At 65.9% G+C, this 55,384-nt stretch carries 55 protein-coding genes (1 of these 55 running past the window's edge); 26 read left to right on the top strand and 29 right to left on the bottom strand.

Annotated elements, in window-relative coordinates; all coding sequences use genetic code 11:
- Window positions 1–23: 23 nt before the first annotated feature.
- Window positions 24–938, top strand: coding sequence for a LysR family transcriptional regulator (locus ACFQ00_RS16100; RefSeq protein WP_381493080.1), 915 nt, complete (start codon window positions 24–26; stop codon window positions 936–938).
- 34 nt (window positions 939–972) lie between these two features.
- Here ACFQ00_RS16100 and ACFQ00_RS16105 read toward each other — a convergent pair whose 3' ends face one another.
- The 3 genes from ACFQ00_RS16105 to ACFQ00_RS16115 all read right to left on the bottom strand — a co-directional run bounded on the left by ACFQ00_RS16105 (window position 973) and on the right by ACFQ00_RS16115 (window position 3,362).
- Window positions 973–2,616 carry a DUF262 domain-containing protein gene (locus ACFQ00_RS16105; protein ID WP_381493424.1) on the bottom strand — a complete coding sequence of 548 codons (1,644 nt, stop codon included), beginning with the start codon at window positions 2,614–2,616 and terminating at the stop codon, window positions 973–975.
- Between the two features lie 6 nt (window positions 2,617–2,622).
- A complete protein-coding gene (locus ACFQ00_RS16110) occupies window positions 2,623–2,757 on the bottom strand; it encodes a hypothetical protein (protein ID WP_381493083.1) in 135 nt (44 codons plus the stop codon).
- A gap of 140 nt (window positions 2,758–2,897) precedes the next feature.
- Window positions 2,898–3,362 (bottom strand): Lrp/AsnC family transcriptional regulator, encoded by a 465-nt coding sequence (locus ACFQ00_RS16115; protein WP_381493085.1) that lies wholly within the window; start codon window positions 3,360–3,362, stop codon window positions 2,898–2,900.
- 129 nt (window positions 3,363–3,491) lie between these two features.
- On the opposite strand from ACFQ00_RS16115, the gene ACFQ00_RS16120 reads away from it, so the two are divergent.
- Entirely contained in the window at window positions 3,492–5,819 is a 2,328-nt protein-coding gene (locus ACFQ00_RS16120; RefSeq protein ID WP_381493088.1) for a transketolase, read from the top strand.
- On the opposite strand, the gene ACFQ00_RS16125 is transcribed toward ACFQ00_RS16120, so the two are convergent.
- From ACFQ00_RS16125 to ACFQ00_RS16145, 5 genes are all read right to left on the bottom strand, one after another.
- Complete coding sequence (locus ACFQ00_RS16125) at window positions 5,816–7,879, bottom strand: phosphocholine-specific phospholipase C (protein ID WP_381493091.1); 2,064 nt, start codon at window positions 7,877–7,879, stop codon at window positions 5,816–5,818. The genes ACFQ00_RS16120 and ACFQ00_RS16125 overlap by 4 nt on opposite strands.
- A 22-nt stretch (window positions 7,880–7,901) precedes the next feature.
- Window positions 7,902–8,897, bottom strand: coding sequence for a phosphonate ABC transporter, permease protein PhnE (gene phnE, locus ACFQ00_RS16130; protein WP_381493094.1), 996 nt, complete (start codon window positions 8,895–8,897; stop codon window positions 7,902–7,904).
- Complete coding sequence (locus ACFQ00_RS16135; RefSeq protein WP_381493099.1) at window positions 8,894–9,673, bottom strand: phosphonate ABC transporter ATP-binding protein; 780 nt, start codon at window positions 9,671–9,673, stop codon at window positions 8,894–8,896. The genes phnE and ACFQ00_RS16135 overlap by 4 nt, the downstream gene beginning before the upstream one ends.
- A gap of 2 nt (window positions 9,674–9,675) precedes the next feature.
- Complete coding sequence (locus tag ACFQ00_RS16140; RefSeq protein WP_381493102.1) at window positions 9,676–10,587, bottom strand: phosphate/phosphite/phosphonate ABC transporter substrate-binding protein; 912 nt, start codon at window positions 10,585–10,587, stop codon at window positions 9,676–9,678.
- A 105-nt stretch (window positions 10,588–10,692) separates the two neighbouring features.
- Entirely contained in the window at window positions 10,693–12,855 is a 2,163-nt protein-coding gene (locus tag ACFQ00_RS16145) for a TonB-dependent receptor plug domain-containing protein (protein ID WP_381493105.1), read from the bottom strand.
- Between the two features lie 261 nt (window positions 12,856–13,116).
- On the opposite strand from ACFQ00_RS16145, the gene ACFQ00_RS16150 reads away from it, so the two are divergent.
- The gene (locus tag ACFQ00_RS16150; protein WP_381493108.1) at window positions 13,117–13,992 is read left to right on the top strand and encodes a MurR/RpiR family transcriptional regulator; all 876 of its coding nucleotides are present in this window, start codon (window positions 13,117–13,119) and stop codon (window positions 13,990–13,992) included.
- On the opposite strand, the gene ACFQ00_RS16155 is transcribed toward ACFQ00_RS16150, so the two are convergent.
- Complete coding sequence (locus tag ACFQ00_RS16155) at window positions 13,979–14,782, bottom strand: HAD-IIA family hydrolase (protein ID WP_381493111.1); 804 nt, start codon at window positions 14,780–14,782, stop codon at window positions 13,979–13,981. The two genes, ACFQ00_RS16150 and ACFQ00_RS16155, sit on opposite strands and share 14 nt — an antisense overlap.
- A 226-nt stretch (window positions 14,783–15,008) precedes the next feature.
- Here ACFQ00_RS16155 and ACFQ00_RS16160 point away from each other — a divergent pair, with 226 nt between their 5' ends.
- The gene (locus tag ACFQ00_RS16160; RefSeq protein WP_381493114.1) at window positions 15,009–16,364 is read left to right on the top strand and encodes a cytochrome B6; all 1,356 of its coding nucleotides are present in this window, start codon (window positions 15,009–15,011) and stop codon (window positions 16,362–16,364) included.
- A gap of 42 nt (window positions 16,365–16,406) precedes the next feature.
- Here ACFQ00_RS16160 and ACFQ00_RS16165 read toward each other — a convergent pair whose 3' ends face one another.
- Window positions 16,407–17,072, bottom strand: a complete 666-nt coding sequence (locus ACFQ00_RS16165; RefSeq protein ID WP_381493116.1) for a TetR/AcrR family transcriptional regulator — start codon at window positions 17,070–17,072, stop codon at window positions 16,407–16,409.
- A gap of 255 nt (window positions 17,073–17,327) precedes the next feature.
- Between ACFQ00_RS16165 and ACFQ00_RS16170 the strand changes: the two genes are divergently transcribed.
- The 11 genes from ACFQ00_RS16170 to ACFQ00_RS16220 are packed head-to-tail and all read left to right on the top strand — an operon-like array spanning window position 17,328 to window position 27,993.
- The gene (locus ACFQ00_RS16170; RefSeq protein ID WP_381493119.1) at window positions 17,328–18,509 is read left to right on the top strand and encodes an amine dehydrogenase large subunit; all 1,182 of its coding nucleotides are present in this window, start codon (window positions 17,328–17,330) and stop codon (window positions 18,507–18,509) included.
- Window positions 18,506–19,006, top strand: a complete 501-nt coding sequence (locus ACFQ00_RS16175) for a MauE/DoxX family redox-associated membrane protein (RefSeq protein ID WP_381493122.1) — start codon at window positions 18,506–18,508, stop codon at window positions 19,004–19,006. The genes ACFQ00_RS16170 and ACFQ00_RS16175 overlap by 4 nt, the downstream gene beginning before the upstream one ends.
- On the top strand, window positions 19,003–19,587 hold the full coding sequence (locus ACFQ00_RS16180; RefSeq protein ID WP_381493125.1) for a redoxin family protein: 585 nt from the start codon (window positions 19,003–19,005) through the stop codon (window positions 19,585–19,587). Before ACFQ00_RS16175 ends, ACFQ00_RS16180 begins: the two co-directional genes overlap by 4 nt.
- 12 nt (window positions 19,588–19,599) lie before the next feature.
- Entirely contained in the window at window positions 19,600–20,157 is a 558-nt protein-coding gene (locus ACFQ00_RS16185) for a methylamine dehydrogenase light chain (protein ID WP_381493128.1), read from the top strand.
- 2 nt (window positions 20,158–20,159) lie between these two features.
- A complete protein-coding gene (locus tag ACFQ00_RS16190; protein ID WP_381493131.1) occupies window positions 20,160–20,600 on the top strand; it encodes a c-type cytochrome in 441 nt (146 codons plus the stop codon).
- Entirely contained in the window at window positions 20,600–21,067 is a 468-nt protein-coding gene (locus ACFQ00_RS16195) for a cytochrome C (RefSeq protein ID WP_381493134.1), read from the top strand. The genes ACFQ00_RS16190 and ACFQ00_RS16195 overlap by 1 nt, the downstream gene beginning before the upstream one ends.
- 29 nt (window positions 21,068–21,096) lie before the next feature.
- On the top strand, window positions 21,097–22,239 hold the full coding sequence (locus ACFQ00_RS16200; protein WP_381493137.1) for a TonB-dependent receptor: 1,143 nt from the start codon (window positions 21,097–21,099) through the stop codon (window positions 22,237–22,239).
- Window positions 22,217–23,308 (top strand): TonB-dependent receptor, encoded by a 1,092-nt coding sequence (locus ACFQ00_RS16205; RefSeq protein WP_381493140.1) that lies wholly within the window; start codon window positions 22,217–22,219, stop codon window positions 23,306–23,308. Before ACFQ00_RS16200 ends, ACFQ00_RS16205 begins: the two co-directional genes overlap by 23 nt.
- A gap of 28 nt (window positions 23,309–23,336) precedes the next feature.
- Window positions 23,337–24,740: an aldehyde dehydrogenase family protein gene (locus ACFQ00_RS16210; protein WP_381493142.1), complete on the top strand. Its 1,404-nt coding sequence runs from the start codon at window positions 23,337–23,339 to the stop codon at window positions 24,738–24,740.
- On the top strand, window positions 24,737–26,335 hold the full coding sequence (locus tag ACFQ00_RS16215; protein ID WP_381493145.1) for an AMP-binding protein: 1,599 nt from the start codon (window positions 24,737–24,739) through the stop codon (window positions 26,333–26,335). The genes ACFQ00_RS16210 and ACFQ00_RS16215 overlap by 4 nt, the downstream gene beginning before the upstream one ends.
- A gap of 5 nt (window positions 26,336–26,340) precedes the next feature.
- Window positions 26,341–27,993 (top strand): AMP-binding protein, encoded by a 1,653-nt coding sequence (locus tag ACFQ00_RS16220; protein ID WP_449325423.1) that lies wholly within the window; start codon window positions 26,341–26,343, stop codon window positions 27,991–27,993.
- Window positions 27,994–27,996: 3 nt separating this feature from the next.
- Here the strand turns inward: ACFQ00_RS16220 and ACFQ00_RS16225 are convergent, their stop codons facing one another.
- Complete coding sequence (locus tag ACFQ00_RS16225; protein WP_381493153.1) at window positions 27,997–29,154, bottom strand: aminotransferase; 1,158 nt, start codon at window positions 29,152–29,154, stop codon at window positions 27,997–27,999.
- A 65-nt stretch (window positions 29,155–29,219) separates the two neighbouring features.
- Here ACFQ00_RS16225 and ACFQ00_RS16230 point away from each other — a divergent pair, with 65 nt between their 5' ends.
- The 8 genes from ACFQ00_RS16230 (at window position 29,220) to ACFQ00_RS16265 (ending at window position 35,514) form a co-directional block, all read left to right on the top strand.
- Window positions 29,220–29,840 (top strand): methylthioribulose 1-phosphate dehydratase, encoded by a 621-nt coding sequence (locus tag ACFQ00_RS16230; protein WP_381493156.1) that lies wholly within the window; start codon window positions 29,220–29,222, stop codon window positions 29,838–29,840.
- Window positions 29,837–30,376, top strand: a complete 540-nt coding sequence (locus ACFQ00_RS16235) for a 1,2-dihydroxy-3-keto-5-methylthiopentene dioxygenase (protein ID WP_381493159.1) — start codon at window positions 29,837–29,839, stop codon at window positions 30,374–30,376. Before ACFQ00_RS16230 ends, ACFQ00_RS16235 begins: the two co-directional genes overlap by 4 nt.
- The gene (gene mtnC / locus ACFQ00_RS16240; RefSeq protein WP_381493161.1) at window positions 30,377–31,000 is read left to right on the top strand and encodes an acireductone synthase; all 624 of its coding nucleotides are present in this window, start codon (window positions 30,377–30,379) and stop codon (window positions 30,998–31,000) included. It begins immediately after the preceding gene.
- Entirely contained in the window at window positions 30,997–32,052 is a 1,056-nt protein-coding gene (mtnA, locus tag ACFQ00_RS16245) for an S-methyl-5-thioribose-1-phosphate isomerase (RefSeq protein WP_381493164.1), read from the top strand. Before mtnC ends, mtnA begins: the two co-directional genes overlap by 4 nt.
- A 64-nt stretch (window positions 32,053–32,116) precedes the next feature.
- Entirely contained in the window at window positions 32,117–32,407 is a 291-nt protein-coding gene (locus tag ACFQ00_RS16250) for a hypothetical protein (protein WP_381493167.1), read from the top strand.
- 66 nt (window positions 32,408–32,473) lie between these two features.
- Window positions 32,474–33,634, top strand: coding sequence for a dipeptidase (locus ACFQ00_RS16255; protein WP_381493170.1), 1,161 nt, complete (start codon window positions 32,474–32,476; stop codon window positions 33,632–33,634).
- A gap of 21 nt (window positions 33,635–33,655) precedes the next feature.
- Window positions 33,656–34,534: a bile acid:sodium symporter family protein gene (locus ACFQ00_RS16260; RefSeq protein WP_381493173.1), complete on the top strand. Its 879-nt coding sequence runs from the start codon at window positions 33,656–33,658 to the stop codon at window positions 34,532–34,534.
- Window positions 34,531–35,514 (top strand): ornithine cyclodeaminase family protein, encoded by a 984-nt coding sequence (locus ACFQ00_RS16265; protein WP_381493177.1) that lies wholly within the window; start codon window positions 34,531–34,533, stop codon window positions 35,512–35,514. Before ACFQ00_RS16260 ends, ACFQ00_RS16265 begins: the two co-directional genes overlap by 4 nt.
- A gap of 4 nt (window positions 35,515–35,518) precedes the next feature.
- Here ACFQ00_RS16265 and ACFQ00_RS16270 read toward each other — a convergent pair whose 3' ends face one another.
- On the bottom strand, window positions 35,519–36,292 hold the full coding sequence (locus tag ACFQ00_RS16270; protein ID WP_381493179.1) for an SDR family oxidoreductase: 774 nt from the start codon (window positions 36,290–36,292) through the stop codon (window positions 35,519–35,521).
- 129 nt (window positions 36,293–36,421) lie between these two features.
- Here ACFQ00_RS16270 and ACFQ00_RS16275 point away from each other — a divergent pair, with 129 nt between their 5' ends.
- The gene (locus ACFQ00_RS16275) at window positions 36,422–37,264 is read left to right on the top strand and encodes a helix-turn-helix domain-containing protein (RefSeq protein ID WP_381493182.1); all 843 of its coding nucleotides are present in this window, start codon (window positions 36,422–36,424) and stop codon (window positions 37,262–37,264) included.
- Here ACFQ00_RS16275 and hrpB read toward each other — a convergent pair.
- The 8 genes from hrpB to ACFQ00_RS16315 form a co-directional block, all read right to left on the bottom strand.
- Window positions 37,256–39,688: an ATP-dependent helicase HrpB gene (gene hrpB / locus ACFQ00_RS16280; RefSeq protein WP_381493186.1), complete on the bottom strand. Its 2,433-nt coding sequence runs from the start codon at window positions 39,686–39,688 to the stop codon at window positions 37,256–37,258. The two genes, ACFQ00_RS16275 and hrpB, sit on opposite strands and share 9 nt — an antisense overlap.
- A gap of 16 nt (window positions 39,689–39,704) precedes the next feature.
- Window positions 39,705–40,133 carry an OsmC family protein gene (locus tag ACFQ00_RS16285; protein ID WP_381493188.1) on the bottom strand — a complete coding sequence of 143 codons (429 nt, stop codon included), beginning with the start codon at window positions 40,131–40,133 and terminating at the stop codon, window positions 39,705–39,707.
- Window positions 40,134–40,197: 64 nt separating this feature from the next.
- Window positions 40,198–41,055, bottom strand: coding sequence for a formyltetrahydrofolate deformylase (purU, locus tag ACFQ00_RS16290; RefSeq protein ID WP_381493190.1), 858 nt, complete (start codon window positions 41,053–41,055; stop codon window positions 40,198–40,200).
- 26 nt (window positions 41,056–41,081) lie between these two features.
- Window positions 41,082–41,864, bottom strand: a complete 783-nt coding sequence (fdhD, locus tag ACFQ00_RS16295; RefSeq protein ID WP_381493193.1) for a formate dehydrogenase accessory sulfurtransferase FdhD — start codon at window positions 41,862–41,864, stop codon at window positions 41,082–41,084.
- Window positions 41,857–42,081 carry a formate dehydrogenase subunit delta gene (locus ACFQ00_RS16300; RefSeq protein ID WP_381493196.1) on the bottom strand — a complete coding sequence of 75 codons (225 nt, stop codon included), beginning with the start codon at window positions 42,079–42,081 and terminating at the stop codon, window positions 41,857–41,859. The genes fdhD and ACFQ00_RS16300 overlap by 8 nt, the downstream gene beginning before the upstream one ends.
- On the bottom strand, window positions 42,078–44,921 hold the full coding sequence (gene fdhF / locus ACFQ00_RS16305; protein WP_381493199.1) for a formate dehydrogenase subunit alpha: 2,844 nt from the start codon (window positions 44,919–44,921) through the stop codon (window positions 42,078–42,080). The genes ACFQ00_RS16300 and fdhF overlap by 4 nt, the downstream gene beginning before the upstream one ends.
- Window positions 44,918–46,456 (bottom strand): NADH-ubiquinone oxidoreductase-F iron-sulfur binding region domain-containing protein, encoded by a 1,539-nt coding sequence (locus ACFQ00_RS16310; protein WP_381493202.1) that lies wholly within the window; start codon window positions 46,454–46,456, stop codon window positions 44,918–44,920. The genes fdhF and ACFQ00_RS16310 overlap by 4 nt, the downstream gene beginning before the upstream one ends.
- A 3-nt stretch (window positions 46,457–46,459) precedes the next feature.
- Window positions 46,460–46,882, bottom strand: coding sequence for an NAD(P)H-dependent oxidoreductase subunit E (locus ACFQ00_RS16315; protein WP_381493205.1), 423 nt, complete (start codon window positions 46,880–46,882; stop codon window positions 46,460–46,462).
- Between the two features lie 116 nt (window positions 46,883–46,998).
- Between ACFQ00_RS16315 and ACFQ00_RS16320 the strand changes: the two genes are divergently transcribed.
- Window positions 46,999–48,318, top strand: a complete 1,320-nt coding sequence (locus ACFQ00_RS16320; RefSeq protein WP_381493208.1) for a radical SAM protein — start codon at window positions 46,999–47,001, stop codon at window positions 48,316–48,318.
- A gap of 101 nt (window positions 48,319–48,419) precedes the next feature.
- Window positions 48,420–49,088 (top strand): OmpW/AlkL family protein, encoded by a 669-nt coding sequence (locus ACFQ00_RS16325; protein ID WP_381493211.1) that lies wholly within the window; start codon window positions 48,420–48,422, stop codon window positions 49,086–49,088.
- A gap of 63 nt (window positions 49,089–49,151) precedes the next feature.
- Here ACFQ00_RS16325 and ACFQ00_RS16330 read toward each other — a convergent pair whose 3' ends face one another.
- The 9 genes from ACFQ00_RS16330 to ccoO all read right to left on the bottom strand — a co-directional run.
- Window positions 49,152–49,754: a Pr6Pr family membrane protein gene (locus ACFQ00_RS16330; RefSeq protein WP_381493215.1), complete on the bottom strand. Its 603-nt coding sequence runs from the start codon at window positions 49,752–49,754 to the stop codon at window positions 49,152–49,154.
- Between the two features lie 74 nt (window positions 49,755–49,828).
- Window positions 49,829–50,044 carry a hypothetical protein gene (locus tag ACFQ00_RS16335; RefSeq protein ID WP_381493218.1) on the bottom strand — a complete coding sequence of 72 codons (216 nt, stop codon included), beginning with the start codon at window positions 50,042–50,044 and terminating at the stop codon, window positions 49,829–49,831.
- Window positions 50,044–50,199 carry a cbb3-type cytochrome oxidase assembly protein CcoS gene (ccoS, locus tag ACFQ00_RS16340; protein ID WP_381493221.1) on the bottom strand — a complete coding sequence of 52 codons (156 nt, stop codon included), beginning with the start codon at window positions 50,197–50,199 and terminating at the stop codon, window positions 50,044–50,046. Before ccoS ends, ACFQ00_RS16335 begins: the two co-directional genes overlap by 1 nt.
- Window positions 50,196–52,331: a heavy metal translocating P-type ATPase gene (locus ACFQ00_RS16345; RefSeq protein ID WP_381493224.1), complete on the bottom strand. Its 2,136-nt coding sequence runs from the start codon at window positions 52,329–52,331 to the stop codon at window positions 50,196–50,198. Before ACFQ00_RS16345 ends, ccoS begins: the two co-directional genes overlap by 4 nt.
- Window positions 52,328–52,795, bottom strand: a complete 468-nt coding sequence (locus ACFQ00_RS16350; RefSeq protein WP_381493227.1) for a FixH family protein — start codon at window positions 52,793–52,795, stop codon at window positions 52,328–52,330. The genes ACFQ00_RS16345 and ACFQ00_RS16350 overlap by 4 nt, the downstream gene beginning before the upstream one ends.
- Window positions 52,792–54,258: a cytochrome c oxidase accessory protein CcoG gene (ccoG, locus tag ACFQ00_RS16355; RefSeq protein ID WP_381493231.1), complete on the bottom strand. Its 1,467-nt coding sequence runs from the start codon at window positions 54,256–54,258 to the stop codon at window positions 52,792–52,794. Before ccoG ends, ACFQ00_RS16350 begins: the two co-directional genes overlap by 4 nt.
- Complete coding sequence (gene ccoP, locus ACFQ00_RS16360) at window positions 54,245–55,180, bottom strand: cytochrome-c oxidase, cbb3-type subunit III (RefSeq protein ID WP_381493234.1); 936 nt, start codon at window positions 55,178–55,180, stop codon at window positions 54,245–54,247. The genes ccoG and ccoP overlap by 14 nt, the downstream gene beginning before the upstream one ends.
- Entirely contained in the window at window positions 55,173–55,334 is a 162-nt protein-coding gene (locus tag ACFQ00_RS16365; RefSeq protein WP_381493236.1) for a cbb3-type cytochrome oxidase subunit 3, read from the bottom strand. Before ACFQ00_RS16365 ends, ccoP begins: the two co-directional genes overlap by 8 nt.
- A protein-coding gene (gene ccoO / locus ACFQ00_RS16370) for a cytochrome-c oxidase, cbb3-type subunit II (RefSeq protein ID WP_381493239.1) crosses the window boundary here: on the bottom strand, window positions 55,331–55,384 show its final stretch. The gene runs 681 nt beyond the window's last position; the window shows 54 of its 735 coding nt (coding positions 682–735); the start codon falls outside the window, past its right edge; its stop codon occupies window positions 55,331–55,333. The genes ACFQ00_RS16365 and ccoO overlap by 4 nt, the downstream gene beginning before the upstream one ends.

The following is a 55,384-nucleotide window of genomic DNA, read 5'->3' on the forward strand; positions in this document are numbered from 1 at the left end:
ATAAATCCGATGGATGCCGCCTGATGGACGCCGACTACGCGCTGTTCGCCAAGATCATCGAAAGCGGCAGCCTTTCGGCGGCGGGGCGTGCGGTGGGGCTTTCCCCCGCGATGGTTTCGAAGCGGCTGGCGCGGCTGGAAGTGCGGCTCGGCGCGGCGCTCGTCAACCGCACGACGCGGCGGCTCGCGCTCACCGAAACGGGCGAGCGTTTCCACCGCGACGTGCTGGCGATCCTGAAGGCGGTGGCAGAGGCGGAAGCACGCGTCGGCGGGGAGAAGGACGGCCCGGCGGGCCTGCTGCGCGTGTCGGCGCCCACCTCGTTCGGGCGGCTGCACATCGCGCCGCACCTGAAGCGGTTTCTGGATGCGTATCCGCGCATCACGCTCGATCTCGATCTTTCGGACGGGTTCGTGGACCTGATGGCGGACCGCATCGACGTCGCCGTACGGATCACGCCCACGGTCGGCGGCGGCGTGAGCGCACGGCGGCTGGCGACCAACCGCCGCATCCTCTGCGCGGCCCCCGCCTATATCGCCGAACACGGCGCGCCGGAGGATACGGTGGCGCTCGGCGATGGGCGGCGGCACCGGCTGCTCGCGGCGACCGGCCAGTTCCCGTGGCGGCTGACGGGTGCGGGCGTGAGCGCAGGCGCGCGCACGGTTTCCATCGACGGCACCAGCCGCGTGCGCACCAATTCGAGCGAGGTCGTCCGCGAGCTGTGCATCGCCGGGGTCGGCATCGCGCTGAGATCGCTATGGGACGTAAGCGCCGACCTCGCCGCCGGGCGGCTGGTGCGCATCCTGCCGGACTGCGAGGGATCGGCGGACGTCGGCATCTACGCCGTCTCGCCGCGCCGCAGCGAAATTGCGCCTGCGGCGCGCGCGTTCACGGAATTTCTTGAAGGGCTATATGGGCCTGTGCCGCCTTGGGAGGGATGAGGGATTGGGTTTCGAATCTGCGGCTCTTCAAGCATCACGCTTTGTAGCGGGCGAAGAGGTTAGCGAAATCCTCCGGCGCAACCTCTTTAAGTTGAGGTCCGCATCGTTCAAAGTACTGCGACCCATAAAGACTCGGATTTTCTTGCCCACATATTTGAAATACAAAAACTGTCTTGTCGTAATAACGAACACATTTTAAATGTGCGGTGATATATGAGCGCAGAGGCTCAGAGATATCGCTGTTACTTACACGATTGACCACATCTATAAAAAGATCATCTAAGCTCTTTTTCAAGAAATTTGCTTCGTGTTCAACGCCACCGATGTAAAATCGGCTATATATTCGCGGCTGTTCTCCGAATAGAATTTTTATTCGTTCAGCCGTTCCTTCATTTTCGGCGACGCCTACCAAAATGTACCCTTTGTGACCTGGGGAAATGTTGGCAATTCCAGCACAAGTCTTGAGTATTTTCGTGAATGAATCTTCATCAAATTTTGGACTATTTTCAAGCGTCAGAAAGCCTTGCTTGAAGTCGTATGCTGCCTGCTCAGTATAAGATTGCTGGAGGAGGTTTTCGAATTGTGTGACCCAATGAATCTGAGCAGGGTCAATGGTGCTCGAAGCCGTGAACGCTTTCTGAATGATACCGACGACTGAATCGACATTGCGCTGACGATTCTCTGCGCCCCATCGACCTCCCTCCTGAATGTTGAAGGTATCGCCGAAATTCTTGAGACCAGAAATTAGTGCCGAGTAATCTGAAATCTCATAGTTTTTCTTAACAACTAAATCGTGAAAGGCCAGAAAAACGACTTGGAAGTATCGAGGTGAAGGTGCTACGGGATTGCTAAAAATTAGCTGCGTGAAAGTTTGTCCGGAGGAATCCAAGGTCAGCTTAATCTGGTCTAGTGTACGCTGAAAATCATTCACAGCAAGTGACGGCGACCGTTTCTCGATCAACTGTTCGATCATCTTATAGCGATCAGATTCCTGCTCGTCAGGGCTTATGCCAAAATACTCGTCAAGGTATTCTGTGCGAGACGGTACCGGATCATCGTTTATCATATAGGCTAGCAAATCCGCGACCAGTTCCTCGTCACGACTTTGCCTAACGTTATCGCGCGATAATACACCATGCTTCACCCAAAAAACGTCCTCAATCGCGATGCCGTAATCAAGATCTTTATTGGTGATACTGATCGCCTGCATTTCGTTTAGACGAAGAATATCATTCGCTGAATCATCTCCTCTGACCTTGGCCGAAATGCGCCGAACCGCCGTAGCGAACGCCCCTGTTGACCCTGCTGATCGAAGTTCTTGCCTAGATAACTGACGACCACCAGAATTAATCCGACGGAAAACCGTATCCACAGCGTTATCGTCAGCAAATTCGTAAATCGAAAGTGGTAGAGGATATGACGCAATCCTTACGCATTGACCGCGTTCCATTATAGGTTCTCGTTGCGTCAATTCGCCTTTATCGAGCAGACTTTTTGAAACGGCAATAGCGTTCAGATCGAAATAATGTCCTTCCACGCTATACTTATTAGATATAAATGAAACGATAGCATCTAACCGTTGCATTCCATCAATTATTTCTAGGAAATTATCCTCACGGCGTGCTGTCTCTGCTAACAAAACGATTGGAACAGGGAAGCCGCGTATAATGGAATCAATAAAATTCTACTTTTCTTCCATCGTCCATATCAGCTTGCGCTGATAGCGGCGGTTGACAACGTAGCGACGGTCAACGAAATTACCGTAGACGCGCTCTAGAGCTTCGCCCTTCACATTCACATCCGGTGCAGCACTTGCCATTTGTACCCCCAATTGCAGATTTATACTTCCGGAGCACTAATTTATAGGTCGAGAACTATTACCTTGAGAGCTGCTTTTGCAAGCTAAAGGTTTCTAGTGATCTAAAAAGAGTTGATGATTGGCTCTCCCCTCATAACCCCTCAAACCGGCACCGCCGTCTTGTAAACGATCGGCCGTAGCGCAAAGCTCGTCGTCACCTGCGCCACGCCCTCGATGCGCGTGAGTCTCCGCAGCACGTCCTCGAAATCCGAGAGTGAGGGGACGAGGACGCGGAGCTGGTAGTCGGCTTCGCCGGTCATCAGGTAGCATTCCATCACCTCCGGGAAGGCGGCGACGGCGGTTTCGAAGATGTCGAGGTGCTTTTCGTCCTGCTGGTTGAGGCGCACGCGCACGAAGGCGCTGATCGTGAGGCCGACCTGATCGGGGCTGACCAGCGCGACATAGCCGGTGATGATGCCGTCCGCCTCCAGCTGGCGCACGCGGCGGAGGCACGGGCTCGGCGACAGGCCGACCTTCTCGGAAAGCTCCTGATTGGTGATGCGGCCGTCCGCCTGCAGGCACTCAAGGATTTTGACATCGAGCGCGTCGAGCGGCTGGGTTGGCATAAAATTGCTTCCTGAAGGTTTCAGGTAATCGTTTCTGCCAAAACGCCTGCTCTGTCGAGCCTATTTCGCAAGGACCGCGCGCGGGCGGGCGTTCTATATGGACGGCTCGCACAAGCGCGGAGCAGACAGATGGCAGTGACGGTTTCCAGTCCCGATACGGTGAGCACGCTCGAAGACCTCGAGGCGCGGCTGCGCTGGCTTGCCGCGTGGACGATCCACAACGCCAATCACATCCGCGAGAACGTGGACGGGGTGAAGGTCGGCGGGCATCAGGCGAGCTGCGCCTCGATGAGCGCGATCATGGCGGCGCTCTATTTCCATGCGCTGGGGCCGAACGACCGCGTGGCGGTGAAGCCGCACGCGGGGCCGCTGCTGCACGCGATCCACTACATGCTGGGGAATGAGAGCCTCGATAAATTGAAGGCGTTCCGGGGGCTGGGCGGCGTGCAGTCCTACCCATCGCGCACGAAGGACGTGATCCCGGTGGATTTCTCGACGGGTTCGGTGGGGCTCGGTGTGGCGATCACGGCGTTCGCCAGCCTCGTGCAGGACTACATGGTCGCGCACGGGCTGATGGCGGACGCCGATACCGGCCGCATGATCGCGCTGATGGGCGACGCGGAACTCGACGAGGGCAATATCTACGAGTGCCTGATCGAGGCCTACAAGCACGACATCCGCAACTGCTGGTGGATCGTGGACTACAATCGGCAGTCGCTGGATGCGACCACCGCGGACCGGATGTTCCGCCGCTTCGACGACATCTTCGAAACCTGCGGCTGGCGCGTCGTGACGCTGAAGCACGGGCGGCACCAGCGCGCGGCGTTCAAGGAACAGGGCGGGCAGGCGCTCGCCGACTGGATCGACAATTGCCCGAACGCGGAATACGCGGCGCTCACCTATCAGGGCGGCGCGGCGTGGCGCGCGCGGCTGGAGACGGACATCGGCGGCGTGCGCGGGGTGAAGGCGCTGCTCGGCAAGCGCGACGATGCGGCGCTCGCCGAGCTGATGACCAACCTTGGCGGGCATTGCCTCGAATCGCTGACGGAGGCGTTCGAGGGCGCGAAGGATGATCGACCGACATTGTTCATCGCCTACACGATCAAGGGCTTCGGCCTGCCGCTCGCCGGGCACAAGGACAATCACGCCGGGCTGATGACGCCGGGGCAGGTGAGCGAGCTGCGCACCGGCCTCGGCATCGCGGAAGGCGAGGAGTGGGAGCCGTGGGCGGGGCTCGGCAGCAATGCCGCTGCCGCCGCAAAGGCGATGGCGGAGGCCGCGCCGATCCGGCTGAAGAAAGAATACCGGCCGGTCGATTCGATTGACGTGCCGCCGCTGGAAGCGCCGCGCGACGCCGAGCAATCGACGCAGGCGGCGTTCGGCAAGATCCTGTTCGAGCTGGCGAAGTCCGGGCATCCGCTCGCCGCGCGGATCGTGACGACCTCGCCGGACGTGACGGTTTCCACGAACCTCGGCGGCTGGGTGAACCAGCGCGGGCTGTTCCGGCGGCAGGATCTCACCGACGTGTTCCAGAAGGCGAAGATTCCCTCGGCGCAGAAATGGTCGGGCGCGCCCGCCGGGCAGCACATCGAACTCGGCATCGCGGAGAACAACCTGTTCGTGATGCTCGCCGCGCTCGGCCTTGCGGGCGACATCTTCGGCGAGCAGCTGATGCCGGTCGGCACCGTGTACGATCCGTTTATCGCGCGCGGGCTCGATGCACTCAATTACGCCTGCTATCAGGACGCGCGCTTCATGCTGGTGGCGACGCCGTCGGGCGTCACGCTCGGGCCGGAGGGCGGTGCACACCAGTCGATCAACCCGCCGCTGATCGCGATGGGCCAGCCGGGCCTCACGCACTACGAACCCGCGTTCGCGGATGAACTCGCGCTGATGATGGAGCACGGCTTCCGCCACATGCAGGCGGCGGACGGCGGATCGATCTACCTGCGCCTCACCACGCGCAGCATCCTGCAGGCGTGGCGCGAGGACGATGCGTGGCAGGCGGATGCGCTGAAGGGCGCGTACTGGCTGCGCAAACCCGCTGAGGGCAGCGAGGCGGCGGTCGTCGCGATGGGCGCGGTGATGCCCGAGGCGATCGCGGCGTGGGAACTGCTGGAGGCGGACCTGCCGGGGCTCGGCCTCCTCGCCGTCACCTCGCCGACGCTGCTTCACCGCGACTGGAGCGCGGCGCGCGCCGCGCGCTGGCAGGGCCGGGCGCGGGAGACGTCGCACATCGAAACGCTGCTTGGCGCGCTGGCGCCCAGCGCGGGGCTGGTGACGGTGCTCGACGGGTCTCCGGCGGCGCTGTCGTGGCTCGGGGGTGTTCTCGGTCACCGTGTCAGCCCGCTCGGCACCGACCGCTTCGGGCAGACCGGCAACCTCCCCGATCTTTACCGCGCGTATCGCCTCGATGCCGATGCGATCGTGGAGGCTGCGGCGGAACTGTTCCTCTAGGCGGGATCGCTGATGCCGTGACGCCCGGTTTCGATGCGGCCCGCGAAGCGCTGCTCGAAGCCGGGGGCGGTGACGGTGAGATCGTACCAGCCCTGGCTATCCTTCGCGGGCCAGACGTGGCTGGCTTTCAGCGCCTCTGCGCGCGCGCCGTAATGCTCGCTGCGAACTTCCGCATTGCCGCGTGAGGTGAGTTTGAGCGCCGGGCCCTTGCGGTCGTAGCGTGCCGTCACGATGGGCGGCGTGTCGTTTTCGGCGAGCGAGCCCTTGATCGCGCGGACGAAGCCGTTGGGGCCGATCAGCCAGAGATCGAACGCGCCGTCCGGTTCCACTGCCCAGTCGCCCGAAAGGCGCTTGCCCGCTTCCACCGTGTAGCGGCGCGGGATGCGATCGAGGTTCAGCTTGTCGTAGACGTGGAACACCGCGCCCGCGGTGCCGGTGTTCACGAAATCGACGGTGACGGCGCGGCGCTTCGGATCGACGCGCATGTCGGCGTGGAGTTCGTAAGGTAGCGCGCGCGAGGGGCGGGTGCCCGCTTCCTGCCAGAGCGGTTGCGGGGTTTCCGGCGGCATGATCTTCGGGCGCTGCATGTGCGCGAGGACGATGCCAGAGGCGCCCGTCACCGGCGGCAGCGGCGGGAAGCTCGGGTCCGACGGCGCGGCGAAATCGAACGCCGAGGTGAGATCGCCGCTCACCGCGCGGTGCCACGGGCTGATCGCGGGGATGGTGACGCCGAAGCGCTTTTCGAGGAACTGGCCGATCGAGGTGTGGTCCATCACCTCGGATGAAACCCAGCCGCCGCGGCTCCACGGCGAGACGACGTACATCGGTACGCGCGGCCCCATCGCCCACGGGCGCACATTGCCGCTGACGTCGTCGGTGGGGTCGGTGTATTTGCCGGCGGTATCGTGGAAATAATGCCCGGCGATCGGCATCGTCGTCTTACCGCAGAGATTGCCTTCGCGATCGTAAGAGGGCGGCGCGGCGGGCGGCAGGTGATCGAACTGGCCGTCGTTTTCGTCGAAGGTGAGGAAGAAGGCGGTCTTCGCCCACACATCGGGATTGGCGGTCAGCGCATCGAGAACCATCGCGGTGAATTCGGCGCCTTGCAGCGGCGTCGATGCGCTCGGATGCTCCGACCATTCCTTGGGCGGCAACACCCATGAGACGGAGGGAAGCGTGCCGGCCTTCACATCGTCCGCAAGCTGGAGCAGCGTGTATTCGCTCATGCCGCGCTTATAGAGTTCCGAACCCGGCTTCGCGTCGCGGAAGCTCTGCGAGCCGAGGCAGCCATGCATCGCGCCGGTCCAGTTGTCGTTCGGATCCTGATAGATGCGCCAGTCGATGCCCGCCGCTTGCAGCACGTCGGGGATCGTCGGCCACGTCAGCGCATTGCCCTGATAGGTGTAGCCGGGCGAGGGCAGCGCGCCCTTCACCCAGCAGCGCAGATTGTTCGGCTCCGAATTCACATCGGTGCAATTCTCGCCTTTCGCGACCGCCGCGGGATCGAAATTCGATCCGGTCCAGAACACGATGCGGTTGGGATCGGTGCCGGAGGTGACCGAGCAGTGATAGGCGTCGCAGATCGTGAAATTCTCCGCGAGCGCGAACTGGAAAGGAACATCCTCGCGCCGGTAATAACCCATCGAATAGGGGTTCTTGTAGCGCGGCCATTCGCCGAAGCGCCCCTGGCTCCACGCGGCCTGCGCGTCCGAGAAACTGTGCGGCGTGCCGGGTACCTTGAGCGCGTCGGTGGTTTTGGTGTCGAGATGATAGGGCGGCAGTTCGCGTTTGCCGTCCGATTGCTGCCAGACGGTGCGGTCGCCGCGCATCGGGATCGGGTGGCGGTCGCCGAAGCCGCGCACGCCGCGCATCGTTCCGAAATAATGATCGAACGAGCGATTTTCTTGCATCAGAATGATGATGTGCTTCACGTCCTCGATCGTGCCCGTGACGCGCGCGGGAGCGATCGCCATGGCGCGTGCGATGCTGGCCGGAAACGCGGAGAGCGCGGCACCGGCTGCGGCGGTGCGGAGGAAATTCCGGCGGCTGGTGTCGGTCATCGTGCGCCTTTCATTTTAAGAGTTAGAGCGCCGCGCGGCGCAGGTGCGCGGCCGCCCGGTCGAGGAGGAAAACCACGAGAAAAATGACAACGAGGATCGTGCCGACATGGCCGTAATCGTACATGTCGTAACGGCCTTTGAGTTCCTGCCCGATGCCGCCCGCGCCGACGATACCGATGACGGTCGCCATGCGCATGTTGCGATCAAGCACATAGAGCGCGGCGGCGATGAAGCGCGGCATCGCCTGCGGCAGCACGGCCCAGCGGAGCTGCGCGAGCATGGTGGCACCGCCCGCCGCGAGCGCCTCCTGCGGGCGCGGGTCCAGCCCCTCCATATCCTCGCCGTAGACCTTTCCGAGATAACCCGCGCCGTAGAAGGCGAGCGCGAGGATGCCCGCGATCGGCCCGAAGCCGTAGGCGATGACGAGGAACAATGCGCTGATCATCTCCGGGATCGAGCGCAGCAGGCTGATCGCCGCGCCTGCGAGGCCGCGCAGCGCGGGCGAATGCGTGATATTGCGCGCAGCGCCGAGCGCGAGCGGAAAGCCGATGAGGATCGCGATTACTGTGCCCCACAGGGCGATCTCCAGCGTCTCCAGCATCTTCGCGGCGACGTGGACGAGATAGCCGACCGGCTCGACGAGAACCGTGGTGCGTTCGGCGCGCGGTTCCATTTCGAGCGTGTCGGGGTTGAGGGCCTGCGTGGTGGTTTCTACCGTTTCGATATGCGCGAACAGAGGCAGGTTTGCGGGATCGAAATTCTCTATCCGGCTCACCTCGGTGCTTGTGGAGATCTGGAGCGGAAACAGCTTGCCCGCGACCGCGCTGAAGCCGTCCGCGACTTCGGATTCGGGGATGAGCCCGACAGCAGCGAGCGCGGCCTCTCCGGTCATCGAGATCATGCGCCCGATCTCGACGCGCTGGCCGGTGATCCAGAGCAGCGCGAGGGCTGCGATAACAATGGCGACGGTGCGCGTTCCGAACGGGCTCGGGTAATGCCATGCGGCGGTGCTGTTCATGCCGCGAGCCCTCCGCTGGCGATGGGGACCGGCCCCGCCTCGCCATAGATCGCGCGGATGGCACTGCGGTCGAGATCGGCGGGGGTGCCGTCGAAGACCAGCCGCCCGTGACGCAGCGCGACGATGCGGTCCGCGAAGGCGCGTGCGAGTTCGATCTGGTGGAGGCTGCACAGCACGGTCGCACCGCGCACGCGCGCCTGATCGCGGATGAGGCCGAGGATATCGGTGCTGATGCGCGGATCGAGGCTGGCGACGGGTTCGTCGGCAAGCACGATCGCGGGGTCCAGCATGAATGCGCGCGCGATGCCGACGCGCTGCTGCTGACCGCCCGAGAGACTGTCCGCCCGGCGGCTCATGTGCGGGGGACCAAGGCCGACGGAGGCCGCGAGCATACACGCCTTCGTTTTCAGCGTTTCCGGGAAGAGACCGGTAAGCACGCGCGTCGGGCCGAGCGCCGGGAGTGCGCCCGTCATGATATTGGATGCGACGCTGAGGCGCCCGACGAGATTGAAGCTCTGGTGGATCATGCCGATCCGGCGGCGGATGGGTTTCACCGTGCGGAGCGTGAGATCGCGGCCTTCGATGAGGACACGGCCTTCGGTCGGCTCGGCGAGGCGGTTCGCCATGCGCAGCAGCGTCGACTTGCCCGCGCCCGACGGACCGAGGAGGACGCAGAACTGGCCACGCGGCACATCGAGCGATACATCGTCGAGCGCGCGCGTGCCGTCCGGGTAGCGCTTGCCGATGTTGCGGAAGCTGATGGCGGGCGCGTCCATTCTCAGCGGCTCGCCGACTTGGTGAGGATGCGGCTTTTGAGATCGTCGTCGACGAGCGCCATGCGCGATGCCGCGACGTTGAATTTCGATGCCGGGAATTTCACGTCGTAGCCGTCGATGCGTTTGCCGCCATAGCCGCGGATCATCTCGGGCGTCATGCCCGGCGCGTGCGCGATGTCGGCGAAGGCGGCGCGGAGTTTCGCCTGAAGCTTCGGTGCCATACGGCTGTTCACGGCGATCGGCGGATAGGGGATCGGGCTGCTCTTCGCGATCACTTTGAACTTCTTCGGATCGACCGCGCCCTGTCGCACGGCTTTCTCGTAAGAATCGAATGAGAGCGCGGCCGCATCGACACGGCCCTGCACCAGTGCGGCCAGGCTGTTCACGTGGCTGCCCGCCATGCGGATCTCGCCGAGATCGCGGACGGGATCGAGCCCGGCCTCGATGACCATCGCCATCGGGAACACGAAGGACGAGGCCGAATTCACGTCACCGAACGCGACGCGTTTGCCGCGCAGATCCTTCACGCTCTTGAAGGGCGCTTCCTTGCGCGCGAAGAAACCCGCGTAATAGACGGACTGGCCGTTTTCCACGCCGACCGCGAGCAGCTTCGCGCAGCCGCGCTTCTGTGCCTGAAGATAGGTGACCGGCCCCATGAAGGCGACATCGGCACGGCCGCCGCACATCGCCTCGACAACGGCGCCGTAGCTCTGCGCGACCTTGAGATCGAAGCGCACCCCGGTGCTGCGCGTGATCGCGTTGAACACCGGCTGATAGTCCGCGATCGTGCCGCTTTCGGTGCCGCCGTCGGCGGGGATGAGCACGACCGAGAGCGGCTTCGTCGCCGTTTGCGCAAGCGCGGGCGATGCGATGCCGATGAGGGTCGCGAGTGTCGCCGTCAGCCAGTGTCTCATTCGAGTCTCCATCGGTTCTTCGAAAACGGAGTCCCTAGAATTCGCGTATGACAGGTGTGTGATGCGGGCCCGCGCTGACCCGGGGAAGCGGGCCCGCATCCTCCCTCAGAACGTCGTGCTGTAGGAGACGTAGACGCTGCGCGGTTTGCCCTCGAACGGATAGCCGTAGTAGTATTCGGGGCTGCTCGTCGTCATCTCTCCGCGGACGAAGGCTTCGCTGAAGCGCATGTTGCCGTAGCCGTAACGCTCCGCATAATATTTATCGAAGACGTTGACGACGCGGACCGTGAAGCGGTGGTCGCGCTCCTCGCCGAGCCAGAGGCCGAGGGAGGCGTTCATCACGAAGTAGTTGCCGAAATTGTGCCGAAGCGCATTGCCGACGCCGCCGGTCGCGTATTCCGGGCCCTGATAGCGCGGGTAGAGCGTGATGTGGAAGCGCTGGTCCGGGCTGTGCCACGCGGCCGTACCCTGGATCATGTATTCGGGCGTCTCGTTGATCTGGAGCGTGGTGCCGTCGAGCCGCGCCTGCTGCTTGGTGTAGCTGACGTTCGCCGTCCAGCTCTGGCCGAGCGCGAGATTGAGTTCGGCGGTGAGGCCGCGAATTTCGGTGACGCGGTCGTTGTTGAAATAGGTGTTCGGCGTGAGGCCGGAGGTGGTCTGGATGCGGTTGGTGATGTCGGTGGTGAACCAGCCGAGTTCGGCGCTCACCTGCAGGTTGCCGAAGGCGTGGCTGTAGCCGGCGGCGGCGTTGTAGGTCTTGGTTTCTTCGGTCTTGAGATCGGGGTTGCCGACGAGCGTGGGGCTTTCGTTGAAGAGCTCGGTGTTGCGCGGCGTGCTGTAGGACGTGCCGCCGTTGGCGCGGAGGTAGAAATCCCCGATCGGCTGACGCACGCCGAACTTCCAGATCGTTTTCGAGCTGAACGCCTTCGCGAAATCGATACGCGCGGCGAGCGAGATTTTCGTATCGGGGCTGAACGGGATCGTCGGACGCAGATCGGCATAGAGGCCGGTAATCGTGGTGGAGGCGTCGCCGACCGGGAACACCGGATCGGAGTCGTTCTTGTAGGAGACGACCTGCACGCCGCCGACGACCTCGACGATATCCTTCAGCGTCAGCGTGTTGCGGAAATTGAGGCCGAGCTCGCGGAAGCCGCCGACCTTGGACGCGTCGCCGAAGCCCTTGTTGGCATAGGGGATCGATCGGCCGGTCGCCTTGCCGAACGCCACCGGCGTACGCGTGTCGGGATTGATGCAGCCCGTGGGGATGCGGCAGATCTCGGCGTAGGTTTCGGTGTTGTTGAGCTTGGGATTGCTCCAGTAACCGGTAAGTTCGGTGTAGAGCGCGTCCGACCAGCGGCGATCGAGCGAGAAGTCGACGATCGGGTAGCGCACGCGGTTCGGCGAATAGGTTTCGTTGTCGGGGAACGGATCGTGGAATTCGATCTGCGTGTACTGGCCGTTCAGGCGGAATTCGGATTTGTCGTCGATCTTCCAGAGATACTTGATGCCGATATTGCTGCGGTTGAGCGGATACTCCTGGATGCCGCCCGCGGCCGCGACGTTGTCTACATAAGACTCCGGGCTGAAGATGCGCGGGCCATCGGTTTGCACCGTGCCGCCGTAGACCATGATGCTGTGGCGGCCTTCGGAATCGATCGGGAAGGAGGCATTGCCCCAGATTTCGCGTGTGTTGAAGGAGCCGTAGTTGGCGCCGAGCTCGAACTTCTTGGTGCCGTCCGGGCGCTTGGTGACGAGGCTGATGACGCCGATGCCGCCGTTCGATCCGAAGAACAGGCTGTTGCCGCCGCGGAACACCTCGGCGCGCTCGATCATGTGTGGGTCGATCGTGGTCGAGCCCCAGATGTCTTCGAGCGCCGGGCCGCGGTCGTAGAGCGGCACGCCGTCGAGCACGACGAGCGTATCGCGATCGCCGCCGCCATCGAGGCGGATCGTGTATTCGCCCTCGTCGGGCGAGTAGCCGATGTTGGCGCCCTTGATGAGGAACTGCGCGAGCTCGGCGAAGTTGGTGGCGCCGCTCATCGCGATCTGCTCGGAGGTGACGATCTGGACCGAGTTGCCGAATTCGATGACGCCGGCGGCGAGTTCGCTCGGCTGTTCGAGCTGACGGCCGGTGACGATGATCGTCTCGGCATTGTCGGCGGCGTCGCCCGGATCGGCGGCGGCCATATCGGCCGCGGCAAGCGCGGGCAGAGCGCAGCCGGTGAGGACGAAGCCAAGGAGGGCGGCACGGGAGAGGGTCGGCGTCACGGAAGAATCCCCTTGTTGAAGCGCGTTGACGCGCGCCTCGGCCCGTGAGCGGCGAGGGGCTTCCCCTCATCCGATTCGCGAGGCCCCGGCGGCGCTCGCCACGGCCATAGGGGTCGCTCATGACAGCTTTGTGAAAAATACTCATTTCATGAATGAATAAAAATTGAGCCAGAATTTTCGGAGGTGCTTTGCTTGACGCTGCCGCTCGGCTGAGCTTTCCTCAGTCGTGGGGATGGAATCGTTGCAGGCGAAGGGTGTTCAATGACGCAGGGCGGTGCGCGGGATCAGATGCCGGTGGAAAATGCGCTGGCGCGAATCCGCATCGCACGGCCCACCATGCCCAAGGGTGCCGGGCGAATCGCCGACTTCGTGCTCGCCGAGCCTGAGCGCGTTGTCCGTATGTCGGTGACCGAGCTTTCGGAGGCGACGGGGGCCAGCGAAGGCAGCGTCATCAATTTCTGCCGCAGCCTCGGCCTCACGGGATTCCAGCACCTGAAGCTCAGCCTCGCGCAAGAGATCGTGCGCCCGGTGCAGTTCATCCACGAGGATCTGGAGAAGGACGACGACCTCGAAACCGTGTGCCGCAAGGTGTTCCATTCCGGCATCCAGGCCCTGCGCGACACGCATTCGGTGCTCGATCCGCAGGCGCTTGGGCAGGCGGTGGCGGCGATGCGCGCGGCGAAACGGATCGAGATCTACGGCATCGGCTCCTCGGCGCCGATCGCCGAGGATGCGCACTACCGGATGCTGCGAATCGGCCTCGACGCGCGCGCGATGACGGACAGCCATATCCAGGCGATCAGCGCCTCGCGCACGGGGCCGGACGTGGCGGTGCTGACGATCTCGCATACCGGTGCCACGCACGAAACGCTCACCGCGACGCGCCTTGCGCACGAGGCGGGTGCGAAGACGGTGGTGATCACCAACTATGCGCGCTCGCCGATCCAGAGCCACGCTGACATCCTGCTCTACACGATGGCGCGCGAAACGCGTTTCCGTACCGAGGCGATGGCGAGCCGCATCGCGCAGCTGTGCGTGATCGACGCGCTGATCGCCGCGCTCGCGCTCGCCGACTACGACCGCGCGACGGACACGCTGCGGCGGACCTTTGACATCCTCTCGATCAAGCGGTTCTGAGGCTTGCCGCCACCGATTCGAGTGTGCGCCCCGCCGCGCCGCCGATGGTGACGCAAGGCATACCCACGGCGGCCGCGCCTGCGACATCCGTGTCCGGGTTGTCGCCGATCATCAGCGCATCCTCGGGCGGGATATCGAGGAGGTCGCACGCGCGCATGAAGAGGCGCGGGGAGGGCTTGCCGACGAGCTGGTAGTCGAGTGGCCGCTTGCCTGTCGCCGCGAGCAGCGCCGCGAGCAGCGCGCCGGTTTCGGGCACGACCTCGCCGCCGGGGCCGGGGTGATTGAGATCGGCGTTCGAGACCAGCAGCGCCGCGCCGCGCAGGATCGCGTTCGCGGCGCGCTCGAGCTGGCGGAAGGTGAAGCGCGTGTCGCGCAGCAGCACGACGACCTCCGGCGCCTCGCGCGCGACGCTGATGCCGAGCGCGCGGGCGGCGGCGCGCAGGCGCGGATCGCCGAGGATCATCGCCCGGCGCCATGAACTCTCGGCGGCGATGCGGATCGTCTCGTAGCCGGCGAGGAGGATGCGGTCTGCTGGAATGGCGAGGCCGGCGTCGTCGAGGATGCGGGCGATCTGGTGGGGGAGATGCGTGCTGTTGTTCGAGACGATAACGACGCGGCCCTGCCAGCAAGACAACAGAGACGCTGCGCCGGGCTGGAGGCGGTTGCCGATCGCGAGGCAGCCGTCCCAGTCGACGAGCAGTGCGCGGGGGCGCAGGGGGGCTTCGCCGAAACCGAGGCTGGCATCGCAGCGGACAGGGGCGCGGCGGACGCCCAGGCTTGCAACTGACACTCCGCCGGTCTCCCCGCCGTTTCTGATCTCTTATACTCAATATACGAACGATATATAAATGAGCAAGTTTCAATTTTGAGAATCGCGAGGCCGGCGGGCGCGTTATCGACAAATTCGATCTGGCTGATTGAAATTATGCCCGAAAGGAAAAGCCGAACCGGGCGTATGTTATTTCCCGGACAGTGTGAGCGTTGACGTCCGATTCTTCAAAAACGGGGAGGTTTTCATGAAGAAGAGGTTGCTCGCAGGTGCCTTGTCATCTGCCGTGGTCCTGTTTTGCGGCGCTGCAACATTTGCCGCCAATCCCATGACATTCGCCGATCTTGTGAAACAACTTCAGGCCGAGAAGCCCAAGTTTGCAAAACGACAGCAGGACTTGCTCTCCGCGCGCTACGATCTTGCCAATCGACCCGCAGCCGGTGTCACCATGTCAGGCGGCAAGCCCGTACAAGCGGGCGTGCGCGTGAAGCTGCCGGCCGGCACGACGTGGGACCAGCTCGCGGCCATGTCTCCGGATGAAGTTCGCGACAAGGCGCTGTGGCCCGAGGGCTTCTATCCGCTGCCGCACCCGCACCACGAAGCGGGCGGCATGATCTTTCCCAAGCACGTGATCGACCGGACGAAGAAGGATGCGGGGCGCGACATCTCGCGCTTCGACCTCGATTTCGACCTGCCTGAACACATGCTCGCGGAATTCCCGGCGCCGATCTACCTGACGACGCGGCCGGACCTTGGCGACGTGTCGCGCGGGCAGCTGGTGACGACGCAGAACTACTACGATCTGTTCAAGGACGCGCTCAATCCCAAGCAGCTCGATGGTTTGCGCCTGCTGGTGACGCCGTTCCCGCAGCAGCAGTTCAACAACACCGACGATCGCCGGAGCCTGGAGCCGAGCCTCGGCGTTTCCTGCTTCGATTGCCATGCGAACGGGCACACCAACAATGCGACGCATACGGTGGGCGACATCCGGCCCAACGAATTTCGCCACCGGATCGACACGCCCTCGCTACGCGGCGTGAACATCCAGCGGCTGTTCGGATCGCAGCGCGCGCTGAAGACGGTGGAGGACTTCACCGAATTCGAACAGCGCGCCGCCTATTTCGACGGCGACCCGACGACCGCCGCGAAGAAGGGTGTGAACACGCTGAACCGCGCCGATCAGGTGCACGCCATGGCGGAGTTCCAGGAGCTTCTGGACTTCCCGCCGGCGCCCAAGCTGAATGTGCTCGGCAAGCTCGATCCCGCGAAGGCGACGGCAGCCGAGCTGCGCGGCGAGGTGCTGTTCAACGGCAAGGGACAATGTTCGGTGTGTCATTCCGGCCCGTATTTCACGGACAATCTGATGCACAATCTGAAGACCGAACGCTTCTTCAAGCCGAAGATGATCAACGGGCGCTACGCGGCGATGGACGGGCCGATCAAGACCTTCCCGCTGCGCGGCATCAAGGATTCGCCGCCCTATCTGCACGACAACCGGCTGATGACGCTCGACGACGCGGTCGAGTTCTTCAACATCGTGCTGCAGACGAAACTGACGGCGGACGAGAAGAAGGATCTGGTTGCGTTCCTCTACACGCTGTGAGGCACGAGGAGTGCTCCGGCGCTGCGCCGGGGCACTCCGCTTTCAGCGCGTTGGCTTGCGGATATCGCCCGGTTTCAGCGATTTGACGAACGGCACGTAGGCGCGGCAGGCGATGGTTTCCAGCCAGTCCATGCGGTGCCGCCACGGCTTTTCGTGACCCGCGAATATCGTCGTGCCTTCGAGCGAGGCGGAAATGAACAGGGCGACCGTTTCGCGCTCGTCCTCGGGCAGCGACGGGTTGAGTTCCGCGAGCAGCTCGTTGAGCACGGCGCGCGCGCGGCGATAGACCTCGTCGACGCGTTCGGAAACGAACGGATCGTGATTGGCGAGCGCCCAGATTTCCGGGAAGAAGCGCGTCGTCTTCTTGGTGGTGATGTCTTCGAGGATCAGCCGGATGAGGCCTTCGAAGCGTTCCTCCACGCTGGCGCCCTCGTCGTGGCTGATCGCGTCGAACGCTTCCTCGTAGCTGCTGATGACGGCATCGAAGAGCGCGCGGAGGAGCTCGTCGCGCGTCGGGAAGTAATAAGTGATGTTGCCGAGCTTCATGTCGCAGGCCTTGGCGATCGCCCGCATCGTCACGGCGCTATAGCCCTGCTCGACCATGATCGTGAGTGCCGCGCGCAGGATCTGCTCCATGCCATCCTGTCCGCGCGCGTAACCGCCCTCGCGTGGCACGACCTTCAGATCGGGAACAATGAACTCAGGCAACACGGGACTCCTTCGACTCTCGCCGGAGCGTCTAGAGCAACCTGCGCGATTCCGGAATCGCGCAGGTTGCTCTATCTCTTTTGCCCGCATCGCTTTTGCGGAAAACCGGTTCCCACTTTTCCGCGCGATGCTCTAGCGCGCTGATTTTGCACCCACAAATTAGTACGCTTGACAAAAATTGGACGCAAGACCTAAATCATTTCCGCACTTTAGGGAAGTGCGACTCGTCGAATGGCGATGCTGAGGGAGGGAATCATGTCACGACGCGCCGGGATTCTGGCCGCCACGCTGCTGCTTGCCGTGAGCAGCGCCGCCACCATCAGTGCCCATGCGCAGCAGGCCTTCCCGCAGCCGCTGCCCGAAGAACCGATTCCGTCGGTCGCGACGCTGCCCGAACGCTATCCGGACAGCTACGTCTATGTGCATGATTTTCATTTCAAGGCCCTGCTCGATGGCCGTGCGGCGATCGTCGACGTGTCGAGCCCGTCCTCTTCGGTGAAGGGGCATGTGTCGATCGCGCAGTTCGGCACGATTCTGCCGACGACGACCGGCAGCGAAATCTACACGGGTGAGACGTTCTATCCCCGGCTGACGCGCGGGGAACGCACCGACGTGATCACGATCTGGGACAAGGCGACGCTGGCGCCCAAGGGCGAGATCGTGCTGCCGGGCGGCAAGCGCGGCCAATTCGTGACGCTGCGGAACGCGATGCAGTTCACGAACGGCGAGAAGTGGATGCTCGTCTTCAATTTCACGCCGGGGTCTTCGGTCACCGTCGTCGATCTTGAAGCACGGAAGATCCTTGGCGACATCGACATGCCCGGCTGTTCGCTAATGTATCCGACTGGCGCGCGCGGGTTCAGTTCGCTGTGCGCGGACGGCACCATGATGACGGTGCTGCTCGACGAGGCCGGCAAGGCGAAATCGACGAGCGCGGGCAAGGCGGTGAACGACATCGACAACGACCCGTGGTTCATGACCCCCGCGATGGTGGGCCGGACGGCGTGGTTCGTCAGCTTCAAGGGCAAGCTGCGCGGGTTCGACTTTTCCGGCGACAAGCCGCGCGATCTCGGCGGTTTTGCGATGGTCCCCGGAGATGCAGAGAAGGGCTATCGTCCCGGTGGCTGGCAGATCGCCTCCTCAGACGCGGCCGGACGCATCTATGTGCTGATGGATCCGAACGGTGCGCCGGGCAGCCACAAGAATGGCGGCACCGAGGTGTGGGTGGCGGACACGGCGAAGAAGACGGTCGCACGCAAGATCGCGATGAAAAACCACACGCTTTCGATCGAAGTGACGGCCGGCGCGAAGCCATATCTCGTTGCCGCGCTGCCCAGCGGCAGCCTCGATGTCTATGATGCGAACAGCGGCGATTTCCTCCACACCGTGGTCGATGCTACGAACGATCCGATGACCATGACGGCGTCGGGCAAATGAGCTTCGCGGGCGACAGCATCGCGCTGTTTCTCGCGCTCGTCCTGCTGTCGGCGGCGGCCCACAAGGCCTTCCAGCCCGAACGCATGGCGGGCGCGGCGGCGCGGCTTGCAGGCACGAACGCGGGCTTCGGCAAGGCGCTGGCCGCGGCGGCCGGCGCGACCGAACTTCTCGCGGCGATCGCCCTGCTGTTCGCCGCAACGCGGCCAGCCGGCGCCGCCATTGCCGCAGGGCTCTGGCTTACCTACGCGGTGCTGCTGGTACGGCGCCGCGGCGAGGCTTTCGATTGTGGTTGCACTTTTGGCGCGCACACCGCGGCTCCCCGGGTCTTTGCTCCGGCGCGCGCCATCTTTTTCGCAGGCCTTGCCGGTGCGGCAGCGCTGCTGCCCGCGGGCGCGGGTTCGCCGGAGCCGCTGTTTGCGGCGCTCGCGCTTTTCAGCCTGCAGTCCGCCGCCGGTGAACTGGCGTCCATCCCTCAACCCCATTGGAGGCACGCATGAGCATGATCGTCGTCTCACAGGTGCTGCTCTGGATCACCGTTGCCGTGCTCGGCGTGCTCGTCGCGGCGCTCGCGCGGCAGGTGGGCGTGCTCCACGAACGGATCGCTCCCGCGGGCGCGCTGACGCTCCACCAGGGCGTGAAGGTCGGTGACGTCGCCCCGGAAATGCATGTGAAGTCGCTGAGCGGCGACGCTGTCGTGATCGGCGGCGCGCGTGGCCGCAGCCAGCTGGTCTTCTTCCTTTCGCCTGACTGCCCCATCTGCAAGACGCTGCTGCCCGTGTTCAAGTCGGCCGCCGCCGCCGAGCGCGGCTGGCTCGATGCGATCCTCGCGAGCGACGGCGATGAAGCCGCGCACCGGCGCCTGATGATGGCCGAAGGGCTGGCGGGCTTCCCCTACGTCCTCTCCGAGGATCTGGGGCGTCGCTTCGGCGTGTCGAAGCTGCCGTACGCGGTGCTGATCGGCGAGGACGGCAAGATCGCCTCGCTCGGCCTCGTCAACACGCGCGAGCATCTTGAAAGCCTGTTCGAAGCCAAGGAGCGCGGCGTCGCCTCGCTCCAGGACTTTCTTGCGAAACGATAGGGGGAAGCAGCCATGGCCATCGACAAGATCACCGAAGCGCTCACCCGCCGGGTGGCGAAAACCACCTCGCGCCGCAGCATCCTGACGCTGATCGGCGGCGCGATCACCGGCGCTGCGGCGTTCCCCGTGCTGCCCGTCTCGCGCGCCTATGCGGCGGCGAACCCCGCGCACGGCGGCGGCGGCGGCAGCATCGGGCCGCAGCCGACGGGCAATCCGCAGGATCCGGGCGATCAGGCGAGTTGCGACTACTGGCGCTACTGCGCGATCGACGGCTTCCTGTGCTCATGCTGCGGGGGCACGGCGAGCACCTGCCCGCCGGGCACGGAGATGTCGCCGATCACGTGGATCGGTACCTGCCTCAACCCGGCGGACAACCGCTCCTACATCATCAGCTACAACGACTGCTGCGGCAAATCCTCGTGCGGGCGGTGCCTGTGCAACCGCAACGAGGGCGACCGGCCGATGGTGCGGCCGCAGGAGAACAACGACATCAACTGGTGCCTTGGCACGTCGAGCGCGATCTACAATTGCTCGACCGCCGTTATCCTCGGCGTGGCGCTGGAGAAATGACGATGCTGCGTATCGCGGCCGCGATGCTGCTGATGGCGCTGCCCGCGGCGGCCGAGGCCGCAGATGGGCCGGCGCTCTACAAGCGCTGCGCGGCGTGCCACCTCGCCACCGGTGCGGGTGTGCCGGGCGCGTTCCCTTCGCTGAAGGTGGAACCCGCGGCGCTCGCGGCAAAGCCGGACGGGCGGCGTTTCCTGGTGCTGGCGTTGACGCGCGGCCTCTCCGGGCCGCTCGTCGTCGACGGCAAGACCTATCGCGGCGTCATGCCCGCGCAGCCGATGAAGGACGACGAGGTCGCGGCGGTTCTGAACCATGTGCTCGACACGATCGCTGCGGCCGACAAGAAGGTCACGCGCTTCAGTGCCGACGAAGTGGGCGGTATCCGCAAGGGCGGCGCGGCGCTGACCCCGCGTCAGGTCGCCGAACTGAAGGCCGCGATCAAGTGATGCTGCGCGGCATCCTCGCGCTTGCCGCTCTCGCCGGCGTTGCCGGTGCGGGGCTTGCGGCGCAGGGTGTCACCCGCGAGACGGGCGTTTCCAATCCGGCGCTCGCGCGGCAGAACTGGATCCTGAAATGCCAGGGCTGCCACCGGCCCGACGCCACCGGCACGGCCCAGACGACGCCCGCGATGGCGGGCGTGGTGGCGAAGTTCCTGCATGTGCCGGGCGGGCGCGAGTATCTGGGGCGCGTGCCGGGGGTGGCGACCGCACCGGTCGGCGACGCTGAGCTCGCGGACTTGCTGAACTGGACGCTCTACCGCTTCGACGGCGCGCATGTGCCCGCGGACTTCAAACCCTATACGGCAGCGGAAGTGGGGAAGCTGCGCAGGGCTCCGCTGCGGACCGAGGCACCTGTCGTGCGGGCCGCGCTTATGGCAAAGATAAACGCTCTTGCGGAGGGCGGTGACTCATAGAGTTCAGGGAAAACAAAAAAGGGGAAGTCATGACCAAGACCATTTCAGGAAGGACGGCCGCGTTCGCTGCCGTCGTGCCGATTCTGCTGGCGGGTACCGCCGGGATCGCGAACGCGCAGGAAAATACCGAGGCTGCCCCGGCAGACACGGAAATCGTCATCACCGCGACGAAGCGCGCCGAGCGGCTTCAGGACGTGCCGATCTCGGTCTCTGCGATCGGCGGCGACCAGCTTTCGAAATCACGCGTGACGAACGCCGACGAACTTGTCACCAAGGTCGCGAACCTGCAGCTCACCAGCATCGTCGGCGACAACACGCCGATCTTCGCGCTGCGCGGCGTTTCGATGTCGGACTACAGCCTCAACCAGTCGAGCCCGGTCGCGACTTATTACGACGAGGTCTACAAGGGCAATTTCGCGTTCCTCGGCGTCGCGATGTACGATCTTGAGCGCGTCGAGGTGCTGCGCGGGCCGCAGGGTACGCTCTACGGCAAGAACACCACGGGCGGCGCGGTGAACCTCATCAGCCGCGCGCCGGAACTCGGCGAGACGAGCGGCTATCTCAATCTCGGCTACGGCAATTACAACCGCATGGACGCAAGCGGCGCGATCAACGTACCGATGGGCGACAAGGCGGCGGCGCGTGTCGCCTTCACCTTCGCCCGCGCTGACGGCTGGTTCAAGAACCAGCTGCCGGGCGAGCCCGACCTTGCGGGCGTGCGCGAATATGCGGTGCGCGCTTCCGTTCTGCTGGAACCGACCGACGGTGCGCGCTTCATCCTGCGCGGCTCGACGAGCTACCAGAACCCGCGCAACTACGGCATTTACGCGCAGCCCGCCGAGACGGTCCGGCCGGGGCTGAGCAAGCGCGAGATCGAGGCGAACGTCACCGAACGCCGCCAGGCGCGAACCTACTCGCTCGCGCTCACCGGCAACATCGACGTGTCGGACACGCTCACCGTCACCAGCATCACCTCGTGGGACAAGGGCAAGCTGTTCTTCTACGAGGATACGGACGGCACGGCGAGCGAGCTTCTGGAAATCCCCTATTACGACAAGGCGAACCAGTTCGCGCAGGACCTGCGCCTGACAAGCAATACGGGCGGGCCCTTCGACTTCATCCTCGGCGCCCATTTTCAACCGCGAGAAAGTGTTCAACCGTACCACGTTTGAAATCGGCAAGGACATCGATTCCGACGGCCTGCCGGGCGTGACCGCCGATGACTGCGCGATCGGACTTCCGGTCGGCTGCCTGACGCGCAACAGCTTCGATCAGGTGAAGAAGAGCTTCGCGCTCTATACCGACATGAACTACGATATCACCGACTCGATCACGCTGCGCGGCGGCCTCCGCTACACGCACGACACGGGGCGGCAGACCGATTTCGAATCGAATGCCTACGGCCCGGATGAAGTTCTGGTGGTGAACCTCATTCCGCCGTCGAACCTGAAATACAGCACCGACAATATTTCCGGGAAGATCGGCGTAGACTTCAAGCTCGCGGACGGCGATCTCATCTACGCGCACTTCAGCCGGGGCTACCGCGCGAGCAGCTTCAACGCGCAGGCGTTCTTCGATCCGTCCGAGCTTTCCATCGCGAAGCCGGAAAAGGTGAACGCATACGAGATCGGCGCCAAGACCCAGTTCGCGGACCGGGCCGTGACGCTCAATCTCGCAGCGTTCTACTACGATTATCGCAACCAGCAGTTCATCAACGTCGATTCACTCTCGGCAGCGCAAACGCTGCTCAACATTCCGAAATCGCGGATCATGGGCGGCGAGGCCGAACTCAGCATCCGGGCAAGCGATATGCTCGGCCTGCGCGCGGGCGTCGGTATTCTGGACTCCAAGATCAAGAAGGGCACGGTGAGCGGCGTCGACGTTTCGGGGAACGAACTCTCGAACGCGCCGTCACTGACCTTCAACGGCGGTTTCGACTTCACCGTGATGGACTCGGATACCGGCAAGCTGAGCCTGCACGGCGACGTGAGCTACGCTTCGAGCCAGTATTTCGAAGTGCTGAACGTGCCGCGTCTGCAGCAGGGCGCCTATGCGCTGCTCAGCGCGCATATCGACTACGAAAGTGCCGATGGCCGGTGGAACGCGTCGCTCTGGGGCAAGAACCTCGGCAACGAGTTCTACTTCACCTCGCGCGTCGATCTGCTCGCGGGCTTCGGTTTCGATTACAATCACATCGGCGCGCCGCGCACTTACGGCGTGACGGTCGGTTACAAGTTCTAAAGACGACGATACTGGGGAAGGATCGGTTATGGACGACTATCGGCTGCTGATCGGCGGCGCGCTGGTGCCGGGCGATATGACAATGGATGTCATCAACCCGGCGACGGAAGAGGTGCTCGCCGTTTGTCCGCGCGGATCGGAGGCCCAGCTCGATGCTGCGGTTGCCGCCGCGAAGGCTGCCTTCCCCGCATGGTCGCGGCGTTCCATGCAGGAACGCCGTGATCTCCTCCTGAAACTCGCCGACGCGATCGAGGCGAAGGTGGATAGCTTCGCCCGGCTGCTGACGCAGGAACAGGGCAAGCCGCTCTCCGAATCGACAGCGGAAATCGCCTATACGGCGGCGTTCATGCGTTACCTCGCGTCACTTGAACTCGAAAGCAGACTGATCGAGGACAACGATACCCGCCGCGTCGAGATGCGGCGGAAGCCGCTGGGCGTGGTCGGCGCGATCATTCCGTGGAATTTCCCGGTGCTGATTGTCGCCTTCAAGATGCCGATGGCGCTGCTCGCCGGCAACACCATCGTTATCAAGCCCGCGCCGACGACGCCGCTCACGACGCTGAAACTGGGTGAACTCTGCGCGGAGATTTTCCCGGCGGGTGTCATCAACATCGTGACCGATCAGAACGATCTCGGCGGCAAGCTGACGACGCACCCGGATATCGCCAAGATCTCGTTCACCGGCTCCACCGAGACGGGCAAGAAGGTGATGGCGAGCGCGGCCTCCAGCATCAAGCGCATCACGCTCGAACTCGGCGGCAACGATGCAGCGATCGTGCTGCCCGATGCCGACCCCAAGACGATCGCGCCCGGCATCTTCGGCGCAGCGATGATGAACGCGGGGCAGGTGTGCCTCGCCGTGAAGCGCGTCTACGCCCATTCTTCCATCTATGAGGATCTTTGTGCCGAGCTCGCGAAGCTGGCGGACGCGGCGATCGTGGACGATGGGCTCGCGCAGGGCGCGCAGATCGGCCCGCTGCAGAACAAGATGCAGTACGAGAAGGTGAAGGGTTTCCTCGACGACGCGCGCGCGTCCGGCAATATCATCGCGGGCGGCGAGACCGTGGATCGGCCCGGCTACTTCATCCGACCGACGATCGTACGCGATGTTTCGGACGGCACGCGCATCGTGGACGAGGAACAGTTCGGACCCATTCTGCCGGTCATTCGCTACGATGATGCGGAAGAAGCGCTCGAACGCGCCAATGCCTCGCCGTGGGGCCTTGGCGGCTCGGTGTGGGGCAAGGACCGCGACACGGCCTACGACATCGCGACGCGCATGGATTCGGGCACGGTGTGGATCAACAAGCACCTCGATTTCGGGCCGAACATCCCCTTCGGCGGCGCCAAGCAATCCGGCATCGGCGTCGAATTCGCCGAGGAAGGCCTGCACGAATTCACGCAGGTGCAGATCATCAACGAAGCGCGATGACCGTGCCTTTCGAGTGGAATCCGCCCGCGCGAACCAATTTCGCGCGGGACCGGATGCAGCGTCTTGCGCGCGAGCGCGGAACCGATCGTGCCCTGCTGTGGGTCGATGCGGGCGGCCGCGTCGAGGACATCAGCTTTGCCGCGCTTGACGAACGGGCGGCGCGGGCCGCTGCCGTTCTGAAAAACGCGGGGGTGAAGCGCGGCGATACCGTGCTGATCCTGCTGGCGCGCGAACTCGAATGGTGGGAGCTGATGCTCGGTTGCCTCCGGCTTGGCGCCATCGCCTCGCCCGGCACGGTGCAGCTGATGCCCAAGGACATCGCCTACCGCCGCACGGCGGCGCAGGCCGTGTGCGTGATCGCGGGTGCGGATATCGCAGACCGCGTCGATGCCGCGCTTGGCGATGATGCAATCGCGAAGCTCCATATCGGCGGGCCGCGTTCGGGCTGGGGCGACTATTCGGCGCTTGCCGCGAAGGCGGAGCCGCTCACGGAGATCGCCGACACGGCATTCGATGATCCCGCTCTCTGCTATTTCACCAGCGGCACCACCGGAAACCCGAAGATGACGATCCACGGCGCGGGCTATCCGCTCGCGCACGAGATCACGGCGCGCTACTGGCTCGATCTCGGTCCCGGCGACCTGATGTGGAACGTGTCCGACACGGGCTGGGCGAAGGCGGCGTGGTCCAGCCTGTTCGCGCCGTGGATGATGGGCGCGGGTATCTTCGCCTATCATGCGCCGGGCTTCGATGCGGAGGCGGTGCTTGGCCTCCTTGCCAGATATCCGGTGACGACACTGTGCGCGCCGCCGACCGCGTACCGCATGTTCGTGCGCTCCGATCTCGGCACGCGGCGCTTCGAGACGCTGCGGCGCTGCGTGAGCGCGGGCGAACCGCTCAATCCCGAGGTGATCGACCTGTGGCGCGCGGCGACCGGGCTTTCGATCCACGACGGCTACGGCCAGACCGAAACGGTGATGCTGTGCTGCAACCGCGAGGGTGCGGAGCGGCAGGGCGCGATGGGAAGGCCCGCACCCGGCATCGACCTTGCCGTGATCGGCGAGGGCGGCGAGCGCCTGCCGCCGGCTGAGGAAGGCGACATCGCGCTGCGCGTTGCGGAGGGGCGCCCGCCGGGGCTCTTTCTTGGCTACCGCGACGACGACGAACGCACGGCGAGCGTGTTCCGCGACGGCTGGTATCTGACCGGAGACCGCGCCTTTGTGGATGCGGACGGCTTCTTCTGGTTCGTCGGCCGCGCCGATGACGTGATCCTGTCGGCGGTATACCGGATCGGGCCGTTCGAGGTGGAAAGCGCGCTGTTCGAGCATCCGGCGGTCGCCGAAAGCGCCGTCGTGGCGAGCCCCGATCCGACGCGCGGCGAGGTGGTGAAGGCGTTCGTGGTGCTCGCGGCCGGGCACGCCGCTTCGGATGCGCTCGTTGAGGCCTTGCAAACGCATGTAAAATCCACGACGGCGCCCTATAAGTATCCGCGCAAGATCGAATTCGTCGCATCGCTGCCCAAGACAGTGAGCGGCAAAATCCGGCGCAAGGAATTGAGGGAGCAGGAATGGTCCGGGGAGAATCGCAAGGCTTGAGTCATTTGGGCTTGAGCCACGTCACGGGCGCAGGCGAACCGCCGCTGATCGAGAAGCCGATCGGCGCGATGCTGGCGGAGGCTGCGGCGCGTGACCCGGATGGCGAGGCGCTTGTCGTCCGGCATCAGGGCGTGCGGCTGACGTGGGCGGAGCTGAAACGGCGCAGCGAAGCCGTGGCCTGCGGGCTGCTGGATGCGGGCGTCCGCCCCGGCGATCGCGTGGGCATCTGGGCGCCGAACTGTGCGGAATGGACGATCCTGCAATTCGCAACCGCGTGTGCCGGCATCATCCTCGTGAACATCAATCCGGCCTATCGCACCAGCGAGGTCGAATATGCGCTGAAGAAGGTCGGTTGCCGCGCGCTGGTGACGGCGGTGCGGCACAAGACGAGCGACTATGTCGCCATGCTGCGCGAACTGATGCCGGAGCTGGCGGAAGCGACGCCCGGAACGCTGCGTGCACGGGCGCTGCCGGACCTCAGACTTGTCGTGACGATCGGCGAGGAGGCCCACGCGGGCTGCCTGCACTTCGATGCGCTCGAAGCTGAGATTGATACTGCGCGGCTCGCCGCGATCCCGATTGATGCGAACGATGCCGTGAACATCCAGTTCACCAGCGGCACCACGGGCTTCCCCAAGGGTGCGACGCTGACGCATCGCAACATCCTCAACAACGGCTATTTCGTCGGCGCGGCCATCGGGCTTTCGAAGGCAGACAGGGTGTGCATCCCGGTGCCGCTCTACCACTGCTTCGGCATGGTGATGGGCAACCTTGCCTGCCTCGCGCACGGGGCGACGATGGTCTACCCGGCGGAGAGCTTCGATCCGTTGGCGGTTTTGGAGACGGTTTCGGCGGAGCGCTGCACGGCGCTTTACGGCGTGCCGACCATGTTCATCGCCGTGCTGGGGCGGCCGGAGTTCGAGAGTTTCGATGTATCCTCGCTGCGCACCGGTATTATGGCGGGCTCGCCGTGTCCGATCGCGACGATGCGCGAGGTGATCGACCGGCTTGGGATGAGCGAAGTAACGATCGCTTACGGCATGACCGAGACGAGCCCGGTGAGCTTCCAGAGCGCGATGGACGATCCCATCGAGGAGCGCGTCTCCACGGTGGGCCGCGTGCAGCCGCATCTCGAGGTGAAGATCGTCGGGCCGGAAGGCGAGACGCTGCCGCGTGGCGGGGCAGGCGAGCTCTGCACGCGCGGCTATTCGGTGATGCAGGGCTATTGGGACGATGCCGTACGCACGGCCGAAGCGATCGACGAAGACGGCTGGATGCACACCGGCGACGTCGCGACGATCGACGAGAAGGGCTATTGCCGCATCACGGGCCGCATCAAGGACATGGTGATCCGCGGCGGCGAGAACATCTATCCGCGCGAGATCGAGGAGTTCCTGCTCACCCACCCGCACATCGCGGACGCGCAGGTGATCGGCGTGCCCGACGACCGGTTCGGCGAGGAGCTGTGCGCTTGGGTGATGACGCGCGGCGGCATCGTACTCTCCGAGGAGGAGGTGCGCGATCACTGCCGCGGCCGCATCGCGCACTACAAGGTGCCGCGCTATGTGCGGATCGTGGAAACCTTCCCGATGACGGTGACGGGCAAGGTGCAGAAGTTCGTGATGCGCGAAACCATGATCGCGGAACTCGCGGGCTAGGTCTTATCCGAAGAGCGATCGCGCGCGGGCCATGCGCTCCAGCGCTGCGTCGATCGTCGTGTCGGCCTTGGCGAAGCAGAAGCGCACCACCGATGTGACGGGTGTTTCGGCATAGAACGCTGACACCGGAATCGCGACGACATCGCCCTCGCGCGCCAGCCGGTCGCAGAAGCTCACGTCATCGAGCGCGATGCCGGTGGCGGCAAGGTCGACCGAGAGGAAATAGGTGCCTGCGCTCGGCAGCGTTTTCCAGCCCGCGGCTTCGAGGCCGCTTGCCAGCCGGTCGCGCGATCGGGTGAAATCGGCGCGCATCGTGGTGAAATAATCGTCCGCCTTGCCGAGCCCGTAGGCGACGGCCGCCTGCAGGTTCGGCGGTGTCGTGAAGGTGAGGAACTGGTGCGCGCGGGCGAGTGCGTGCGTGAGCTTCGGCGCGGCGCACATCCAGCCGACCTTCCAGCCGGTGAGCGAGAAGATCTTGCCGCCCGAGCCGATCTTCACCGTCCGCTCGCGCATTCCCGGCTGCGCCATGATCGGCGAATGGGCGCGGCCATCGAACACGACATGCTCCCACACCTCGTCGCTGATGACGACGGCGTCGTGCGCGACGACGAAGCGGGCGAGGAGCGCGAGTTCGGCGTCGGAGAACATCGTCGCCGTGGGATTGAGCGGGTTGTTGAGGAGAACGACGCGCGTGCGGGGCGTGAAGGCCTCGGCAAGCGCCGCTTCCGTGAGCCGCCATTCGGGCGGTTCGAGGCGAATCAGCTTCGGCACGCCGCCTGCCTGGCGAACCATCGGCAGGTAGGCGTCGTACATCGGCTGGATCATCAGCACCTCGTCGCCGGGGCTGACGAGCGCAAGGATCGACGCGGCGAGCGCCTCGGTTGCGCCGGAGGTGACGGTGATCTCGCGCTGCCAATCGAGATCGATGCCCTGATGGCGGCGGTAGTGATCGGCGACCGCCTGTCGAAGCGCTGCGATGCCGGGCATCGGCGGATACTGGTTGTAGCCTTCGGTGAGCGCGCGGGCGCCGGCTTCCAGCACGTCGCGCGGCCAGCCCGCGTCGGGGAAGCCTTGCCCGAGGTTGATGGCGCCCGTTTCGCGGGCAAGCGCCGACATCTTCTCGAAGATCGTGGTCGGCAGGTTGGCGTAGAGCGGATTCATGAGAAGGAGTCATAGGAGAGCGGAAACCGCTTCGCCAGCACCGCGGTGATGGTTAAGGAAACATCATGGTTGCAAGCACATTCGCCGAGGCTGCGGAAGCCATCGTTGCCGTGGGACGCGCATTCGACGCGCGGGGCTGGGCACCCGCGACGAGCGGGAATTATTCGGTGCGGCTGGACGACGGCAGCTTCGCCGTGACGGTTTCCGGGTGGCACAAGGGACGCCTGACCCCGGACGGTGTGATGCGCGTGGATGCGGGCGGGGCATCGCTCGACGGCAAGCGCCCGAGCGCGGAGACGGCGCTGCATTTGTCGCTCTACCGCCGCTTTCGCGAGGTGGGCGCGGTGCTGCACAGCCATTCGGCGCAGGCGGTGGCGCTGTCGCGCGTCTTTGGCGGGGACTGGGCGATCCGGGGACACGAGCTTGTGAAGGCGTTTCCCGGCGTGACCACGCACACGGCGGAGATCGTCCTGCCGGTCGTCGAGAACAGCCAGGACATGCGTGAGATCGAGGCGGCGATCGCACCGTATCTGGCCCGCGAAACGCCGCCGCCCGCCTATCTCATCCGCGGGCACGGACTCTACGGCTGGGGCCGCGACATTGCCGAGGCCGAGCGCGTGATCGAGGCGGCGGAATGGCTCGCCGCGTGCGAGGTCGCCGAACGCAGCATGAGGAGGGAAGCATGAGCCACCTTACCGTCTACGCAGAGAACGCGCCGGAGCGTCCGCTTCTGGAAACCGCCGATGCCGCCGGGATCGCGGAGGCGCTGGAGGGGATCGGCGTGCGCTTCGAGCGCTGGCCGACGCGCGACGTGCCGGGTGGCGATACGCTCGCGGCCTATGCTGAGGAGATCGAGCGGCTGAAGGTGATCGGCGGCTATCAGGCGGTCGATGTGGTGAGCATGGTACCCGACCACCCCGATCGCGCCGTGTTCCGGCAAAAGTTCCTCTCGGAGCATCGCCACATGGAGGACGAGGTGCGCTTCTTCGTGGACGGCGAAGGGCTGTTCACGCTCCACGAGGACGGCCGCGTGTTCAACATGCTCTGCACGAAGGGCGACCTCATCGCCGTGCCCGCCGGGATGCGGCACTGGTTCGACATGGGGCCGAGCCCGCGCTTCACCGCGATCCGGCTGTTCATAAATCCCGACGGCTGGGTGGCACAATTCACGGGCGACGACATTGCCGAGCGCTTTCCGCGCCACGAACCGGCGCTCGCCTGAATGGTGAAAGCGGTTCTCACCGACATCGAAGGCACCACAAGCAGCATCGCCTTCGTCACCGACACGCTGTTTCCCTATGCGCGGGCACGGCTGGCGGACTGGATCGCGGCGCACCCCGAGGACGCCGCGCCGATCCTGAAGGACGTGCCCGGCAACCCGGTAGAGACGCTGACGCGCTGGATCGACGAGGATCGCAAGGAAACCGCGCTCAAGACGCTGCAGGGGCTGATCTGGGCGGAAGGCTACGCGGACGGCACGCTCGAAGGGCACGTCTATCCCGACGCGGCCGAGGCGTTGCGGCGCTGGCACGCGGACGGCCTTAACCTCTACGTCTATTCTTCGGGATCGGTGGCGGCGCAGAAACTGATCTTCGGGCACAGCAATGCGGGCGATCTGACGCCGCTCTTTTCCGGCTATTTCGACACCACGACCGGGCCGAAGAAGGAGGCCGAGTCGTACAGCCGCATCGCGGCTGAAATCGGCCTGGCGGTGCAGGAAATCCTGTTCCTCTCCGACAGCGTGCCCGAGATTGAAGCGGCGCGCGGGGCTGGCCTCAAGACCTGCCTCGTCGACCGGGAAGCGGGAGCGGGCGATGCGGCTTCGTTCGCGGAGATCACCCTGTGAGGCTGGAAGGCGAACACCGCCGCTCGATCGCGCGCACCGCGGACGGCAAGGGCGCGCGCATCCTCGATCAGCGCCGCCTGCCTTGGGAGATCGTATGGGTGGAGTTGCGCACCGCCGCCGATGCCGAACGCGCGATCCGCGAGATGTGGACGCGCGGGGCGCCGCTGATCGGTGCGACCGCCGCCTACGGCCTTGCGATGGCGCTTGCCGAGGACGGATCGGATGCTGCGCTGGACGCGGCTTATCACCTGCTTGCCGAGGCGCGGCCGACGGCGGTGAATCTGCGCTGGGCGCTCGATGAAGTGGCGAAGGCCGTGCGCCCGTTGCCCGCGCCGATGCGCGGTGAAGCGGCGTTTGCGCGTGCCGACGCGATCTGCGACGAGGACGTGGCGCTCAACCGGGCGATCGGCGCGCATGGGCTCGAACTGCTGCGCGATCTGCACCAGCGCAATCCGGGCCGCACCCTCAACATCCTCACCCACTGCAATCCCGGCTGGCTCGCCACTGTCGATTACGGCACCGCGACCGCGCCCATCTATCTGGCGCAGGACGAGGGGCTGCCCGTGCATGTATGGGTGGACGAAACACGGCCGCGCAACCAGGGCGCGCTGCTCACTGCGTTCGAACTCGCCGGGCACGGCGTGGCGCACACGGTGATCGCGGACAACACGGGCGGGCTCTTGATGCAGCGCGGCGAGGTCGATCTCGTCGTCGTCGGCACGGACCGCGTCACCGCGAACGGCGACGTCTGCAACAAGATCGGCACCTATCTGAAGGCGCTCGCGGCGCACGACAACGGGGTGCCCTTCTACGTGGCGCTACCCTACACGACCTTCGATCCGGCGACGCCGACCGGCGCGGATGTGCCCATCGAGGAGCGCCACCCTGACGAGCTCGCACTGCTCACCGGCCCCGCTGCGGAAGGGCACGCCACCGTGCGCGTGACGGCCTCGCCCGCCTACAACCCGGCCTTCGATGTGACGCCCGCACGCCTCGTGACGGGCTTCATCACGGAGCGCGGCGTGATCGGGTCTGCCGACCTCATGCGCTGAGTGCACACGGAACGCCTGCCGTACTGGTTCGTTTTCACGGACACAGCCAGAATGGAGGACCAGCATGTACGGAACCGCAGTACGCGACGCTACGCGTGGCAAGGCAGGCGTGATCGGGCTCATCGCGGGGCTTGGTGCGACGGCCGCCGCGATCGCCGGTTGGCAGTTCTTCCGGTCCCGCAAGACCGCGACCGGGGCCGCTGCGTTCGCGCCGGGCGAGGCTGAACCGGAAAACTTCGACCAGACGCGCTCTGCCGGGCACGAGGCGATGCGCGACACGCCGAAGCGCAAGTGGGATAAGGTCGATCAGGCGGTCGACGAGTCCTTCCCGGCCAGCGACCCGCCCGCCTACTGATCCCGTAACGCTTTACGCGCCGGGCGCGCCATGCTCTATCGGATAAGAGCATGAAGGGGGCGCGACATGGGTTCGAATTTCAACCGGCGCGAGCTGCTCGCTCTCGGCGGTGCGGGGGCCGCGCTGCTCGCCACCGGTCCGGCGTTTGCCGCGCAGAAGGGCGTGCCGTCAGGCGCGATCGTCGTGAACGCGCTCGGCGGGCTTTCCAATCCCAATGTCGAACCGCCTGAGCGCAAAGAGGCTTCCGGTTGGACCTCGACCGACGCGGTAATCGACCGGCGCGTAATCGACGACGCGCGCGCATCCGGCCTCACCGCCGTCAACATCACCATCGGCCATGTATTCGGCCCCAACGAACCGTTCGAGCAGACCGTACGCGAGATCGCGCACTGGGACGCGGTGGCGCGCCGCTATCCGAACGATCTCCTGAAGATCGAAAGCGCGGACGACATCCTGCGCGCGAAACGCGAAAACCGCGTCGGCCTCATCTACGGTTTCCAGAACACGACGATGCTGGGCAGCGACGCGAGCCGTGCCGACGTGTTCGCCAATCTCGGCGTGCGGATCATTCAGCTGACCTACAACCCCGCGAATGCTGTCGGCGACGGGTCGATGGCACCGGAGAACCGGGGCCTGACACCGTTCGGGCGCGAGGTCGTGGAGCGGCTGAATGCGAACCGCGTGATGGTCGACCTGTCGCACAGCGGCGAGAAGACCTGCCTTGAAGCCGCAAGGATTTCGAAGCAGCCGATCTCGATCAACCACACCGGCTGCCGCGCGCTCACCGATCTGCCGCGCAACAAGACCGATGCCGAACTGCGGCTTGTCGCGGAGCGGGGCGGGTTCGTCGGCATCTATTTCATGCCGTTCCTCACCCCCACGAGCAAGGCGACCGCCGACGACGTGGTGGCGCACATCGAGCACGCCGTGAAGGTCTGCGGCGAGGATCACGTCGGCATCGGCACCGACGGCGGCATCACCACGATCGACGATCTCGGCGCCTACAGGGCGAAGATCGCCAAGGAGATCGCGGACCGGCGTGCGGCGGGCATCGGCGCGAAGGGCGAGAACCCCGATACGCTGCCTTTCGTGCTTGATCTGCGCGGGCCGTCGCAATTTCATGATCTTGCCGACCGGCTGCGCCGGCGCGGCCATTCGGATGCGCGCATCGAGAAGATTCTCGGTGCGAATTTCGTCGCCTATGCAAAGACCGTCTGGGGCGCATAAAGAGGCGCGAGGGGGAATTCCATGTCTGACGCGATGATCGCTTTCATCAACACGGCGTTCGTGCCTGTGGGCCTGATGCTGATCATGTTCAGCATGGGGCTGACCTTGAAGCTCGGCGATTTCGGCATGGTGCTTTCGAACCGGAAGATCGTGCTGACCGGTCTTTTCGGCCAGCTCATCATCATGCCGTTTCTGGCGCTCGCCATCGGCGTCCTGTTCCGCCTGCCGCCGGAGCTTGCCTTCGGCCTGTTCATCCTCGGCATTTGTCCGGCGGGGACGACTTCGAACGCGATCACCTTTATCGGGCGCGGCAACGTCGCGCTCGCGGTGATCCTGACGGCGCTTTCCAGCCTCATCACCGTGTTCTCGATCCCGCTGCTGCTCCAGTGGGGGCTGCGGCATTTCGGGCTGGAAGGCACGGTGCCCGCGCTTTCGGTGCCGGACACGATGCTCCAGCTCGTGAAGATGACCATCCTGCCGCTCGGTGTCGGCATGATCGTGCGCCGCTTCTGGCCGGATGTGGCGGAACCGCTCAGCCGCCGCCTGCGTCCCGTATCGATGATCGTGCTGATCGGTGTCATTGCCTTCGCGGTCGGTGTCAGCCTCGAAATGGTGCTGGCGAACATCGTGAGCGCCGGCCCCGCGATCTGGGTGCTTAACGTTGTCGCGATGGCGGCGGGGCTGCTGCTCGCGGCGGTGATCGGCGCGAAGCCGCGCGACGCGATGACGCTCTCCATCGAGGTCGGCGTGCACAACGTGACGCTCGCGACCTTCCTGACATTGACGGTGCTCGACAGCCTGTCGCTCGCCGTTACCCAGAATATCTACGGAGTTGCCATGATCGTGAACGCCCTGCTGCTCGTCCGCTGGTTCCGGCGGCGGATCGGTGCCGCCGCGTGAGCGCGCCGCTGATGATCGTCGGCGCGGCCGACACCGAACGCCTGCTCGGCTACGAAGATTGTATCCGTCTGGTGCGCGAGGCCATGGCGGCGCTCTCGCGCGGGGAGACGCGCCAGCCGCTCCGCAATATCGTTGACCTGAATGGCGGCAATGCGTTCGGCGTGATGCCGGGGGCGATGCTGGGCGGCACGTTCGGCGCCAAGATCGTCAGTGTCTATCCGGGCAATTTCGCGCTCGGCAAGCATTCGCATCAGGGCATCGTCGTGCTGTTCGAGCCGGAGGGCGGCGCGCCCGTCGCGATCATCGACGGCAGTATCGTCACGGCGATCCGCACGGCGGCGGCATCTGCCGCGGCGACCGATGCGCTCGCACGGCCGGGCCCGTCGCGGCTCGCGATCCTCGGCTACGGCGAGCAGGCGTGGCGGCACGCCGCGGCGGTGCGCTATGTGCGGCCGATCACCGGCCTCACCGTGTGGGGGCGCTCGGTGGAACAGGCGGAGCGGTTCGCGCTGCGCGTGCGCGAGGAACTGGGCCTTGATGCCGAAGCCGCACCCGATGTGGCGAGCGCCGTTCGCGATGCGGACATCATCTGCACGACGACCGCCGCCGCCGAACCCATCCTCGTGCTTGCCGACGTGAAGCCGGGCACGCACATCAATGTCGTGGGGTCCAGTCGCGCCGGGCCCGCCGAGATCGCGAACGATCTCGTCGCGGCATCACGCTTCATCGCCGACTACCGACCAGGCGTGCTCGCGCAGGGGTCAGAATTCCTGAACGCGAAGGCGGCGGGCGTGGTGGACGATGCGCATGTCGTGGGCGAGATCGGCGAGGTCTTCGGTGGGACGCTCGCGGGGCGCAGCCGTGACGACGAAATCACCATCTACAAGTCGCTCGGCCACATCGTGCAGGACCTCGCGGCGGGCTGGCACGTCTTCGAGGAAGCGAAAAAGCTGGGCCTCGGGACAGCGGCACCGTTCTGAGGTCCTACTTCGTCGTGTAGCCGCCGTTGGCGAGGATCGTCTGCCCGGTGATCCACCAGCCTTCGGAAACGAGGAAGCGCACGAGCGGCACGATATCCTCGATATCGGTGAGGCCGGTCTTGCTGAACGACGAAAGCGAAGCGGCGGACTTGTGATAGGCGACCGCGTCCGCCGCCTCCTGGCCATAGAAGAACGGCGTGTCCATCGGCCCCGGGCCAACCGCCGTCACCGATATGCCGCGTGCACCGAACTCCTTGGAGGCCGCGCGGGTGAAGTGCTCGACGGGCGCTTTCGCACCGGCGTAGGCGGAATAGAAGGGCGTGAAGGCGCCGAGCAGCGAGGTGACGAGCGTCATCAGCTTGCCGTTGTCGGAAAGATGCCTGCCCGCTTCCTTGATGAAGAAGAACGCCGCCTTCGCGTTGATCGCGAACATCGTGTCGTATTCGTCCTCGGTGATCTCCGCGAACGGCTTCTTCAGCACCATGCCCGTGGTGTTGATGGCGATGTCGACGCCGCCGAGCGCCGCGACCGTGTCGGTGAAGAGCTTTTCCACCGCCGCCGCCGTGGTGAGGTCGGCCTGAAGCAGCGCCACCTTCGCGCCCGCGGCTTCCACCACCGCTGCCGTCTCCTCTGCCGCACCGCGCGTGGCGTCGCTGTTGTAGTGCACCGCGACCGCTGATGCACCGTGCGCGGCGAGATCGCGGGCGATGAGGCCGCCGAGATTCTTCGCGCCGCCCGCAATGAGCACGCGCTTTCCTGTGATGCTGTGGTCGGCCATGGTCTTCTCCCGATTGAAACGTGGCCACGATAGCGGGCGGCGAAGGCGCGAACTTTCGGATTCGTTGCAGACTTTCGAATTCTCCGAAGCCACGGCCTGCGTTACGCTTACGGCAGCGAGGTGTCGGTTATGGCGTCGGGCGAGGAACAGGTGGAAGCGCAGCGCACGGTGCTGGCGCGGCATGCGTTCAAGGCGCGCGGGATCGGTTTCACCTTCGCGCGCGAAGATATCGGCAAACCCACGGACTGGCGCATCGCCAGCGACGACCACGTCTTCGTCATCCATCGCGCCGGGCGGCTGAACCGGATGGAAACCGTGTTCGAAAACGGCCCTGCGGCGCATGTGCTGCCGGAGGTCGGCGACATCTGGATCATCCCCGCGGGCGCGCGTTATGCGGCGCTGGCGCGGGGCGGCACGGTCGATTACTGCGAAGTGGCGATCCCGGCCGCGTTGCTCGGCGACAGGGCGCCCTCCGCCCGGCTCGCGGTGCGCGATCCGTTCCTGCATCATGCGGCAGAGCGAATGGCGGCGATCGATCCCGACGATGCCCTGTCGCTGCTCCTCTCCGATACGCTGGCCGAGGGCATCCGGCTGCATGTGATGCAGACGATCGGCATCCGGCGCGCCCAGCGGAAGCGCTCGCTCGCACCGGCGGCGAGACGCGCGCTCGTCGATCGGATCGAGGCGGCGCCCGATGCGCCGCACACACTGGCGGAACTCGCCGGGGTGGCGCAGATGGGCGTGCACGAATTCCTCGCGGCCTTCCGCACGGCGTTCGGCATGTCTCCGCATCAATATGTGATCCGCCGCCGGATAGACCGCGCCAAGCGTCTGCTCGCGGATACGCGCGAAAACGTGACGGAAATCGCGCTTTCGGTGGGCTTTTCGACACCGAGCCACTTCTCGGCGGCGTTCCGTGCGCATACCGGCCTTTCGCCGCGGGACTGGCGAAGGGCTGCCGCTTCAACCTGAAGCGCGCTTGGTGCGGAGCGTCGGCGCGGCGGCCGCCGGATCATCGGGCCACGGATGCTTCGGATAGCGGCCGCGCATCTCCTTCGCGACCGCCGCCCAGCTTCCCGACCAGAAGCCGGGCAGGTCTTTCGTGGTCTGGATCGGGCGCCCTGCGGGCGAGGTGAGGCGGAGCACGAGCGGCACGTTTCCGGCGACCACGGGATGCGCGGCGAGGCCGAACAGCGCCTGCACGCGAAGCTCGACCGCCGGGCCGCCCTCCGCCGCATAATCGATGGCATGGTGGCTGCCGAGCGGCGACACGAAGGCCTCGGGGGCGAGGCGATCGACGGCGGTCTTGCCCGCCCAGCCGAGGCGCGCTTCCAGCATCTGCGTGAGCGCTGATGCGCTGATGGCGCCGAGCGACCTTTTGCCGTCGAGGAGCGGCGGCAGCCAGTCTTCCATGTCGGCAGCGAGCGCCTCGTCGCCGATGTCCGGGATCGCGGGATCGACGCGGCGGGCGAAGGTGGCGCGGCGTTGCAGCGCGCGGGCGTGTTCGGAAAAGGGCAGTGCCGCGACACCGGCCTTGCGCGCGGCTTCGAGAAGCGCGGCGGCGATGGCGGCGGGATCGGGGCTGTCGTCCTGCCCGGACGACAGGGCGAGGCTGCCGAGGCGGCGTTCGCGTGTCGCGAGGATGCCGCCCGCGCCGTCGGCACGGACGCGGCGCACGGTCTCGATGCGGTCCGCGAACAGCGATTCGATGAGGTCGGGCGCAATGGCGGCGGCGGCAAGGATGCGCGCGCCGGAGGCCGCGCCCTGCACGTCGGCGACGGCGAGGTACGTCTGCGCGGCAAGCGGCGAGGCGGGATCGAGCCGGAAGCCGCGCCCGCCGGAGGAGGCCCAGTCCTCGCCGTTGTTTCCGCGCCGCTTCGCGATCCGGTCCGGGAAAGCGAGCGCGATGCACGCCGCGACCGGGCCTTCGCCATCACCGCCCGCCATGCGCTGCCACCGCCCGGCAAGGCCGCGCGCGGCGTCGGCGCGCGTGCCGCGCTCGCGGCGCCAGCGGGCGAGGCGTTGTTCGAGATCGGCGTCATTCCCGCCGAGGCCTCGCTCCGAAAGCAGCACGGCGACCTCTGCCGCAGTGTGGCCCCAGCCGCGTTCGGACGCCGCGAGGATCATATGTGCGAGGCGCGGGGGCAGCGGCAGCTCGGCGATGCGGCGGCCGTGCGGCGTCGGGCGGTTCTCCGCGTCGAGCGCGTCCAGCAACTGTAGTCGCTCGCGTGCTTCCGCTACGGCGGCGTCGGGCGGCGGGTCGAGCCAGCGCAGCGTGCCGGGATCGGCGGCACCCCAGATCGCGCAGTCGAGGACCAGCGCGGAGAGATCGGCTTCGAGGATTTCCGGTGGATCGAACGGCGGCATCCCCGCCGTCGCGGCTTCTTCCCACAGCCGGTAGCACACGCCCGGCCCCTGCCGCGCGGCGCGGCCCGCCCGCTGCGTGACGGCGGCCTGGCTGGCGCGTTCGGTGACGAGGCGTGTCATGCCGCCGCTGCGATCGTAGCGGGCACGGCGCGCGAGGCCCGAATCGACGACGATGCGGACGCCGTCGATGGTGAGGCTGGTCTCGGCGATGCTGGTCGCGAGCACGATCTTGCGCGTGCCGGGCGCGCCCTTGCGGATCGCGGCACGCTGCGCGGCGGGATCGAGACTGCCGTGCAGGCGGTGCAGCGCGATGCCGGGGAGCCCTTCCAACCGCTCGGCGGTTCGCTCGATCTCGGCGACGCCGGGCAGGAAGGCGAGGAGGTCGCCATCGGTCTCGCCGAGCGCGCGGCGAATGGCCGGGGCCATCGAATCTTCGATGCGCTGCTCGGCGCTGCGGCCAAGATAACGGATATCGAGCGGATAGCTGCGGCCCTCGCTCTCGATGACGGGCGCGCCGTCCAGCAGCTTCGAGAAGCGCGCGCCGTCGAGCGTCGCCGACATCGGCAGGATGCGGAGGTCGGGGCGGAGAGCGGCCTGAGCGTCAAGTGCGAGCGCGAGGCCGAAATCGCTGTCGAGGCTGCGCTCGTGGATCTCATCGAACAGCACGGCGGAAACACCCGGGAGTTCGGGGTCGGCCTGGATGCGATTGCGGAAAATGCCCTCGGTGAGCACGAGGATGCGCGTGTCCTTGCCGTGCTTGCTGTCGAGCCGCGTGGCATAGCCGATGGTCTTGCCGACGGGTTCGCCCGCAAGCTCCGCCATGCGTTCGGCGGCGGCGCGTGCGGCGAGGCGGCGGGGCGAGAGCAGCAGGATTTGCCCTGATGCTACCCACGCCTCTCCAAGCAGCGCGGGCGCAACCGCCGTGGTCTTGCCCGCACCCGGCGGCGCGACAAGCACGGCGGACGCGTTTTCGCGTAGCGCCGCAAGCAGCGCGGGCAGAACGGCATGAATGGGCAGGCTGTCGCTCACGCCTGCCCTTTAAGAGTCAGACGAGTGCCGCGTCGAGCGTGATGTTTGCGTTCAGCAGCTTCGAAACCGGGCAGTTTGCCTTGGCCTTGGCGGCAAGCTCCTGGAAAGCGGCATCATCCGTTCCCGGAACCTTCGCTTCCAGTTTCAGGTGGATCGCGGTGATTGTGAAGCCGGTCTCCAGTTTCTCCAGCGTCACAGTGGCCGTGGTGTCGAGGCTGTCGGCGGTGAGCCCGGCCTCGCCGAGAATCAGCGACAGCGCCATCGTGAAGCAGCCTGCGTGCGCCGCGCCGATCAGCTCTTCGGGGTTGGTACCGGGCACGCCCTCGAAGCGCATGGCGAAGCCGTAGGGCCGTTCGTCGAGCGCGCCGCTCTGTGTGGAGATGGTGCCCCGGCCGTCCTTGAGGCCGCCTTCCCAGTGCGCGGAACCCTTGCGATCGATCTTCATGGCCTGCTCCTGTTTACGGAAGAACAGCGAGGCTATGCAGATTCGGGCGGTGAGTCCACCGAGCCTAGTCGCGGAAAACCACCGTGGTGGCGCCGTTCAGCAGCACCCGGTCCTGCAGGTGGTAGCGGACGGCGCGGGCGAGCACGCGGCGCTCGATGTCGCGGCCCTTGCGGACGAGGTCGTCGGGCGTGTCCGTGTGGCTGATGTGCTCGACGTCCTGCGCGATGATCGGGCCTTCGTCGAGATCGGCGGTCACGTAATGCGCGGTCGCGCCGATGATCTTCACGCCACGCGCGTGCGCCTGGTGATAGGGCTTGGCGCCCTTGAAACCGGGCAGGAAGCTGTGGTGGATGTTGATGCAGCGTCCCGTGAGGAACGCCGCGAGATCATCCGACAGGATCTGCATGTAGCGGGCGAGGACCACGAGTTCTGCGCCGCTTTCGTCCACGATGCGCTTGATTGCGGCTTCCTGCGCTGCCTTCGTGTCCTTCGTGATCGGCAGGTGGTGGAAGGGGATACCGCCGTTGATCGGCGCGATCGGGTCCTTCGGATGGTTGGAGACGATGCCGACGACGTCCATCTCAAGCTCGCCGATGCGCTGGCGGTAGAGCAGATCGGTGAGGCAGTGATCGAACTTCGAGACGAGCAGCAGCACGCGCATCTTCTCGGCGGCAGAGCGCACGCGCCAGTCCATGGCGTGCGCCGCGGCGAGCGCCGCGAAGCGCGCCTTGAAGCCCGCCTGCGCCGATGCGTCGAGATCGAAGACGACGCGCATGAAGAAGCGGTCGGTGAGCTGATCGTTGAACTGCTGCGCATCGAGGATGTTGCCGCCACTTTCGGCAAGCCGCGTGGCGACCGCCGCGACGAGGCCCGGCTTGTCGGCGCACGACAGCGTCAACGTGCAGATGTTGCTGGATTCCATCGCCATATCCCCCTGAAACGCAATCGCTACATGACGCGCAAGAGTGAATCTTCTCTTGTCAGTACATGCAGTGCCAGTCCCGCGGCTTTTGCGCGGTCTATGGCGAGGGTTGTCGGCGCGGAGATGGTGGCGAGCGCGCGGCCGCCCGCGACGACGGTTTTCTCGACAAGCTCGTAGCTGCACCGGGCGGTGAGCAGGAAGAATCCGTCGCTCGCCGCGATGCCCGCGATAGCGAGCGCACCGATCAGCTTGTCGAGCGCGTTGTGGCGGCCGACGTCCTCGCGGGCGGCGAGGATGGTGCCGGTGCTGTCGCAGAAGGCGGCGGCGTGGACGGCGGCGGTGCGGCGGCCGAGCAGCTGGTGGTCGCGCAGTGCACCGAGCGCGGCGAATATCACCTGCGGGTCTATCGCGAGTGGCGCGGCGATGCGCGGCAAGGGGCGGGCGATCTGTTCGAGATTTTCGATACCGCAAAGGCCGCAGCTGCTCTCCGAAACGCGACGGCGCGCGCGTTCCATCACGGGTTCGGCGACCTCGGCGGGAAGCTGAATGCGGACGATCCAGCCTTTGTCTGTTTCCGCGATGTCGATGCCGCCGACTTCGTTTGCTTGCTTCACGAGCCGTTCGGTGATCGCGAAGCCGGTGACGAAATCGGCAAGGTCCGTGGGGGTCGCCATCATCACCGCATAGGCGATGCCGTTGAATTCGAGCGCGACAGGGACTTCGACTGGAATGTCGCGCGTGATTTCGGTGTCGTTGCCGGACGTGAAGATTTCCGTGAACCGCGTTTGCCGCGCGGACGTGTCAGGCATCGACGTTCGCGCGGACCTCGGCGATCGCGGCGCGCGCGATATCGGAAAGGCCGTTTCCGCCAGCGTCGAAGTGGCGGAGGATCATGTCTTTCATGCGCGGGTCCCAGAACGCGATGATGTGCTCCGCCGTCTGCCGGGCGGCGTGCTCCGGCCCTGCGGTTTCGAGGTTCCGGGCGATCTGGTTCGCCATGTAGACGAGCTTTTCCGCAGGACTCATTCTGCCGCGATTCCTTCGATCCGGCGCGCGCGTTCGCTATGGCGCGAATAATCCTCCTGCCAATCCGTCGGCCCGTTGGAGGCACTCACCTGCACCGCCGTTACCTTGTATTCGGGGCAGTTGGTGGCCCAGTCCGAATAATCGGTGGTGACGACGTTCGCCTGCGTCATCGGATGGTGGAAGGTGGTGTAGACGACGCCCGGCGCCACGCGGTCCGTCACCAGCGCGCGCAGCGTCGTCTCACCCGAGCGGCTGGCGAGCTTCACCCAGTCGCCGTCATTGAGGCCGCGATTTTCGGCGTCTGTGGGATGAATCTCGAGTAGATCTTCCGGGTGCCACGCGACGTTCGCTGTTCGCCGCGTCTGCGCGCCGACGTTGTAGTGCGAGAGGATGCGGCCGGTGGTGAGCAACAGCGGAAAGCGCGGGCCCGTGCGCTCGTCGGTCGGCACATAGTCGGTGACGACGAACTTGCCGCGCCCGCGGACGAAACCATCGATGTGCATGATGGGCGTGCCGTCCGGTGCGGCATCGTTCACCGGCCACTGCATCGAGCCTTCGGCATCAAGGCGGTCGAAGCTGACGCCCGCGAAGCTCGGCGTCAGGCGGGCGATCTCGTCCATGATTTCGGACGGGTGCGTGTAATGCCAGTCGAGGCCTAGCGCCTGCGCGAGCCGCTGCGTCACCTCCCAGTCGGAATAGCCATTGAGCGGCGACATCACCTTGCGCACCGGCTGGATGCGGCGTTCGGCGTTGGTGAACGTGCCGTCCTTTTCGAGGAAGGTGGAGCCGGGCAGGAAGATGTGCGCGTAGTTCGCGGTCTCGTTCAAAAACAGGTCGTGGACGATCACGCATTCCATCGCGGCAAGACCGGCGGCGACGTGCTTGGTGTCCGGGTCGGACTGGAGAATATCTTCGCCCTGCACGTAGAGCGCCTTGAACGTGCCGTCGACGGCGGCGTCGAGCATGTTTGGAATGCGGAGACCGGGTTCGGGATCGAGGGGGACGCCCCAGTCATCCTCGAACAGCTTGCGCGCGGCGGCGTCCGAGATGTGGCGATAGCCGGAAAGCTCGTGCGGGAAGCTTCCCATGTCGCAGGCGCCCTGCACGTTGTTCTGGCCGCGGAGGGGATTCACGCCGACGCCCGGACGGCCGATGTTGCCCGTGACCATCGCGAGGTTGGCGATGGCCATGACGGTGGAAGAGCCCTGGCTGTGTTCGGTGACGCCGAGGCCGTAATAGATCGCGGCGTTGCCCCCGGTTGCATAGAGGCGTGCGGCTGCGCGAAGTTCGGCGGGATCGACGCCGGTGACGGCGGCGAGCGTTTCGGGCGAGTGCTTCGCCTCTGATACGAACGCTGCCCAGTCCTGATACTCGTCCCAGTCGCAGCGCTCGCGGATGAAGGCTTCATTGGCGAGGCCTTCGGTGACGATGACATGCGCCATTGCTGTCATCACCGCCACGTTGGTACCGGGGCGCAGCGGCAGGTGATGTGCGGCCTCGATATGCGGCGAGCGGACGAGATCGGTACGGCGCGGATCGATGACGATCAGCTTCGCGCCCTGCCGCAAGCGGCGTTTCATGCGGCTGGCGAACACGGGATGCCCGTCGGTGGGGTTCGCGCCGATGACGAGCATGACATCGCTGTGTTCGACGCTGTCGAAATCCTGCGTGCCCGCCGATGTGCCGAACGTGGTCTTGAGGCCGTAGCCTGTCGGCGAGTGGCAGACGCGCGCGCACGTATCGACATTGTTGTTGCCGAAGCCGGCGCGGATCAGTTTTTGCACGAGGAAGGTCTCCTCGTTCGTGCAGCGCGACGAGGTGATGCCGCCGAGCGCCTTGTCGCCGTACTTCGCGGCGATGCGCTTCAGCTCGGAGGCGGCGTAAGCGAAGGCTTCGTCCCATTCGACCTCGCGCCACGGCTGGTCGATGCTGGCGCGGATCATCGGCTTCAGGATGCGGTCGGCGTGCTGCGCATAGCCCCACGCGAAGCGGCCCTTGACGCAGCTGTGGCCGCGATTGGCCTTGCCGTCCTTCCACGGCACCATGCGCACGAGCTGCTCGCCGCGCATCTCGGCGCGGAAGGTGCAGCCGACGCCGCAATAGGCGCAGGTGGTGACGACGCTGCGGTCGGGTAGGCCGATCTCCTTCACCGACTTTTCCTGAAGCGTCGCCGTGGGGCAGGCCTGCACGCAGGCGCCGCAGGAGACGCATTCGGAGCCGAGGAAGTCGTCGGAGCCAAGGCCCGCCGAGACCTTGGAGTCGAAGCCGCGCCCCTCGATGGTCAGCGCGAACGTGCCCTGCACCTCGTCGCAGGCGCGCACGCAGCGCGAGCAGGCGATGCATTTCGACGGGTCGAAATCGAAATAGGGGTTCGACGTATCGAGATCGAGCGCGAGGTGGTTCTCACCCTCATAGCCGTAGCGCACGTCGCGCAGGCCCACGGCGGCGGCCTGGTCCTGAAGCTCGCAGTCGTTGTTGGCGCTGCATGTGAGGCAGTCGAGCGGGTGATCGGAGATGTAAAGCTCCATCACGCCCCGCCGCAGCTTCTGCAGGCGTGGTGTCTCCGTGTGCACCACCATGCCGCTTGCGACAGGGGTGGTGCAGGAAGCGGGCGTGCCGCGGGCGCCGTCGATCTCGACGAGGCAGAGGCGGCAGGAGCCGAACTGCTTGAGGTTGTCGGTTGCGCACAGCTTCGGAATCGCGGTGCCGATTTCGGCGGCGGCGCGCATCACGGTGGTGCCGGCGGGCACGGTGACGCTGCGCCCGTCGATGCTGAGCGTGACGGTTTCGTCCGCGGACGAGGCGGGCGTGCCGAAATCGCTCTGGCGAACGTAGGTCATGCTGCGTTTCCTTCAGCGGCGGACTCTACCACAAAATCCTCGGGAAAGTGATTGAGCGCCGAAAGCACGGGGTAGGGCGTGAAGCCGCCGAGCGCGCAGAGCGAGCCGAACTTCATGGTTTCGCAGAGGTCGCGGAGCAGCGCGATCTCGTCAGATGCCGAGCGTGCGCGGCGCGGGGCGTTGTGGATCTGCGGCAGGGTCTCGACCGCGCCGGCCCGCCGTCCGCCCGCGACGATGCGGTCGATCGTCTCGACGCCGCGCACCGCGCCGATGCGGCAGGGCGTGCATTTTCCGCAGCTTTCCGCTGCGCAGAACTGCATGGCGAAGCGCGCCTGCCGCAGCATGTCGACGGTATCGTCGAACACCACGATGCCGCCGTGGCCGATGAGGCCGTCCGCCGCCGCGAACGCCTCGTAATCGAACGGCAGGTCGAACTGCGTGCGCGGAATGTAGGCGCCGAGCGGCCCGCCGACCTGCACGGCGCGCACCGGGCGGCCGCTTGCGGTGCCGCCGCCGATCTCGTTCACGAGGCTGCCGAGCGTGATGCCGAACGCCGTCTCGTAGAGGCCGCCATACCTGATGTTCCCGGCAAGCTGCACGGGCATGGTGCCGCGCGACCGGCCCATGCCGTACTCCGCGTAGGCCTTCGCGCCCTCGCCGAGCACGAACGGGATGGCGGCGAGCGTCAGCACGTTGTTGATGACGGTGGGGCAGCCGAACAGGCCCTCATGCGCGGGGAGCGGCGGCTTGGCGCGGACCTCGCCGCGCCTCCCTTCGAGGCTGTTGAGGAGCGAGGTTTCCTCGCCGCACACGTAGGCACCCGCGCCGGTGCGGATTTCGACCTCGAACGGTGCGATCGCGGGCGCGGCGAGCGCGGCGGCGGCCTCCATCTTGGCGATGGCGTGCGGGTATTCGCTGCGGATGTAGACGTAGGCCTTGTTCGCGCCGACGGCGAGGCCCGCGATGGCGAGCCCCTCGATCAGCATGAAGGGATCGCCCTCCATCACCATGCGGTCGGCGAAGGTGCCGCTGTCGCCCTCGTCGGCGTTGCAGACGATGAACTTGCGCGGTCCCTTGGCCTCCGCCACCGTCCGCCACTTGATGCCCGCCGGGAAGCCCGCGCCGCCGCGCCCGCGCAGGCCCGAGGCGAGCACTTCGGCGATGGTATCGTCCGGCCCGAGCGCGCGGGCGCGCTCGAGGCCCTTCCAGCCGCCGGTCGCGGCATAGTCTTCGAGGCTGAGCGGCCGCGTCTTGCCGAAGCGCGCGAAGGTGAGGCGCTGCTGGCCCTTGATGAACGGGTGGTCGGCGACGGCGCCGATGCGAAGGTCTTCCGCCCGGCCCGCGAGGATGTCGCCCACGCGGTCCGGCGTCACGAGGCCGTAGCCGATGCCGTCCACCTCGACGAGCGGTTCCAGCCAGTGCATCCCCCAGCTGGATACGCGCTGCGGCGCATGTCCCGCCTTCGTGAACGCCTCGGCGACCGCGTCTGCACCGCAGGCAAGCGCCGCCGCATCGTCGGAAATGCGTATCTGCATGGCCTAGAGCGCCTCGATCAATGTGCTGAGACGGGCAGCATCCAGCCTTGCGTGCACGTCGCCGTTCGTCATCGCGGCTGGGCCGACGGAGCAGAGGCCGAGGCAATAGACGGTTTCGATGTGCACGCGCTCACCCGCTGCTTTTTCCGCGTGCGCGGCCAGAGCGTCCACGCCGCGCGCCTGACACGCCTCGGCGCGGCAGAGCTTGAGGACGGGGCGCGGATCGGCCTTCGCCTTGTAGTCGTGGTAGAAGCTGACGACGCCGTGCACCTCGGCGCGGCTGAGGTTGAGCGCGGCGGCAATGCTGCGCACCGCGTCCTCGTCCACGCAGCCGAACGTCGCCTGCACGTCGTTCAGGATGGGCAGCAGCGCGCCCTCGCGGTGGCTGTGCGCCGCGATGATGTCGGCCAGGCGATCGTCCCTCATGCCGGGCGGTGTAGCGCCGCCGGGCCTTATGAACAATTTCAATTCGGCTTTGTCGCGCGCAGCGTCGATTGACCTGCGTCAATGACCCCCGGCGCGCGCGAGGGAAAAGTGCCAGCATGTGGAGGTATTACCCCGAACTGCTGAGCAGCGCCGTGCCGCGCTACACAAGCTATCCGACCGCTGCGGAATTCCGCCCGGTGGAGGCGGGCTTCCATGCGGAAGGCTTCAGCGGCATCGCGGCGGAAACCGCGCTCTCGCTCTATCTCCATATCCCCTATTGCGATGCGATCTGCTGGTATTGTGGCTGCAACACGGGCGCTGCAGGGCACCGCCAGCGGCTCGGCGCCTACATGCAGGCGCTGGATCGGGAGATCGGCACGGTCGCGCGGACGCTGCAGGGGCGCGGCCGCGTGCGCAGCATCGCGTTCGGCGGCGGCAGCCCGAATGCGGTGCCGCCGATCGCCTTCGTGCGCCTGCTGGAGCGGCTGACATTGGCTTTCCGCGCGCTTGATGCCGAGATGGCGATCGAGCTCGATCCGCGCAGCTACACGCCGGAATGGGAGCGGATTGTCGCGATGGCGCCGTTTCGCCGTGTCAGCCTCGGCGTGCAGACGTTCGCGCCGCACGTGCAGGCCGCGATCGGTCGCGTGCAGCCGCTGGACGAGATAAAGCGCACTGTGGACTCGCTGCGCGGTGCGGGTGTCCGTTCGCTGAACTTCGATCTGATGTACGGGCTTCCCGAACAGACCGACGACGACCTCGCCGCGACGCTGGAGGACGCCATCCGGCTGGCCCCCGATCGCATCGCGCTGTTCGGCTACGCGCATCTGCCTTCGCGCATTCCGCGCCAGCGCCGGATCGACGGCACGCATCTGCCCGGCGCCGAGGCGCGCTTCCGCATGGCGGAGCGGGGTTACGAGATGCTCGTCGCCGCCGGATACCAGCCGATCGGCTTCGATCATTTCGCGCTGCCGGACGACAGCATGGCGCGCGCGGCGGCAAACGGCCGGTTGCGGCGGAATTTTCAGGGCTTCACGGACGATGAGAGCGCGGTCCTTCTTGGCCTCGGCGCCACCGCGATCAGCAGCTTTTCCGATCGCTTCGTGCAGAACGAGAAGAACGTCGGCCGTTACCGCGGGCTCGCGGGCGACGGGAAGCTCACCGGCGCGCTCGGCGTCTGCCGCACCGACGACGACAGGCGGCGGGGCGCGATCATCGAGGCGATCCTGTGCGGCGGCTGGGCACCTTTCGAGGGGCATCCGCCCGATGCCGACACGCGCGGGCGCCTGCAGCCTTTCGTCGATCGAGGGCTTTGCAGCGTGGGCGAGAACGCGATTTCGCTGAAGGATGATGCGCTGCCCTACGCGCGGGCGATCGCTGCGTGCTTCGATGCCTACCGGCACCCAGATGCGCAGCGGTTCAGCAGCGCAATATAACCACATCGGTTCTAGAAATCGCCGATGTTTGCGGCAGATCAAAGTGATGGATCGCAGGGGGCGTATGGCCGAGGGGTCAAACACGTTGAAGGGGATTCCTGATGACCCGTATCAAGGCCGCCATGCTGATGGGCATTGCCGCAGCGGCCACAATTTCGCCGAATTTGGCTCACGCCGCGGCGGGTGATTTCCTCGTGCGCCTGCGCGGCATCGTCGTCGCGCCGAACGAGAAGAGCGGCAGCGTGCTGCCCGCGTTTCCGGGTGAGGGGGTCAGCCTCGACAATGCCGTGACGCCCGAGGTAGATTTCACCTATATGGCGACAAACAACATCGGCTTCGAATTGATCGCCGCCACGACCAAGCACACGGCGAGCGGCAAGACGGGCACGACCGGAACCATCGGCAAGCTCGCGTCCACGTGGGTGCTGCCGCCGACGCTGACGGCGCAGTATCACTTCCTGCCCGAAGGCAAGGTGCGGCCGTATGTCGGCGCGGGCGTCAACTACACGATGTTCTACAACGACAAGGCATCGAACGCGCTCGAAGGCGCCGTCGGCGAAACGCGCGTACGGCTGAAGGACAGCTTCGGCTGGGCTGTTCAGGCCGGCCTTGACATCGATCTCAACAAGAAGATGTTCCTGAACCTCGACGTCAAATACATCGACATGGATACCACCGCGCGTCTCGACACGACCGCGGCGGGAACCCAGCGCGTGAAGATCAATATCGATCCGATCGTCGTCGGCGCGGGCGTCGGCTTCCGCTTCTGATCCGCCTGACAGGTACGAAAACCCCTCCTCGGTATCATGCCGGGGAGGGGCTTTCTTTTGCGTTCAGCGCCGAGCAAGCAGCCGGTCGGCGAAGACCATGACCTGCCCCGCGACGACGAATGCGGCACCGATGGCCGCCGCGTTGATTGCGGCCTGCATCCAGCCGATCGCACCGACATCGATGAACGGATAGGCGAAGCGCCCCTCCGACAACCCGCGCGCCAGCGCATAGCCGAGATAGGCGAGTGGGTAGAGCGCCCACAGCAGCGGATCGCGCCACGACAGCGCGCCCTTGCGCGTGAACAGCAGCCAGTAGAGCGGAACGGCTACAGGTGTGAACTTGTGCAGCAGGAAGTCCGACACGGCGACAGAGCCGCCGAGCGGCCGTGTCCCTTCGAGCAGCAACGCGAAGACGACGCCGACAAGCGCAATCGCGGCGGCGATCCCGGCAAGCGTCCGCGGCTTTTGCGTGCCGCCCGCTGCGGCGGTGATTGCGCCGAACACGCCCGCGACGATCGCGTTCGTCAGGATCGTGAAATAACCCGCGAGCGACCAGACTGCGCCGGCAAGCGACTGGCCTTTGCCGAGAAGGTTCTGGAATTCGATGCCGATGCCCGTGCAGGCCGCAAGGCAGATGAGGAGAGCAAGCAGGCGCGCGAGCGGCATTCGTTCTCGCTGTCATGATGGATGCGAACGACGGTCGCATGATAGGCTGGGGCGGCGCTACGCGCTACCGGCAATCAGCGCTGCCCGAAGAGCTTTCGCTGGCACGCAGCGTGGCAGGCCTTGCGATCGCAATGCGGCGTATTCTGTGGCGCGGATGGATCGCCCTCGACGACGATGATCTTGCGGGCGCCATTGCTGCTGCAGATTTCCATCATCCGCTGCGAACCGAGCGCCGCATCGGGCGCGGCCATCGCGAACGCGGCGAGCAGCATGGGCATCAGGCCGCGCATCACTCTGCCTCCTCCTCGTCGTCATCGAGGAGCACGCGCACGGCAGCGCCGTCCAGATCCTCGAACTGACCGGAACGCACCGACCAGAAGAAGGCCGCGAGTCCGGCAAGCCCGAGCCCGAGCGCGACGGGAATGAGGACGACGAGGCCGTTCATTCCGCCGCGTTCCGAAGCCTGAGCGCATTGGCGATGACGATGACCGACGAGCCCGACATGGCGAGCGCGGCGATCAGCGGCGTCACGTGGCCCATCACGGCGAGCGGCACGGCGATGACGTTGTAGCCGATCGCGAGCGCGAAGTTCTGCCGAACCACCGCCATCGTCCGCCGCGCAGCGCGGATCGCGGCGGCGACGGGGGCGAGGCTGTCCCCGAGGAACACGGCGTCGGCGGCGTTCTGGCCGACATCGCTCGCCGAGCCGGGCGCCATAGAGACGTGGCCGGCGGCGAGTGCGGGGCCGTCGTTGAGGCCGTCGCCGACCATCAGGACCTTGTCGCCTTCCTCGGTCATCGCGCGGATGAGGCCGAGCTTGCCTGCCGGTGTCAGCGCCGCCACGGCGCCGATCCCGATCGCCGCCGCCGTGTCCGCGACGGCTTCGGTGCGGTCGCCGGAAAGGATCGAGGAATCAATGCCGAGCGCGCCGAGCTGATGGATCGTGGCGCGTGCATCGGGGCGCAGTGCGTCCTCGAAGCGGAGCAGCACGTCGGTGCCGGCCCCGATGGTGAAACGGCTCGCCATGCCGGTGTCGCCGGAGGCCGAGGGGCGGACGAGTCGTGCGTCGTGCCCGCGATAGCGGCCGGTGACGCCTTCGCCCGGCGTCTCGGTTACATCGGTGAGCACGGCGGGAACGATACCGGTTCCCTCGAAATGCCTGCGGACGGCGTCGGCGAGCGGGTGGCGGCTTGCGGAGGCGAGTGCCAGCAGCACGGGCGCATCGGCCTCGCGCACGACATCGGGGTTGACCAGCACCGGGCGGCCGAGCGTCAGCGTGCCCGTTTTGTCGAAGGCGGCGGTGGTGACTTCGGACAGGCGCTCGAGCGCGCTGCCGTCCTTCACCAGCACGCCGCGCCGCATCAGCGCGCCGGACGCGACGATCTGCGCGGCGGGCACGGCAAGGCCGAGCGCGCAGGGGCAGGTGATGATGAGCACGGCAACCGCGATGACGAGCGAATGGTGCCAGCCCGCGCCCGCGAGCATCCAGCCCGCGAAGGAGAGCGCGGCGAGCGTGTGCACGGCGGGCGCATACCAGCGGGCGGCCCGGTCCGCGACGCGCACGTAGCGCGAACGGGACTGGCCCGCGCTTTCCATCAGCCGCGCAATGTCGGCGATGGCGGTGTCGGCGCCCACGGCGCTGGCGCGCACCACGACGGGTGCGCCGAGATTGAGCGTGCCCGCAAGCACGGCGTCGCCCGTGCTGCGCGTCTGCGGCGCGCTTTCGCCCGTCAGCAGCGAGAGGTCGAATGCGCTGGTGCCGTCTTCGATGATGCCGTCCGCGGCGAGGCGCTCACCCGCGGCGACGTGCATCCGCATCCCGGGCGCGAGCGCCCGCGCCTCGCACCAGCGATGGCGGCCGTCCTCGCCGATCACATAGGCGCCGGGCGCCGTCTGCCGGAGAAGCTGCGTGACGCCGCCGCGTGCGCGGTCGCGCATCACGCTGTCGAGCCAGCGGCCGGTGAGCAGGAAGAACAGCAGCATCACCGCGCCGTCGAAATAGGCGTGGGGGCCGCTGATCGCGGTTTCGAACAGGCTGAGCCCGGTGGCGAGCAGCACGCCGATCGAGATCGGCACGTCCATGTTGGTGCGCCCGCGCCGAAGTGCGCCGAGTGCGGAGCGGAAGAAGGGCCGGCCCGAATAGGCGATCGTGGGGATCGCGATCAGCGCAGACAGCCAGTGGAACATGTCGCGCGTCGCCCCTTCGGCGCCCGACCACACGGAAACCGACAGCAGCATGATGTTCATCGCCGCGAACCCGGCGACCGCCATCGCGCGCAGCAACATGCGGCTTTCGCTGTCTCCGGTTTCCACGAGATCGTTGGGCAGCGGCTCAGCATCGAAGCCGACCTTGCCGATCACGGCTTTGAGCGCCGGTTCGTCGAACGCCGGATCATGCGTGAGCGTGACGCGCTTCGCGCCGAAATTGACGCGTGCCGCGGCAATGCCCTCGACGCCTGAAAGCCCCTTCTCCAGCTTGGAGATGCAGCCCGCGCAGCGCATACCCGGCACGGCGAAGACCGAGGTCTTCATCGGCATCGCTGCACCGGCGGCCGGAACGGGCGTTTCGTGCTTCATGAAAGGCTGGCGATCCGGCGCAGCACGGCGCCGTCACGAGCGGCTTCCATGTGGATGTTCCAGCGCCCGGCGGGGAGCGGCTGCGCCGCGCGGAACTGCCCGGGGGCCACTTCCGTAAAGGTGAGCGCGATATCGGGCGCGCGGCCCACGGGGTGTTTCGCGGTTGCGGTGACGACAGCGCCGGCAAGCGGGGTCTCGCCGGCGGCGGCCGCGATTATCGGATGACGGTCTTCAGCCATCGTCAGCCCCAGCGACCAGCCGAGCTTTTCCTGTGCGCGGGCTTCTTCCAGCCAGCCGTTGAACTTCTGGCTGGCGACATAGGAATTGTCGACGACCGTGCCCCCGAACGTGCCCGTTGCGAACATCGCCATCGTCACGTTCACGGCGATCACCGTGCCGAAGAAGGCGATCATGATCAGCCACATGTGGCGGCCGGTGAAGCGTCTGACGGGGCGATCATTCATTGTGCGGCCTCCCGGTCGAAGAACACCTGCGTCTTGTCCTCGCCGCCCTTGGCGTCAAGGCCGCGGACGGTGAACACGATGTCCTTGCGCGGCTCGCCCGCGGCGGGCGCGGCGACGAAGATGCGGGTCTTCGCGACAGCATCGGCGGGCGTCGCAACCGTCACCGTGCGGCTGCCGGTATCGCGTGTGCCTTCCGCCGTCCACATGATCGCGTCCGGCAGGCCTTCAAGGCCGATCTCGACCTCGCGCGGCCGGTTTTCCATGTTGCGGACCTTGACCGTATAGGCATTGCGGATGTGCCCGTCGGAGAGGCGCACGAACAGCGGGTTGCGATCCTGCTGCGCGCTGATGTCGATGCGCGTGCGCTGGCCGAGCACGAACAGCATGGCAAGGCCGATGCTGCCCCACAGCATGAAATAGGCGATCGTGCGCGGGCGAAGCAGCGTGCGGATCACGGGTTTCGGCGGCTTGCCCGCCTTCTCCAGATCGGCGCTTTCCTCGGTGACGTAGTCGATGAGGCCTCGGGGCCGTCCGATCTGCGTCATCACCTTGTCGCACGCGTCGATGCAGAGCGCGCAGGTGATGCAGCCGATCTGCGGCCCTTCGCGGATGTCGATACCGGTGGGACACACGGAGACGCACTGTTCGCAATCGATGCAATCGCCGATCTTGTCGAAATCGGCGATCTCGGCCTGCGCCTTCTTGATGCCGTGCGTGCGCGGTTCGCCGCGCCAGTCCTTGTAGGTGACGGTGAGCGATTTCTCGTCCATCAGCGCGGTCTGGATACGCGGCCACGGGCACATGTAGATGCACACCTGCTCGCGCATGAAGCCGCCGAAAATGAAGGTGGTGGCGGTGAGGACGCCGATGGTCGCATAGGCGACGTATGGCGCATCGCCGGTGAACAGGTCGCGCAGCAGTGTTGGCGCATCGGCGAAATAGAAAATCCACGCGCCGCCGGTCGCCATCGCGATCGCCAGCCAGATCGCATATTTCGCGGTGCGCTTGCCGAGCTTGGTCGCGCCCATCGGCGCCTTCTTCAGGCGGATCTGTGCATTGCGGTCGCCATCGATGAAGCGCTCGACGTGGAGGAAAAGATCGGTCCACACCGTCTGCGGACAGGCATAGCCGCACCACGCGCGGCCGACCGTGGACGTGACGAGGAACAGGCCGATGCCGGCCATGATGAGCAGGCCCGCGACGTAGTAGAATTCGTGCGGCCAGATCTCGATCGAGAACATGTAGAAACGGCGGTGCGCGAGATCGACGAGCACGGCCTGATCGGGGGCGTAGGGCCCGCGATCCCAGCGCAGCCACGGCGTCACGTAGTAGATCGTGAGCGTGATCGCCATGATCGCCCATTTGAGGCGCCGGAAGGTGCCGTCGACCGCCTTGGGGTAGACGCCCTTCCGAGCCTCGTAGAGCGAAGGCTTGAGGCTCTTCAGGTCTTCAGGGTGCGACATTTTCCGCTCCGCCCGCGGCCGGCGCGGGCTCTGCCGCCGCAACCACGGTGGCCTCGCCGCCGCCCAGCGAATGCACGTAGGTGGCGAGCATCTTCACGGTTGCCGGGTCGAGGCGATTGCCCCAGCGCGGCATCACGCCCTGACGGCTGTTGGTGACGGTCGCGATGAGCGTGTCGCGGTCGCCGCCATAGAGCCAGATCGCGTCGGTGAGGTCGGGCGCGCCCTGCACGCGGTCACCCTTGCCTTCGGCGCCGTGGCAGCTCACGCAGTTTTCGGCGTAGATTTGCGCACCGCGCGCGGTCGCGTTCGATGCCTTGCCCTCCCCGGAGAGGAGTTGCACGTAGCTGACGACGTTGCTGATCTGCGCGGGCGTCAGGATGCCGTCGCGGCCGAACGCGGGCATCATCGACAGCCGCGTCTCGTCGTGGTCCGGATTCCGGATGCCGTGCTCGATCGTGTAGTGGATGGCGTTGATGTCGCCGCCCCACAGCCAGTCGTCGTCGTTGAGGTTCGGGTAGCCCTTGCCGCCTGCCGCGCCGGAGCCGTGGCACTGCACGCAATAGACCTTGAAGGTCGATTGCCCGCCCGCGACGGCCGCCCGCAGCAGTTCGGGATCGTTCGGGATGTTTTCCACCGGCGTGCGGCCGATCGCCTCGCGGATCGGCAGCAGCTTGGCGTCGGCGGCGGCGAGCTCCTTGTTGAGCTCACCGTGGCTCGACCAGCCGAGCACGCCCGCCGTGGCGCGCTCCACAAGCGGCCATGCCGGGAACAGGATCGTGTAGATCAGCGCCCACACGATCGTGATGTAGAAGGTCCACAGCCACCAGCGGGGAAGCGGGGTATCGAGTTCCTCGATGCCGTCCCATTCGTGGCCGACGGTTTCGGTGCCGGTCGGCTCGTCGATGCGCTTGTTGTCAGACATTGTGGTCGTCCTGATCGAAAATCATGTTGGCGGCGCGCTTGTGATTGTCCCGCGCCTTCGGGCGGAAGGTCCAGCCGACGAGGACCAGGAACGTCACGCCCATGAAGACGAGGCCCCAGCTGTCCGCGAGGTGGCGGAGCGTGTCGTAATTCATCGCGGCTGCTCCTGCGGCGCGGCGGCCTGGAAGTCGACCAGCGTGCCGAG

It is taken from the genome of Sphingosinicella xenopeptidilytica, assembly GCF_042676985.1.
GTDB classification, from domain to species: Bacteria; Pseudomonadota; Alphaproteobacteria; order Sphingomonadales; family Sphingomonadaceae; genus Sphingosinicella; species Sphingosinicella xenopeptidilytica.

Coding starts and splice junctions, on each gene's coding strand:
- ACFQ00_RS16190 (WP_381493131.1), top strand. CDS start 20,160: ATGCTGCGTATCGCGGCCGCGATGCTGCTGATGGCGCTGCCCGCGGCG.
- ACFQ00_RS16195 (WP_381493134.1), top strand. CDS start 20,600: ATGCTGCGCGGCATCCTCGCGCTTGCCGCTCTCGCCGGCGTTGCCGGT.
- ACFQ00_RS16215 (WP_381493145.1), top strand. CDS start 24,737: ATGACCGTGCCTTTCGAGTGGAATCCGCCCGCGCGAACCAATTTCGCG.
- ACFQ00_RS16270 (WP_381493179.1), bottom strand. CDS start 36,292: ATGGCCGACCACAGCATCACAGGAAAGCGCGTGCTCATTGCGGGCGGC.
- ACFQ00_RS16210 (WP_381493142.1), top strand. CDS start 23,337: ATGGACGACTATCGGCTGCTGATCGGCGGCGCGCTGGTGCCGGGCGAT.
- ACFQ00_RS16255 (WP_381493170.1), top strand. CDS start 32,474: ATGGGTTCGAATTTCAACCGGCGCGAGCTGCTCGCTCTCGGCGGTGCG.
- purU (WP_381493190.1), bottom strand. CDS start 41,055: ATGGAATCCAGCAACATCTGCACGTTGACGCTGTCGTGCGCCGACAAG.
- ACFQ00_RS16120 (WP_381493088.1), top strand. CDS start 3,492: ATGGCAGTGACGGTTTCCAGTCCCGATACGGTGAGCACGCTCGAAGAC.
- ACFQ00_RS16115 (WP_381493085.1), bottom strand. CDS start 3,362: ATGCCAACCCAGCCGCTCGACGCGCTCGATGTCAAAATCCTTGAGTGC.
- ccoG (WP_381493231.1), bottom strand. CDS start 54,258: ATGTCGCACCCTGAAGACCTGAAGAGCCTCAAGCCTTCGCTCTACGAG.
- ACFQ00_RS16260 (WP_381493173.1), top strand. CDS start 33,656: ATGTCTGACGCGATGATCGCTTTCATCAACACGGCGTTCGTGCCTGTG.
- ACFQ00_RS16235 (WP_381493159.1), top strand. CDS start 29,837: ATGAGCCACCTTACCGTCTACGCAGAGAACGCGCCGGAGCGTCCGCTT.
- fdhD (WP_381493193.1), bottom strand. CDS start 41,864: ATGCCTGACACGTCCGCGCGGCAAACGCGGTTCACGGAAATCTTCACG.
- ACFQ00_RS16345 (WP_381493224.1), bottom strand. CDS start 52,331: ATGAAGCACGAAACGCCCGTTCCGGCCGCCGGTGCAGCGATGCCGATG.
- ACFQ00_RS16250 (WP_381493167.1), top strand. CDS start 32,117: ATGTACGGAACCGCAGTACGCGACGCTACGCGTGGCAAGGCAGGCGTG.
- ACFQ00_RS16170 (WP_381493119.1), top strand. CDS start 17,328: ATGTCACGACGCGCCGGGATTCTGGCCGCCACGCTGCTGCTTGCCGTG.
- ACFQ00_RS16185 (WP_381493128.1), top strand. CDS start 19,600: ATGGCCATCGACAAGATCACCGAAGCGCTCACCCGCCGGGTGGCGAAA.
- ACFQ00_RS16135 (WP_381493099.1), bottom strand. CDS start 9,673: ATGGACGCGCCCGCCATCAGCTTCCGCAACATCGGCAAGCGCTACCCG.
- ACFQ00_RS16230 (WP_381493156.1), top strand. CDS start 29,220: ATGGTTGCAAGCACATTCGCCGAGGCTGCGGAAGCCATCGTTGCCGTG.
- ACFQ00_RS16300 (WP_381493196.1), bottom strand. CDS start 42,081: ATGAGTCCTGCGGAAAAGCTCGTCTACATGGCGAACCAGATCGCCCGG.
- ACFQ00_RS16110 (WP_381493083.1), bottom strand. CDS start 2,757: ATGGCAAGTGCTGCACCGGATGTGAATGTGAAGGGCGAAGCTCTAGAG.
- ccoS (WP_381493221.1), bottom strand. CDS start 50,199: ATGAACGGCCTCGTCGTCCTCATTCCCGTCGCGCTCGGGCTCGGGCTT.
- ACFQ00_RS16320 (WP_381493208.1), top strand. CDS start 46,999: ATGTGGAGGTATTACCCCGAACTGCTGAGCAGCGCCGTGCCGCGCTAC.
- ACFQ00_RS16365 (WP_381493236.1), bottom strand. CDS start 55,334: ATGAATTACGACACGCTCCGCCACCTCGCGGACAGCTGGGGCCTCGTC.
- ACFQ00_RS16325 (WP_381493211.1), top strand. CDS start 48,420: ATGACCCGTATCAAGGCCGCCATGCTGATGGGCATTGCCGCAGCGGCC.
- ACFQ00_RS16140 (WP_381493102.1), bottom strand. CDS start 10,587: ATGAGACACTGGCTGACGGCGACACTCGCGACCCTCATCGGCATCGCA.
- ACFQ00_RS16100 (WP_381493080.1), top strand. CDS start 24: ATGGACGCCGACTACGCGCTGTTCGCCAAGATCATCGAAAGCGGCAGC.
- ACFQ00_RS16200 (WP_381493137.1), top strand. CDS start 21,097: ATGACCAAGACCATTTCAGGAAGGACGGCCGCGTTCGCTGCCGTCGTG.
- fdhF (WP_381493199.1), bottom strand. CDS start 44,921: ATGACCTACGTTCGCCAGAGCGATTTCGGCACGCCCGCCTCGTCCGCG.
- ACFQ00_RS16225 (WP_381493153.1), bottom strand. CDS start 29,154: ATGAATCCGCTCTACGCCAACCTGCCGACCACGATCTTCGAGAAGATG.
- ACFQ00_RS16330 (WP_381493215.1), bottom strand. CDS start 49,754: ATGCCGCTCGCGCGCCTGCTTGCTCTCCTCATCTGCCTTGCGGCCTGC.
- ACFQ00_RS16275 (WP_381493182.1), top strand. CDS start 36,422: ATGGCGTCGGGCGAGGAACAGGTGGAAGCGCAGCGCACGGTGCTGGCG.
- ACFQ00_RS16160 (WP_381493114.1), top strand. CDS start 15,009: ATGAAGAAGAGGTTGCTCGCAGGTGCCTTGTCATCTGCCGTGGTCCTG.
- ACFQ00_RS16335 (WP_381493218.1), bottom strand. CDS start 50,044: ATGCGCGGCCTGATGCCCATGCTGCTCGCCGCGTTCGCGATGGCCGCG.
- ACFQ00_RS16285 (WP_381493188.1), bottom strand. CDS start 40,133: ATGAAGATCGATCGCAAGGGTTCCGCGCACTGGGAAGGCGGCCTCAAG.
- ACFQ00_RS16125 (WP_381493091.1), bottom strand. CDS start 7,879: ATGACCGACACCAGCCGCCGGAATTTCCTCCGCACCGCCGCAGCCGGT.
- ACFQ00_RS16310 (WP_381493202.1), bottom strand. CDS start 46,456: ATGCAGATACGCATTTCCGACGATGCGGCGGCGCTTGCCTGCGGTGCA.
- ccoP (WP_381493234.1), bottom strand. CDS start 55,180: ATGTCTGACAACAAGCGCATCGACGAGCCGACCGGCACCGAAACCGTC.
- phnE (WP_381493094.1), bottom strand. CDS start 8,897: ATGAACAGCACCGCCGCATGGCATTACCCGAGCCCGTTCGGAACGCGC.
- ACFQ00_RS16350 (WP_381493227.1), bottom strand. CDS start 52,795: ATGAATGATCGCCCCGTCAGACGCTTCACCGGCCGCCACATGTGGCTG.
- ACFQ00_RS16180 (WP_381493125.1), top strand. CDS start 19,003: ATGAGCATGATCGTCGTCTCACAGGTGCTGCTCTGGATCACCGTTGCC.
- ACFQ00_RS16150 (WP_381493108.1), top strand. CDS start 13,117: ATGACGCAGGGCGGTGCGCGGGATCAGATGCCGGTGGAAAATGCGCTG.
- mtnC (WP_381493161.1), top strand. CDS start 30,377: ATGGTGAAAGCGGTTCTCACCGACATCGAAGGCACCACAAGCAGCATC.
- ACFQ00_RS16175 (WP_381493122.1), top strand. CDS start 18,506: ATGAGCTTCGCGGGCGACAGCATCGCGCTGTTTCTCGCGCTCGTCCTG.
- ACFQ00_RS16315 (WP_381493205.1), bottom strand. CDS start 46,882: ATGAGGGACGATCGCCTGGCCGACATCATCGCGGCGCACAGCCACCGC.